The organism is Vreelandella neptunia, from assembly GCF_022489065.1.
In the GTDB taxonomy this organism is placed as follows: Bacteria; Pseudomonadota; Gammaproteobacteria; order Pseudomonadales; family Halomonadaceae; genus Vreelandella; species Vreelandella neptunia_A.
Window position 1 is genome coordinate 57,672 of sequence record NZ_JAKVTW010000010.1, and the last position, 57,671, is coordinate 115,342.

At 54.1% G+C, this 57,671-nt stretch carries 53 protein-coding genes and 1 pseudogene (2 of these 54 cut by a window edge); 13 read left to right on the forward strand and 41 right to left on the reverse strand.

Annotation, left to right across the window (positions count from 1 at the left end):
- A protein-coding gene (gene dauA, locus MLE19_RS13755) for a C4-dicarboxylic acid transporter DauA (protein ID WP_240718742.1) crosses the window boundary here: on the forward strand, positions 1-728 show its 3' portion. Its footprint begins 1,009 nt before the window's first position; 728 of the gene's 1,737 nt are visible here — the last part of the coding sequence; its start codon lies beyond the left edge, outside the window; the stop codon is at positions 726-728.
- A 62-nt stretch (positions 729-790) separates the two neighbouring features.
- Here the strand turns inward: dauA and exaC are convergent, their stop codons facing one another.
- Positions 791-2,311 carry an acetaldehyde dehydrogenase ExaC gene (gene exaC, locus MLE19_RS13760; RefSeq protein WP_240718743.1) on the reverse strand — a complete coding sequence of 507 codons (1,521 nt, stop codon included), beginning with the start codon at positions 2,309-2,311 and terminating at the stop codon, positions 791-793.
- 129 nt (positions 2,312-2,440) lie between these two features.
- Here exaC and MLE19_RS13765 point away from each other — a divergent pair, with 129 nt between their 5' ends.
- Positions 2,441-3,118, forward strand: a complete 678-nt coding sequence (locus MLE19_RS13765) for a response regulator (protein ID WP_240718744.1) — start codon at positions 2,441-2,443, stop codon at positions 3,116-3,118.
- On the opposite strand, the gene MLE19_RS13770 is transcribed toward MLE19_RS13765, so the two are convergent.
- The 11 genes from MLE19_RS13770 to MLE19_RS13820 all read right to left on the reverse strand — a co-directional run bounded on the left by MLE19_RS13770 (position 3,115) and on the right by MLE19_RS13820 (position 17,161).
- Positions 3,115-4,506 (reverse strand): hybrid sensor histidine kinase/response regulator, encoded by a 1,392-nt coding sequence (locus tag MLE19_RS13770; protein WP_240718745.1) that lies wholly within the window; start codon positions 4,504-4,506, stop codon positions 3,115-3,117. The genes MLE19_RS13765 and MLE19_RS13770 overlap by 4 nt on opposite strands.
- Complete coding sequence (gene nosP / locus MLE19_RS13775) at positions 4,475-5,641, reverse strand: nitric oxide-sensing protein NosP (protein ID WP_240718746.1); 1,167 nt, start codon at positions 5,639-5,641, stop codon at positions 4,475-4,477. Before nosP ends, MLE19_RS13770 begins: the two co-directional genes overlap by 32 nt.
- A complete protein-coding gene (locus MLE19_RS13780; protein WP_240718747.1) occupies positions 5,622-7,886 on the reverse strand; it encodes a hybrid sensor histidine kinase/response regulator in 2,265 nt (754 codons plus the stop codon). Before MLE19_RS13780 ends, nosP begins: the two co-directional genes overlap by 20 nt.
- Positions 7,876-8,373, reverse strand: coding sequence for a molybdopterin-dependent oxidoreductase (locus MLE19_RS13785; RefSeq protein WP_240718820.1), 498 nt, complete (start codon positions 8,371-8,373; stop codon positions 7,876-7,878). The genes MLE19_RS13780 and MLE19_RS13785 overlap by 11 nt, the downstream gene beginning before the upstream one ends.
- A gap of 175 nt (positions 8,374-8,548) precedes the next feature.
- Positions 8,549-9,367, reverse strand: a complete 819-nt coding sequence (locus tag MLE19_RS13790; protein WP_240718748.1) for a DUF2189 domain-containing protein — start codon at positions 9,365-9,367, stop codon at positions 8,549-8,551.
- A gap of 330 nt (positions 9,368-9,697) precedes the next feature.
- Entirely contained in the window at positions 9,698-10,126 is a 429-nt protein-coding gene (locus tag MLE19_RS13795; protein ID WP_240718749.1) for a universal stress protein, read from the reverse strand.
- A gap of 11 nt (positions 10,127-10,137) precedes the next feature.
- Positions 10,138-12,732, reverse strand: coding sequence for a TRAP transporter permease (locus MLE19_RS13800; RefSeq protein WP_240718750.1), 2,595 nt, complete (start codon positions 12,730-12,732; stop codon positions 10,138-10,140).
- A 157-nt stretch (positions 12,733-12,889) separates the two neighbouring features.
- On the reverse strand, positions 12,890-13,870 hold the full coding sequence (locus MLE19_RS13805; protein WP_240718751.1) for a TAXI family TRAP transporter solute-binding subunit: 981 nt from the start codon (positions 13,868-13,870) through the stop codon (positions 12,890-12,892).
- Between the two features lie 441 nt (positions 13,871-14,311).
- A complete protein-coding gene (locus MLE19_RS13810) occupies positions 14,312-15,616 on the reverse strand; it encodes a TRAP transporter large permease (protein WP_240718752.1) in 1,305 nt (434 codons plus the stop codon).
- Positions 15,606-16,085, reverse strand: coding sequence for a TRAP transporter small permease (locus MLE19_RS13815; protein WP_240718753.1), 480 nt, complete (start codon positions 16,083-16,085; stop codon positions 15,606-15,608). The genes MLE19_RS13810 and MLE19_RS13815 overlap by 11 nt, the downstream gene beginning before the upstream one ends.
- 65 nt (positions 16,086-16,150) lie before the next feature.
- A complete protein-coding gene (locus tag MLE19_RS13820) occupies positions 16,151-17,161 on the reverse strand; it encodes a DctP family TRAP transporter solute-binding subunit (RefSeq protein WP_240718754.1) in 1,011 nt (336 codons plus the stop codon).
- Positions 17,162-17,441: 280 nt separating this feature from the next.
- Between MLE19_RS13820 and MLE19_RS13825 the strand changes: the two genes are divergently transcribed.
- Positions 17,442-18,179 carry a ParA family protein gene (locus tag MLE19_RS13825; protein WP_240718755.1) on the forward strand — a complete coding sequence of 246 codons (738 nt, stop codon included), beginning with the start codon at positions 17,442-17,444 and terminating at the stop codon, positions 18,177-18,179.
- Between the two features lie 174 nt (positions 18,180-18,353).
- Positions 18,354-19,214 (forward strand): DMT family transporter, encoded by an 861-nt coding sequence (locus MLE19_RS13830; protein ID WP_240718756.1) that lies wholly within the window; start codon positions 18,354-18,356, stop codon positions 19,212-19,214.
- Here the strand turns inward: MLE19_RS13830 and MLE19_RS13835 are convergent.
- From MLE19_RS13835 to MLE19_RS13865, 7 genes are all read right to left on the reverse strand, one after another.
- Positions 19,211-19,741, reverse strand: coding sequence for a DUF192 domain-containing protein (locus MLE19_RS13835; protein WP_240718757.1), 531 nt, complete (start codon positions 19,739-19,741; stop codon positions 19,211-19,213). The two genes, MLE19_RS13830 and MLE19_RS13835, sit on opposite strands and share 4 nt — an antisense overlap.
- A 2-nt stretch (positions 19,742-19,743) precedes the next feature.
- Positions 19,744-20,892 carry an ABC transporter ATP-binding protein gene (locus MLE19_RS13840; RefSeq protein WP_240718758.1) on the reverse strand — a complete coding sequence of 383 codons (1,149 nt, stop codon included), beginning with the start codon at positions 20,890-20,892 and terminating at the stop codon, positions 19,744-19,746.
- Entirely contained in the window at positions 20,885-21,553 is a 669-nt protein-coding gene (gene modB, locus MLE19_RS13845) for a molybdate ABC transporter permease subunit (protein ID WP_240718759.1), read from the reverse strand. Before modB ends, MLE19_RS13840 begins: the two co-directional genes overlap by 8 nt.
- A complete protein-coding gene (gene modA, locus MLE19_RS13850; RefSeq protein ID WP_240718760.1) occupies positions 21,553-22,338 on the reverse strand; it encodes a molybdate ABC transporter substrate-binding protein in 786 nt (261 codons plus the stop codon). The genes modB and modA overlap by 1 nt, the downstream gene beginning before the upstream one ends.
- Positions 22,325-23,800 carry a pyruvate kinase gene (gene pyk, locus MLE19_RS13855; protein WP_240718761.1) on the reverse strand — a complete coding sequence of 492 codons (1,476 nt, stop codon included), beginning with the start codon at positions 23,798-23,800 and terminating at the stop codon, positions 22,325-22,327. Before pyk ends, modA begins: the two co-directional genes overlap by 14 nt.
- Before the next feature lie 105 nt (positions 23,801-23,905).
- On the reverse strand, positions 23,906-24,394 hold the full coding sequence (locus tag MLE19_RS13860; protein ID WP_240718762.1) for an ureidoglycolate lyase: 489 nt from the start codon (positions 24,392-24,394) through the stop codon (positions 23,906-23,908).
- A gap of 9 nt (positions 24,395-24,403) precedes the next feature.
- Complete coding sequence (locus MLE19_RS13865) at positions 24,404-25,234, reverse strand: bifunctional allantoicase/(S)-ureidoglycine aminohydrolase (RefSeq protein ID WP_240718763.1); 831 nt, start codon at positions 25,232-25,234, stop codon at positions 24,404-24,406.
- A 281-nt stretch (positions 25,235-25,515) separates the two neighbouring features.
- Here MLE19_RS13865 and MLE19_RS13870 point away from each other — a divergent pair, with 281 nt between their 5' ends.
- Positions 25,516-26,958 (forward strand): YfcC family protein, encoded by a 1,443-nt coding sequence (locus tag MLE19_RS13870; RefSeq protein WP_240718764.1) that lies wholly within the window; start codon positions 25,516-25,518, stop codon positions 26,956-26,958.
- Between the two features lie 25 nt (positions 26,959-26,983).
- Here MLE19_RS13870 and MLE19_RS13875 read toward each other — a convergent pair whose 3' ends face one another.
- The 6 genes from MLE19_RS13875 to puuE form a co-directional block, all read right to left on the reverse strand.
- Complete coding sequence (locus tag MLE19_RS13875; RefSeq protein ID WP_240718765.1) at positions 26,984-27,712, reverse strand: amino acid ABC transporter ATP-binding protein; 729 nt, start codon at positions 27,710-27,712, stop codon at positions 26,984-26,986.
- Positions 27,693-28,349, reverse strand: a complete 657-nt coding sequence (locus MLE19_RS13880) for an amino acid ABC transporter permease (RefSeq protein WP_240718766.1) — start codon at positions 28,347-28,349, stop codon at positions 27,693-27,695. The genes MLE19_RS13875 and MLE19_RS13880 overlap by 20 nt, the downstream gene beginning before the upstream one ends.
- Positions 28,346-29,023, reverse strand: a complete 678-nt coding sequence (locus MLE19_RS13885; protein ID WP_240718767.1) for an amino acid ABC transporter permease — start codon at positions 29,021-29,023, stop codon at positions 28,346-28,348. Before MLE19_RS13885 ends, MLE19_RS13880 begins: the two co-directional genes overlap by 4 nt.
- 8 nt (positions 29,024-29,031) lie before the next feature.
- Complete coding sequence (locus tag MLE19_RS13890) at positions 29,032-29,886, reverse strand: transporter substrate-binding domain-containing protein (RefSeq protein WP_240718768.1); 855 nt, start codon at positions 29,884-29,886, stop codon at positions 29,032-29,034.
- Between the two features lie 339 nt (positions 29,887-30,225).
- Entirely contained in the window at positions 30,226-31,101 is an 876-nt protein-coding gene (locus MLE19_RS13895) for a MurR/RpiR family transcriptional regulator (RefSeq protein ID WP_240718769.1), read from the reverse strand.
- Between the two features lie 24 nt (positions 31,102-31,125).
- Entirely contained in the window at positions 31,126-32,064 is a 939-nt protein-coding gene (puuE, locus tag MLE19_RS13900; protein WP_240718770.1) for an allantoinase PuuE, read from the reverse strand.
- Between the two features lie 308 nt (positions 32,065-32,372).
- On the opposite strand from puuE, the gene MLE19_RS13905 reads away from it, so the two are divergent.
- From MLE19_RS13905 to MLE19_RS13920, 4 genes are all read left to right on the forward strand, one after another.
- On the forward strand, positions 32,373-33,125 hold the full coding sequence (locus MLE19_RS13905; protein WP_340163104.1) for an aspartate/glutamate racemase family protein: 753 nt from the start codon (positions 32,373-32,375) through the stop codon (positions 33,123-33,125).
- Positions 33,126-33,278: 153 nt separating this feature from the next.
- Entirely contained in the window at positions 33,279-34,637 is a 1,359-nt protein-coding gene (locus MLE19_RS13910; RefSeq protein WP_240718771.1) for an NCS1 family transporter, read from the forward strand.
- A gap of 30 nt (positions 34,638-34,667) precedes the next feature.
- A complete protein-coding gene (locus tag MLE19_RS13915; RefSeq protein WP_240718772.1) occupies positions 34,668-36,137 on the forward strand; it encodes an NCS1 family nucleobase:cation symporter-1 in 1,470 nt (489 codons plus the stop codon).
- Positions 36,138-36,484: 347 nt separating this feature from the next.
- Positions 36,485-37,264: a hypothetical protein gene (locus MLE19_RS13920; RefSeq protein WP_240718773.1), complete on the forward strand. Its 780-nt coding sequence runs from the start codon at positions 36,485-36,487 to the stop codon at positions 37,262-37,264.
- 195 nt (positions 37,265-37,459) lie between these two features.
- Here MLE19_RS13920 and MLE19_RS13925 read toward each other — a convergent pair whose 3' ends face one another.
- The 5 genes and pseudogenes from MLE19_RS13925 to ilvC all read right to left on the reverse strand — a co-directional run bounded on the left by MLE19_RS13925 (position 37,460) and on the right by ilvC (position 41,346).
- Positions 37,460-37,747, reverse strand: a complete 288-nt coding sequence (locus MLE19_RS13925; protein ID WP_240718774.1) for a type II toxin-antitoxin system RelE/ParE family toxin — start codon at positions 37,745-37,747, stop codon at positions 37,460-37,462.
- Complete coding sequence (locus MLE19_RS13930; RefSeq protein ID WP_240718775.1) at positions 37,740-37,961, reverse strand: ParD-like family protein; 222 nt, start codon at positions 37,959-37,961, stop codon at positions 37,740-37,742. The genes MLE19_RS13925 and MLE19_RS13930 overlap by 8 nt, the downstream gene beginning before the upstream one ends.
- A gap of 110 nt (positions 37,962-38,071) precedes the next feature.
- Positions 38,072-38,194: pseudogene (locus MLE19_RS13935) on the reverse strand (GntR family transcriptional regulator); the annotation flags it as partial.
- Between the two features lie 39 nt (positions 38,195-38,233).
- Positions 38,234-39,736 (reverse strand): molybdate ABC transporter ATP-binding protein ModF, encoded by a 1,503-nt coding sequence (gene modF / locus MLE19_RS13940; protein ID WP_240718776.1) that lies wholly within the window; start codon positions 39,734-39,736, stop codon positions 38,234-38,236.
- Positions 39,737-39,873: 137 nt separating this feature from the next.
- On the reverse strand, positions 39,874-41,346 hold the full coding sequence (gene ilvC, locus MLE19_RS13945) for a ketol-acid reductoisomerase (protein ID WP_240718777.1): 1,473 nt from the start codon (positions 41,344-41,346) through the stop codon (positions 39,874-39,876).
- Between the two features lie 196 nt (positions 41,347-41,542).
- On the opposite strand from ilvC, the gene ilvY reads away from it, so the two are divergent.
- Entirely contained in the window at positions 41,543-42,421 is an 879-nt protein-coding gene (ilvY, locus tag MLE19_RS13950; protein ID WP_240718778.1) for an HTH-type transcriptional activator IlvY, read from the forward strand.
- Between the two features lie 51 nt (positions 42,422-42,472).
- Here the strand turns inward: ilvY and MLE19_RS13955 are convergent, their stop codons facing one another.
- The 3 genes from MLE19_RS13955 to uraH are packed head-to-tail and all read right to left on the reverse strand — an operon-like array spanning position 42,473 to position 44,790.
- Positions 42,473-43,207: a GntR family transcriptional regulator gene (locus tag MLE19_RS13955; protein WP_240718779.1), complete on the reverse strand. Its 735-nt coding sequence runs from the start codon at positions 43,205-43,207 to the stop codon at positions 42,473-42,475.
- A 15-nt stretch (positions 43,208-43,222) separates the two neighbouring features.
- Positions 43,223-44,425 carry a urate hydroxylase PuuD gene (locus MLE19_RS13960; RefSeq protein ID WP_240718780.1) on the reverse strand — a complete coding sequence of 401 codons (1,203 nt, stop codon included), beginning with the start codon at positions 44,423-44,425 and terminating at the stop codon, positions 43,223-43,225.
- Between the two features lie 11 nt (positions 44,426-44,436).
- Positions 44,437-44,790: a hydroxyisourate hydrolase gene (gene uraH / locus MLE19_RS13965; protein ID WP_240718781.1), complete on the reverse strand. Its 354-nt coding sequence runs from the start codon at positions 44,788-44,790 to the stop codon at positions 44,437-44,439.
- Between the two features lie 160 nt (positions 44,791-44,950).
- On the opposite strand from uraH, the gene uraD reads away from it, so the two are divergent.
- Together uraD and MLE19_RS13975 are read left to right on the forward strand one after the other, a co-directional pair.
- Positions 44,951-45,487 carry a 2-oxo-4-hydroxy-4-carboxy-5-ureidoimidazoline decarboxylase gene (uraD, locus tag MLE19_RS13970; protein WP_240718782.1) on the forward strand — a complete coding sequence of 179 codons (537 nt, stop codon included), beginning with the start codon at positions 44,951-44,953 and terminating at the stop codon, positions 45,485-45,487.
- 152 nt (positions 45,488-45,639) lie between these two features.
- Positions 45,640-47,010, forward strand: coding sequence for a uracil-xanthine permease family protein (locus tag MLE19_RS13975; protein WP_240718783.1), 1,371 nt, complete (start codon positions 45,640-45,642; stop codon positions 47,008-47,010).
- Between the two features lie 96 nt (positions 47,011-47,106).
- Here MLE19_RS13975 and MLE19_RS13980 read toward each other — a convergent pair whose 3' ends face one another.
- The 3 genes from MLE19_RS13980 to MLE19_RS13990 form a co-directional block, all read right to left on the reverse strand.
- Positions 47,107-47,478, reverse strand: a complete 372-nt coding sequence (locus tag MLE19_RS13980) for a phasin family protein (protein WP_240718784.1) — start codon at positions 47,476-47,478, stop codon at positions 47,107-47,109.
- A 180-nt stretch (positions 47,479-47,658) separates the two neighbouring features.
- Positions 47,659-48,348, reverse strand: coding sequence for a glutathione binding-like protein (locus MLE19_RS13985; RefSeq protein WP_240718785.1), 690 nt, complete (start codon positions 48,346-48,348; stop codon positions 47,659-47,661).
- 113 nt (positions 48,349-48,461) lie between these two features.
- Positions 48,462-49,154: a glutathione S-transferase family protein gene (locus MLE19_RS13990; RefSeq protein WP_240718786.1), complete on the reverse strand. Its 693-nt coding sequence runs from the start codon at positions 49,152-49,154 to the stop codon at positions 48,462-48,464.
- A gap of 402 nt (positions 49,155-49,556) precedes the next feature.
- Here MLE19_RS13990 and MLE19_RS13995 point away from each other — a divergent pair, with 402 nt between their 5' ends.
- Positions 49,557-51,248 (forward strand): L-lactate permease, encoded by a 1,692-nt coding sequence (locus MLE19_RS13995; RefSeq protein WP_240718787.1) that lies wholly within the window; start codon positions 49,557-49,559, stop codon positions 51,246-51,248.
- Between the two features lie 94 nt (positions 51,249-51,342).
- On the opposite strand, the gene MLE19_RS14000 is transcribed toward MLE19_RS13995, so the two are convergent.
- The 5 genes from MLE19_RS14000 to MLE19_RS14020 all read right to left on the reverse strand — a co-directional run.
- Positions 51,343-51,867: a gamma carbonic anhydrase family protein gene (locus MLE19_RS14000; protein ID WP_240718788.1), complete on the reverse strand. Its 525-nt coding sequence runs from the start codon at positions 51,865-51,867 to the stop codon at positions 51,343-51,345.
- 34 nt (positions 51,868-51,901) lie between these two features.
- Positions 51,902-54,904, reverse strand: a complete 3,003-nt coding sequence (locus tag MLE19_RS14005) for an FAD-binding and (Fe-S)-binding domain-containing protein (RefSeq protein ID WP_240718789.1) — start codon at positions 54,902-54,904, stop codon at positions 51,902-51,904.
- 18 nt (positions 54,905-54,922) lie between these two features.
- Positions 54,923-56,134, reverse strand: coding sequence for a pyridoxal-phosphate-dependent aminotransferase family protein (locus tag MLE19_RS14010; RefSeq protein WP_240718790.1), 1,212 nt, complete (start codon positions 56,132-56,134; stop codon positions 54,923-54,925).
- A gap of 100 nt (positions 56,135-56,234) precedes the next feature.
- A complete protein-coding gene (locus MLE19_RS14015) occupies positions 56,235-57,422 on the reverse strand; it encodes a CaiB/BaiF CoA transferase family protein (RefSeq protein WP_240718791.1) in 1,188 nt (395 codons plus the stop codon).
- A gap of 41 nt (positions 57,423-57,463) precedes the next feature.
- Positions 57,464-57,671 carry the 3' portion of an enoyl-CoA hydratase/isomerase family protein gene (locus tag MLE19_RS14020; protein ID WP_240718792.1) on the reverse strand. Its footprint extends 599 nt past the window's final position, so 208 of the gene's 807 nt are visible here — the last part of the coding sequence; its start codon lies off the right edge, out of view; it ends in the stop codon at positions 57,464-57,466.

Here is a 57,671-nt window from a genome sequence, read left to right on the forward strand (position 1 = left end):
CTACGGCCGCACTGGCGCGCACCGCGACCAATATCAAAAGCGGTGCCTTTTCGCCTATCGCTGCCGTAGTGCATTCATTAGTGGTGTTGCTGGCCGTTGTCGCGCTGGCGGGCGTGCTGGGTCATGTGCCCATGGCGGCCTTGGCCGCACTGCTGTTTATCATTGCCTGGAACATGAGTGAAGCACGTCACTTTGTACACACGCTAAAAAGTGCACCCGCCAGCGATGTTTGGGTACTGGTGATCTGCTTCGCACTGACAGTTATTTTCGACATGGTCATCGCTGTGGCTGTCGGCATTGGCCTAGCCGCCGCTCTGTTTATCCGCCGAATGGCGCAACTAACCAATACCCAGCGCCTAGACTCGCTCTCCACAGGGGAGCACTTCCCACCAGAAGTAGCGCTCTACAAAATTAGCGGGCCGCTATTTTTCGGCGCGGCTGAAAAAGCCATTGCCACACTTCGAGTCATTGATCACAGCGTACGAATTGTCGTTTTGGATATGCGCGATGTGCCCAGCCTGGACACCACCGCCATGGTGGCGCTGGAATCGCTGCGACGTGAGTTAGGCGAGCAAGACGTGGGGGTCATCTTTGCGGGGCTGCCGCCACGCATGGCGCTGAAAATAAAGCGTGCAGGTATTCGTCGCGAAGTGGGTAAATTTGCCGTGGTTAACAACCTTGCCCATGCTGAGCGTATGTCACGCCGCTGGCTGGAGAATACTGGCTAGCGCACCCATAAAAAAGCCGCCCGACGTAAAGCCGGGCGGCTGTTTAGACGTTTTTCAGAACGCTAGAAGAAGCCCAGCGGGTTGATGTCGTAACTGACCAGCAGGTTCTTGGTTTGTTGGTAGTGCTCAAGCGCCACCTTATGGGTTTCGCGGCCAACGCCGGATTTCTTGTAGCCACCGAAGGCCGCGTGGGCGGGATACTGGTGGTAGCAGTTGGTCCACACGCGCCCGGCTTGAATGCCACGGCCCATGCGGAAAGCGACGTTGATATCGCGACTCCACACGCCTGCGCCCAAGCCAAATTCGGTGTCGTTGGCAATCGCCAGCGCTTCTTCTTCATCCTTAAAGGTAGTGACTGCCACTACTGGGCCAAAGATCTCTTCCTGGAAGACGCGCATCTGGTTGTTACCTTTCAGCAGCGTGGGCTGAATGTAGTAACCGCTATTGATGCTGTCGTCCATGGTCTCTTTATTACCGCCGGTGAGGAATTCGGCACCTTCATCGCGAGCGATATCCATATAGGACATGATCTTGTCGAACTGCTCTTGGGAGGCCTGAGCGCCCACCTGCACATCGGTATCTAATGGGTTGCCACGCTTGATGGTTTTAGTGCGCTCGATGACCTTGGCCATGAACTCGTCGTACATGCTCTCTTGAATCAGTGCGCGAGACGGGCAGGTACACACTTCACCCTGGTTAAAGAACGCCAGCACCAAGCCCTCGACCGCTTTATCAATAAACGTCGGTTCGGCGTTCATGATATCAGCGAAGTAGATGTTGGGGGATTTGCCACCTAGCTCCACGGTGGAGGGAATAATGTTTTCCGCCGCGCATTTCAGAATATGCGAACCAACGGGGGTGGAGCCGGTGAACGCAATTTTGGCGATGCGCTTGCTGCTCGCCAGAGCTTGGCCTGCCTCAGCACCAAAGCCGTTAACGATATTGAGTACACCAGGAGGAAGCAGATCGCCAATCACTTCCATCACTTTCAAAATCGACGCGGGGGTTTGTTCCGCGGGCTTCAAGACCACGCAGTTACCCGCCGCCAGTGCAGGCGCCAGTTTCCAGGCGGCCATCAGGATCGGGAAGTTCCAGGGGATGATCTGACCCACTACGCCCAGCGGTTCGTGGAAGTGATAGGAAACCGTGTTGGCATCGATATCCGCCGCGGTGCCCTCTTGCGAGCGCAGGCAGCCTGCAAAGTAGCGGAAGTGATCGACAGCCAATGGAATATCGGCATTGATGGTTTCGCGTACCGCTTTACCGTTATCCCAGGTTTCAGCCACCGCGAGCATTTCTAGGTTTTGCTCAATGCGGTCGGCGATTTTTAACAGGATATTGCTGCGCTCTTGAACCGACGTCTTACCCCAGGCAGGGGCCGCTTTGTGAGCTGCATCCAGTGCTTTATCGATATCTTCTGCTGTTGAGCGAGGGATTTCGCAAAAAACATGACCATTAACTGGGCTAATGTTGTCAAAGTACTGGCCTTTGACCGGGGCAACAAATTCACCACCGATATAGTTGCCATAGCGTTTTTCAAATGACACCACTGAACCGGTATCACCTGGGTTGGCGTAGATCATTGTCGAGCTCCTGAGTATTATGATTATTAAAGGTGCTTTTTTAAGGTGCATAGACAGTGTTGTTCACTAAAGCAAATAGCGATATAGCCCGATGGCAGGATTAGCCCTCATCCCTTGGTAGGAGACGCCATGTATTCCCTGTTGGTGGCAGATGACCATCCGCTGTTCCGGGATGCGCTAAAAACCGTGATTAGCGGCGGCTTGGCAGGTAGCCAACTGGCGGAAGCGGAGAGTCTCGCTGATGCGATGACGTGGGTGGAGAAGAATGCGGAGTTAGATCTGCTACTGCTGGATTTAAGCCTGCCGGATGCCGAAGGGTTAGAGGGGTTAACCCGTCTGCGCGAGGCGTTTCCGTGGCTGCCGGTAGCGATTATTTCCGCGCATCAAGAGCGTCAATTGGTGCTGGATGCCATTACCTTGGGCGCGGTGGGCTATATTCCCAAATCCACGCCCCGAGAAGCACTGCTGGCAGCGTTAACGCAGATTCTTGAAGGCCAGCTCTACCTACCGCCCGATGTGATGCGCCGCCCAGCGCCACGTGCACTTTCACCGCTACCCACGGCTAATACGGCAACCAATAGCGAGCGCTTAGCGCGATTGACCGAGAAGCAGTTGGCGGTACTGGGCTGCATGGCCAAAGGCATGTCCAATAAGCATATTGCGCGGGAATTGTTGATTGCCGAAACCACCGTTAAAACCCATGTATCGGCGATTTTGCGTAAATTAAACGCGACCAGCCGTGTACATGCGATCGTCATTGCTGGAGAGGAGGATTTACGTTTTTATCGCGCCAACCGGGCTCACTAATGTTGATGCAACAGCGAGCCAAGCAGCATGCGCAGGCGCAGCGGCTTTAGTGGTTTTAGTAAACAGTGCATGCCCGCCTCACGGGTGGCGCGTTTGATCTCTGCCTCGTGATTCGCCGTTATCACCACCGACGCCAATCCGGGGTAGCGGCGCTGTAGCCGTGCGGCCAAGTCAATGCCGGTTTCATGGTGGTCACCCAGATGGTAATCAACCAACAGCACTGCTGGGCGCTCACCATCGCTGGCGGCTTCCAAGGCACTCACCGTGGCTGCCGCGCGTACCCGGCAGCCCCAGCTGCTTAGTAGCGCCTGCATGCCCTCAATAATAGCCACGTCATCATCGATCACCCAAACGATACAGCCCTGCAACGGATCATCCATTTCTGCCCAGGGCGTGGCGTAACGCACTGGTAGTGCCGTGCTAGAGGCAGTGGCGTAAGGCACGGTGATGGAGAACAGCGCCCCTACACCGGGACGCGAGGCAAGCGATACCGGCTGCTCCAGCATACTGCTGATGCGGTCAACGATGGCGAGCCCTAGCCCTAAGCCACGGCTGTGAGCACTTTGGGGGTGGTTGACCCGCCGAAACTCCAGGAAGATCGCTTCACGCTGCTGCTCTGGAATGCCGGGGCCGGTATCGCCCACCATAATTTCCAACCCATGACGTCGCCGCCTACAACCCAGCAGCACACGGCCATGTTCGGTATAGCGCACCGCGTTACTGAGGAAGTTGCGTATGACCCGTGCCAGCAGCGCCAAGTCTGATTCAATCACCATACTGGAAGGCACGTAGTGCAACGCCAAACCACGCACACCAGCCACTTGGCGGTACTCTTCCGCCAGCGTATCGAGCAGTGTACTCACCGCGAACGGTGCCTTATCTGCGCGCAATACCCCCGCATCCAAGCGTGAGATATCCACCAGCGTTCCTATCAGGCCTTCCACATCTTTCAGCGAGCGGCCGATATGGCCCACTAGCATTTGCGAGTTTTCAGGCAGCGAGTGGGTTTCTAAAGCGCTGGCAAACAGACGGACCGCGTTGAGCGGTTGCAGCAAGTCGTGGCTAACCGCCGCGAGAAATTTTGTTTTGGAGAGGTTAGCCGCTTCAGCCTCAGCTTTTGCCGCCAGTAACCGCGTATTAACCTGGCCCAGCTCGTCCAGAGTACGATGCAAGGTATCGGTACGTTCACGCACCTGTTCGGCAAGTAGTACTGAACGTTCAAAGGCGGCGTAAGGCGCCCCATCAGCGCTGCTGTCCCCTTCTACCCGCTCCATTAGCGCTTGGCAGACTTTTCGCAGGCGACGATTCTCTTCGCGCAGCGCGGCGACCTCGGCCTCATCCTGGTTATTGGTCACTTCAGTGGTTGTAGTTAGCTGGAAGAGATCCAAACGCCACCCCCGTAAACGTTTGATTCACATGCATGCCATGGTGTTGCTCACCGTAGGTATTGAACCCCACTACCCCCGCCTGGCGCAGCAACTGCGACGCCTGATCTAGATGCGCTAGCGCTTCAAGCTCCATGCGGCGTAAGAAGCAGTCGCAGGCAATGATCACGCTGGGCGTACCCAGTCTGGCGCTCACACCTGCAAGCATCTCCTTAAGGTCATCAAGTAGCGGCGTTGGCTGCATGGCCGTTAGCACGATGCCATTTTCGACTGCACAGTAAAAACTTAGACTGCTATCGCTATTAACGCGCTGAATGGAGCGCACATAGTGCTGCCCGCCGATATGCACCGCCAAGGGATGATGGGCAAAAATCGCTGCGTTGAGCTGTTCAGGGGCTACGCCCACTAGGTCAGCATACACCTGCGCCGCGGGCAGACCATTGAGTTCAATTACCCGACGCTGCTCCCGATTCGCCTCCGTCACCACAAGTTTGTGCGTTAATGGGATCAAGTGGTGAGTAGAAAACACCTCAAAGGGCAATCGAGTATTAATCATCACCACCACCGCTGCCCGGGTATAAAAGCGCCCGGCGGTATACACATGGGTATGGCTTAGATGATTGTCATCGCCTGCAGAACCGCCAAAGCTGGGTATGCGCCCTAGCGCGGCATCTAACGTTGCGAGCACCTGCTCTTCACGGCTCGACAGGCCATCCAACAAGGTTAGGGCAAAGCTGTGCTCGTTAATTGGCGCAATAGCCTGACGGCGGCAACGCTCCAACAGCGTATCGACCAGCGGTTGGGCGTTGGCCAGTTCAAAATGATCCAGGTCATCGATCAGCGCTGTTTCGATGGCAAACAGACGACGATCAAAGCCCATCGCCACGATTGAGCCACGATCATAACCCAGCGGAGTTATCTCCCCTGCGGTAGTACAACCGCTGAGTGGCATTGAGGGAAAACTACGCTCCAAGGCAGTCGCCAGCCCCGCTAAGTCATACTCAGCACTGCAGAAAAAAAGCACGAATCCCAAATGGTCGTGACGTAAGGCGTCGGCTAGTTCGGCGGCCGCTAGGGAAGCGTCGGCATGCTGGCTAGCCGCAGTGACAATGCCTCTTTCAACGTGATAAGTGGTCACGGCACCACCTCTCCAGAGCGGAATGGGTGCGCGCAGCGGCAAGCCTTAGCGTACTGAACACGTCATCGAGTTGACTAGCACTGGGGCGTTCCCGTTTGGCTAATGTCTCGAGCTGTTTCGCCAGTTCAGCAATCTGGTCGGCACCCATGCTCAATGATTCACCGCGCAGTTGATGTGCAAGCCGCACAACTTGCTTTTCCTGCTCTGGCGTCAAAGGCCGTGCTGCTAAGCAGGCAGTCAATTGCGCAAAATAATCGCTGACTTGTTGATGATAAAGCATGATCAGCTGTAACAGGCTTGCCTCCCCCAGCGTCGTTTTAAGCATGGCTAGGGTATCGCCATTCAGCAGCGACAGCTCACCAGTTAGTGATTGGTTAACCGCTAATGTCGGTAAAGAAGCAGCGTTTGGAGTCGTAAAGAGCTGCAATGCGAGCACGTTGCTTAACGCCGAAAGCGACAGTGGCTTGGTAATATAATCATCCATACCTGCCGCAATGCAGCGTTGGCGATCATCTTCAGCCCCACCGGCGGTCATCGCCACGATAGGAACATCCGCCAACCAGCCACCCTGTTCACGCAAACGCTTAGTGACCGTCAGGCCATTCATATCCGGCAGTTGGATATCCATAAAGATCAGATGCACCTGCATAGACTGAGCCATTGCCAAGGCATCATGGCCATTTTCAGCCCATACAACATCGCAGCCCAAGCGGGATAGCAAACCAATCGCGACTTTGCGGTTGACGGCGTTGTCCTCCACCAAGAGTAGCGTTGTGCCGGAAAAATCGCGCTTCGGGGGCGATGGCAGTGACGCTGAAACGGGATCCGTTGCGACTAAAGGCAGCTCACACCAGAAGGTACACCCCTGACCTATTTGGCTCTTAACCCCCAAACGCCCTTGCATGGCTTCGCTGAGCCGTTTGCAAATCGCAAGCCCTAGTCCCGTTCCACCAAAGCGGCGTGCCACCGACTCATCGGCCTGCTGAAAAGGCTCAAAGAGACGCTCTTGCTGTTGCTCGCTCAAGCCACAGCCGGTATCAATCACCTCAAATAACAGCTGCTCCACCGTGGAGGAGACTTTGACGCTAACCTCACCGCGGTCAGTGAATTTGATGGCATTAGCGATGAGGTTAAGCAGTATTTGCCGAAGACGGCCTGCATCTATCAATACCCAGTCTGGCACCAGCGGGTCAACATGCACCGTTAACGCCAAGCCTTTTACTTTTGCCCTGGGCGCAAACAGTACCACGACACTATCGATGAGCGGTTTGAGTGCCGTGGGCGATGTTTCCAGGGTTAAATGACCTGCTTCGATTTTGGAAAAATCGAGGATCTCATTAATCATTGCCAGCAATTGGTTGGCGCTATCGTGGATGGTGTGAGCGTAATCTTCCACCTGGGCAGGACTGGCCGATTCACGCAATAATTCACTCATACCAATCACGCCGTTTAGCGGAGTGCGAATTTCGTGGCTCACCATGGCTAGAAAATCAGACTTTGCTTGATTCGCCGCCTGGGCTTGTTTAGCGGTAACTTCCAACTGCCGACCAAGCTGCTCCTGCTCCCGCCTTATTGCCGCACTTTCGCGCATTTCACGCACCAGGAAAGCAATCACCAGAAAAGCGGCCAAACTCATACCAACAATCAGCGACATTAGCAGCTTGTAAAGCAAGCTGAGTTGCGCACGCTCTTCGGTTGCCGATTCTGCCAAATAGCCATTGATTGCAATGACTAGTCGCTCTGTTAGCCGTGTTAATGTCTGTAGTTCATTTTCAATTTCCACGATAGGCAGTTGGTCAACTACCCCAAGGGATTCAAACACTTCGTAGGGATCAAGCATCGTATCCAGCACATCGAGCTGCTGCTGGATTTGGCTCAAGAGCTCTCGGGCGGTGTCAATCTCTTGCAACAGCGTGCTGACCTCCCCCTCATTGAGCAGGGTGATCCGGCTGTACAAGAGTTCAAAACGAAGGTTCAGCTCATCATGCGCGGCGGGTGATAGTGGCCCGCGCGTAACAGCCAGCAGGTGGTTTAAGAGCTGTACCGCATCGCGATCCAGCTTATAAACAACCCAAGCGGTATCTTCGCGAAGGCTTTGGGTGAGATTTTCCTGCCGCCAGGCGGCCAGGGTAGCAACGACCAATGCCGCGGCAAATAGCGATACCGCAACGATGGCAACGAGTTTAAAACGTAGGGGATAACGCAGCAGGCTAGAGGCCTGAGCGGTTGAAGCGCTAGCGAACATCAATATGCATAACCTGCCATACCGCCCTAAAGCGTATTTTTTCGCTTAGCAACGCTTCATCTTGATCAAAAGGATAGAGCACCCAAAGAGGACCATACTCACGAATCGGTATCGCTTTCTCATCTTTTTCCAGGGCCAAAATAACCTCATACTCCTCAAAATCACTAACCGGGATTTCAGCTTCATAACCGTTCAGTGCAGCGACATGTACTGCATCGCTTTCAGCGTTTAAACGCGCCAACAGGTCGCGCATTAAAGGCCCACGGTAATGATTAACACCTTCTGTCCATGGCGTGCTGGTATCAAACTCGTGCTGCGGTAACCCCGCTAACATCGCGCGGTCAAATTGAGCTTCACTGCCAACATTCGTCACGCCAATGTCGCCGCTCACCGTTAAAATGACCGGTCCGCTAGGTACGTCTAAATCGTCGGCTGTTTCAGCAAGCCCCGCCAGGGGCATGCTGAACGTCAGCACGGCCCACCCCATCAACAACGCTTTCACAGTAAACACCTCACGGTAGAATATTCACTGGCCTAACTGCCCAGGAATAAAAAGAAGACAGCGTCAAGGTTACGCTATCTCCTTAAACAGGTCAGGCCCAATACTGTTTTTTCGTCGCTGACTTTAGTAACGGGGGCGTTATTCGATTTTTACAGTTACGTTAAGACTCTATTTTTTCGAACGGCTGAAAACGCACTAAATCTTCATAGGCATGCCAACTGGCGTGACCTAACACCGGTAAAATCAGCGCTAAACCAATATAGAACGTCATCACACCGATCAGTACACAAAGCGTTAAAATCACAGCCCACAGCAACATCACGCGAAAATTACGCGCCACACAGCGTACGCTGGCTTCAATGCCTTCCATAAAGGTTAAGTCTTGATCCATTAAGGTAGGAATCGCCACGACGCTAATCGCAAATGCGCCAAACGCCAAGATGCCGCCAGCAACGGTGCCAACAGCCAGCATGCCTAATCCTTCTGACGTGGTCAGTAGCGAAGTATAGAGCGTGGCAGGGCTGGGAACTTCAAATCCAAAGAAGAGTGCAAATAGCAGGGTTGCCAAACGAATCCAGGCGAGAAAGAAGATCATCATCATGACCCCCATCATCGCCAATTGCCCCGCATGAGGCCGCCAGCTTCCGAACGCATCGCCTAGATTAGGTACTTGGCCACGCTCTAATGCGCGGCTAATGCCATATGAACCAACCGCTACCAAGGGCCCAACAAACATAAAGCCAGCAATCATGGGTAGCAGCCAATACCAGTACCCCAGCGTATATGCGCCAAGGGTGATGGCGATACTTAAGCCAACCCAAAACATGCCATACGAAAGACTGACCACCGTTGCTCGGCGAAAGTCTTCTACCCCCGCGGCCAACCATGCTCTGGGCCGATCCAAACCGACCTTATTAATAGTAATTTTAACGCTGGGTTGATCTGAATGGTGGTTTGTTTTTGTTGTAGCCGCATTCATGGCATCACTCCTGTTGTACCTGATACTAGGTCCTGAAGTCAGGATTTACATCTAAGCATCACCGCTTGTTAGCGATGGTGGTATTAATGCCAACTTAATGGCTTAACACTATTTTTTAATACTCTCTTAATGTAGCTGACCTGACGACCCAGGGCTTTGGCTGAAAGGTTATGCGTACAAAAAATCCACGAGAAGCGCTCAAAGCGCCAATTAAATTGCTGCGTTAGTAAAAACATATGTACCAGATGGAGAGGAAATCCATAAAAAACTCCGAGCAGTTGCCCGGAGTTTTTGATGTTACCTATGTGGCTCGCTAAAGTTGAGTGGCCTCTAGCGCACAATCATTACCGACATTTTCGCATGATGCACGACGTGCTCTGCATTGGGGCCAAGCACATAATCGACAAACTTTCGCTTAGTGTGTGAGGCCATGACGATCAAATCCACGTCGATTTTCTTACCGGCTTTAATAATCGCTTCCCACGGTGAACCGTCCACAATGACACTTTGTACCTGAATGTCGTCGGGCACATTCGTCTTGATAAACGCGTGAAGCGCATCGGTGATCGCCTCATGCGCTTTTTTGGCGAAGTCCTTGGGAAAATAGGAGCCCACCATGGGCATGCGATAGTCCGGCAGTACCGTCACCACATGCAGCGAGGCACCGAACGTCCGACATAGCGTCAGGGCGGTGGGCAGCGCCTTCGACCAGGAAGTCTCCTCGTTCAAATCCACCGGCAACATGATTTTGCTGTACATGGCACTCTCCTTCACGCGGTGGCGGCAGCTTGCGTATTATCACGACGTCGGCGCTGCATCAACACAATCAACCCAAAGAGCAAGAAGGCAGGTATCCACATTAGCTCTTTCGTCCAACGGTCGACAGGGGCTAGAACCTCAATGATTTCTTGATCGAAGTCGAAACCAAGCTCTGCCGCCTGGCTGCCGTAGGTCACCATATCAACGGTTGCCGTGCCATCTTCAATAAAGAGTTCCATGCCCAGGTTATCAAGTCGCTCCTGGCCTGTTTCACCTTCGGGCACCGGCAGGGTCATATAGGTGGTCATGGGGTCGCCATAATCATCCAGACCGGCAATCTGCAAGCGCAGAGTCGAGTCTTCATCGACATCGCCCAGTGCTTCAACGAATTGTGCGGGAGGTATGGATTCGTAGGGATCATGAATCATATCCATCCAGAAACCGGGCCGGAACAGCGTGAACGCAATCAGCAACAGCACGATAGACTCATACCAGCGGCTGCGCGTAATCATAAAGCCCTGGGTCGCGGCGGCGAAGATAAGCATCGCGATAGTCGACACCACAAAGATCAGTATCCCCTGAAGGAAGGTCACATCAATGAGTAGCAGATCAGTATTAAAGATAAACAGGAACGGTAGCGCTGCGGTACGAAGGCTGTAATAGAACGCCTGGAAGCCGGTTCGAATGGGGTCACCACCAGATACGGCCGCCGCCGCAAAGGACGCCAGGCCCACCGGCGGAGTAACATCGGCCATGATGCCGAAGTAGAACACGAACAGGTGTACCGCAATCAACGGCACCAGCAAGCCATTTTCAGCGCCCAGGTTGACGATGACCGGAGCCAGCAGTGCCGATACGACGATGTAGTTTGCTGTCGTAGGCAGCCCCATGCCGAGAATCAAACTAAGCACGGCGGTTAGCAACAGGATGAGCATCAAATTGCCCATGGCCAGCGTCTCCACCACCTCAGCCAGTACCAAGCCCACCCCGGTCTGAGAGACAGCACCAACGATGATACCGGCGGTAGCCGTGGCAATGCCGATGCCAATCATGTTGCGAGCACCAGTGACTAGGCCATCCCAAAGATCCATGGCGCCTTCACGCAGATCCGCGCTCATATCGCTGCGACCACGAAAGATTGACGTGATCGGGCGCTGGGTAAGAATGATGAAAATCATGAACACAGTGGCCCAGAAAGCCGACAGTCCTGGCGACAAACGCTCCACCATCAGACACCAAACCAGCACGACCACCGGCAAGATGTACTGCAAGCCAACCAACACCGTTGGTTTGGTCTGGGGCAGTGAAAAGATCGGCTCGTTAGGATCATCCATCTCAAGCTCTGGGTAACCGGCCGCCAGTTTTAGCAAGGCGATATAAATGACCGTAAGCCCAACGGCTACCACCCAGGGTGTCGCATCGCCCAGCACCGGTTTGAGCCAGCCAAGACCATAATAAACCGCTAAAGCGGTGACCATCATGAGAAGCAAGCCACCGAGAAACCCGATCACTTTATTGACCAGCGGCTTAGGTGGGTTACTGCTTTTCAGCCCCTGCATATTGGCCTTGAGGGCCTCAAGGTGAACGATGTAGACCAGCGCAATATAAGAGATCAGAGCGGGCAGGAAGGCATGCTTAATCACCTCCACATAAGAGATACCCACATACTCGACCATCAAGAAAGCGGCAGCCCCCATCACCGGCGGCATAATCTGTCCATTGACCGATGACGCTACTTCGACAGCACCCGCCTTTTCGGCAGAAAACCCAACACGCTTCATCATCGGCACCGTAAAGGTACCGGTGGTCACCACGTTGGCAATTGAGGAGCCGGAAATCAGACCCGTCATGGCCGAGGCCACCACGGCAGCTTTCGCGGGCCCACCGCGATAGTGACCCAGTAGCGAGAACGCCACCTTGATAAAGTAATTGCCAGCGCCCGCCTTATCGAGCAGGGCACCGAACAGCACAAACAGGAACACGAAGCTGGTCGAGACCCCCAGCGCAATACCGAAGACCCCCTGAGTCGTTAACCATTGGTGATTAATCAAGCCGAAGAGGCTCACCCCACCATGGGAAAGAATACCCGGCATCCAGGGGCCAGCCAGGCTGTAAATAAGAAAAACCGACGCCACGATCATTAACGGCGGGCCAAGCGCTCGACGTGTCGCCTCTAGCAACAGCAGTATCCCGGCGATGCCAATAATGACGTCCTGGAGTATCGGTGCGCCGGGGCGCTGGGATAATTGCTCGTAAAACATAAACATGTAAGCGCCACAAAAGGCCGCCGCGGCTGCAAGCACCCAATCCTGAATCGGCACACGGTCTCGCGGGGAGCGCTTAAGTGCTGGGTAGGCCATATAGGCCAGAAAAAGCGCAAAGGCCAAGTGAATAGAACGGGCTTCAGTGGCACTAAATACGCCAAACCCGAGAACGAAGGGCACTGGCGATGCTATCCACAATTGAAAAAGAGACCACGCTGCTGCAATGCTTACCAAGAGCTTCCCGGGCATGCCGGCTGGCTTGCGGGCTCCCGTATCACTAGAGGCGACCATATCCTCCAAGTCTACTCCGGCTCCCGAAGGCCTGTTCTTATCGTCTGTCATCTGCCTGCCCCGCTCCGAGTCGATTGACGCATCATGGCCATATCGAAATGCCCTATCAACATTCTCAATGCCTTATCAATATTCTAAACCAAAATGCGCGGCACCCTAAGGTAACCGCGCATTTCTTACCGAGGTAGTAACTCCTCAGGCTTCTGGATTACTCAATCCAGCCCTGTTCACGGTAGTAACGCGCAGCCCCATCGTGCAACGGTGCGGAAAGCCCTTCGCTTACCATCTCTTCCGGATCAAGGTTCTCGAAGGCCGGATGCAGACGCTTGAAACGATCAAAGTTGTCAAACACCGCCTTGACGGTCTGGTAAATCACTTCTTCATCAGCTTCTGCGGTAGTGACAAAGGTCGCTGCCACGCCGAAGGTTTCGACATCTTCGTCATTGCCGCGATACAGCCCACCTGGAATGACCGAAGCGGCGTAGTAAGGGTATTCATCGACAATGCCCTGAATGTCTTCGTCGTTCAGCGGAATCAGACGAGCATCAACGGTGGTGGTCGCTTCCTGGATGGAACCATTAGGGTGACCTACTACATACACCATAGCATCGACGTTATTATCGGATAGTGCCGCTGCTTGCTCGGCCGCATCTAGCTGAGATGCCAGAGAGAACGTATCTTCAGTCCAGCCCTTGGCTTCCATCACCACTTCCATGGTGTTGCGCTGGCCTGAGCCCGGGTTACCAATATTGACGCGCTTGCCTTCCAAATCATCGAGGGTCTCGATACCTGAGTCAGCCCGTGCCAGCAGGGTCAACGGCTCACCGTGGACACGGAATACCGCCCGTAGCTCCTCAAAGGGCTCGCCTTCGAAATTACCGGTGCCATTGTAAGCTTGATACTGAACATCGGATTGAGCGACACCCATATCCAATTCGCCGGACTTGATCCCATTGATATTGGCAACAGATCCGCCAGTGGAAGGTGCATTACACTTGATACTGGAGTCTTCAAGACGATTAACCAAACGACAGATCGACTGCCCTACGACGTAGTAAACGCCGGTTTGGCCACCGGTGCCGATGGTGATGAATTGCTCGTCATCCTGTGCCATTGCCGGTGAGGCGAAGGCAGCGGCGGCAAGTAGCGCACCGGAGAAAGCAGCGGTAGAAAACGTATGGCGTTTCATGAACACACCTCTTTGTATTGATGTTATGAGCGTACTTGATGCAATGAGCATCGTGCGTTTTGGACTCACCTAGTGAACTGTTCCCATAGGCGACCCTGCTCCAAAACGTTTTTAAAGGCTTTCTGTTTCTAAGGCAAACTGTTTCCTAGACAAACAGTTACAAGCAGCTGTCGGCTGCCTGCTAATACTACTTTAGCGAAAAAATGAACCTTTAGCGAAGAATATGGCCTGCCGCTAATAAAAGCATACTGGTTGAGAAGCCGCAGCAGCTACCGCTATTTAAAGCGCATTTCCGCTTCGTAAGATAGCATTTTAGTGGTTAGAAACGTTTAGTAAGCGTTAACCCTATACAGTTTTGGCATAGGGAATAATGATATTCATTGTTTGCTCGACTAGAGCCGCGTCTTCTGAGCTAGATGTGGCTATCGTTTATCTGGCCAATCAAACGTTATAGCCCAGCACGGTAGGCAGCCACAGCGCGATAGCGGGGAACATGGCGACTAGCGCCAAAGCACAGCCCATCGCCACCACAAACAGCAGCGCCCAGCCAAGTGTCTGCTCCAAACGAATTTTTGCCACTTCGGTGGTTACCATCAAATTCACGGCTACCGGCGGGGTAAACTGGCCAATGGCAATGTTCATCGCCAATAGAATCCCGAACCACACCGGGTTCCACTCAAAGTGCTGCATCACAGGAATCAAGATCGGCATCATGATTAGATAAATCGAGATGGCGTCCAGCAGCATCCCCGCCACAAGCACCGCCAACATCACCAGTATCAGTAGCAGCACCCCATTGTCTGTCAGGCTAATGATCCACTCGGCTAAATGGCGGAACGTACCCAGCATGGTGCCCGCCCAGGCAAAAATACCCGCTAGGGCGATAATCAGCATCACCACGCCAGAGATAATCGCCGCTTCTCCAAATAGCTCCCATAAATCTCTTAGTGACAGTTCTCGAGTTAAAAACAGCCCCACAATCGCACCATAGGCAACGGCCACCACTGCTGCTTCGGTGGGTGTAAACAGCCCTGAGCGTAGCCCGCCCAAAATCAGCACCGGGGCAAAAAGTGCCGGTATCGCCTGTTTAAACGTCGTGCGCACACTGAACTGTTCGGCGCCCTCCACCGGTTTGCCACCCTCCCAGCCGTAGCGCTTAGAGACAATCATGGCAGGTACCAACAGCGCTAAACCTGCCAAAATGCCTGGAAACAGGCCAGCGGCGAACAGCGCACGCAGATCAACCCCAGGCACAACGATGGAGTAAAGAATCAGCGCCACAGAGGGCGGAATAAGAATCGCCGTCGAGGCAGAGGCGGCAATCAGCGTGGCCGAAAATGGCTTGGGGTAACCTGCTTTCGTCATGCTTGGCAGCATCACCATGGCGACGGCCGCCGCATCCGCAGGACCGGAGCCACTCATACCGCCCATAATCATGCATACCAGTACCGCGACCAACGCCAACCCACCATGGCGTGGACCAATCAACGCTTGGGCAAAACGCACCAAGCGCAGCGCCACGCCGGAACGCTCAAAGATAAGCCCGGTGAGGATAAACAGCGGAATCGCAATTAAGGGGTACTTGGCAATACTGTTATAGGTATTGGTGCCCAGGGTCGCGAGCATATCCGGCGACAAACCCAGCACAATGCCGACGGCCCCGGAGAGCGCCAGCGAAAACGCCACAGGGAGACCCGCAATCAGTAAGCCTGCAAAGGCCAGAATCATCCACACATCAGGGCTCATCGGTAAGCCTCCCCGTCAAACGGTCAGCGGTTTGCTGAAACAAGCGCCATAACATGGCCGCAGACAGCACGGGCAACCAGACTAAATACCACCACTGAGGCAACCCCAACCCCGGTGAAAGTGACTCCCACTGATGCTCTTGCCAAGCTAGTTGGCCTCCGTACCAAGTGATCAACCCCAGCACGATGGCGCCGCAAAGCGCTTGAAAAAGGATCAAGGCACGACGGTACTTAAGCGGCAAGGCACGCTCCAGAAAGCCAATACGGATATGGCGATTGCGTCGCAACGCCACGGAAGCGCCAGCGAAGGTCAGCACCACTAGCAGAAAGACGGAAAACTCTTCGGTGAACGAAAATGAGCCGCCGGTTAAGTAGCGTGTAATGACATTACCCAGACTAATCAATGAGATAATGATTAATGCCAGCGCACCCAGCCAGCGTTCAGGGCGCGCATCAGGAAAGCCTTTCATGGCAGCCTCACAGCAAAAAGCTACCGGCCCAAAGGACCGGTAGCGTAAAACATCATAGAAAGCGTTTAACGTTCATCAATCGCTGTTTGAGCGGCTTCCACTAACTCTTCACCGATCCGCGGTGCCCATTTTTCATAAACAGACTGCGTCGCATCAACAAACGCTTGGTACTGCTCGTCAGAAAGCTCGGTCACCGTCACGCCGCGCTCTTGAATCGCCGCTAATCGCTCGCTCTCTTCTTCACGGGTCATGGCGATTTCCCACTCACCGGCTTCCTGTGCGGTTTCACGCAGCATGGTTTGCTGCTCTTCATCCAGCGACTGCCATACCTGCTGGTTGACGGCAAAAATCAGCGGATCATTCATGTAGTTCCAAAGCGTTAAATGCGCCTGGCCCACCTGATCAATACGCGCCACGTCAAACACCGAAAGCGGGTTTTCCTGGCCGTCTACCGCGCCGGTCGTCAACGCTGGCTGCGCATCGGTCCAGCTCATTTGAGTGGGATCAGCGCCCAGTGCTGAGAACGTATCCTGGAACAACGGCGAACCCACCACACGAATCTTCAGACCATCCAAGTCATCCGGCTGGCTGATTGGCCCGCGTGAATTTGAGACCTGACGGAAGCCATTTTCACCCCAGGCCAACGGGATAACGCCGCGAGACTCGATCGCTTCAAACACCAACTGACCCGCTTCACCACCGGTGACCGCATCAACGGCGGCTTCATCGGGAATAAAAAACGGTAAGGAAAACAGGTTGAGCTCCGGCACCTGAGGTGACCAGTTAATCGTCGAGCCTACCGCGGCATCGATCAGCCCAGAACGCATGGCGGAAAACTCACGGGTTTGGTCGCCGGAGACCAATTGTGAATTGGGGTAAACGCGCAGCGTGAGTTCACCTCCGCTGCGTTCTTCTACTAATTCTGCCCACTTCTCTGCCGCCTGCCCCCAAGGGAAAGCATCAGACAAAACGGTAGAAACCGAAAGTTCGCGGGCTTGAGCAGAAAGGGAAGCGGAAAGCAGTGCTGCACCGGCCAAGCCGGCAGTGAAACGAGCCATTGAGCGTGTCAGCGTCATGGTAGATCCTTTTTTATCGATTTTTATGGTGACGTTATTATGGGGTCTATCACTGGATCGCCTAATCGGTACTATCTTGATAAGCACTGATTGGCGATAGGCACTCCATTGTAGGTATTCTCCTGCTGAAAGAAAGCCATCCTAAAGGCTATTAACAACCGACTTACGGTGTGTATCACAGCGGTGTGTAGCTACTAGCACCACGGCCGTAATAGAAACGTAACGTATCCGTGTGGGCCAATCGGTTAAACTAAAACAGTTACCAGTCAAGGAGTTCCCCATGCAGATGCTCGCGCTTTACAGTATCAAGGGCGGCGTGGGCAAGACCGCCTCCGCCGTCAATCTCGCCGCCGAAGCGGCACGCGATGGCAAGCGAGTGTTGCTGTGGGATATAGACCCCCAGGCAGCCACCACCTTCTACCTGCGCAGCAAACCCAAAGTGCGCGGTGGTGGTGTCGACAAATTGGTCAAGGGCAAGGCCGACCTTGATCGGGCGATTCGCGAGACCGACATTGAGGGGCTCGACCTGCTACCTGCGGCACTGGGATCGCGTGACCTGGAAGCGTCGATGGAAGACCGCAAGCCTAGTCGGCTGCGCAAGATCCTCAAGCCGGTGATGGCCAATTACGACTTAGTGATACTCGACTGCCCGCCGAGCCTGTCGGCGCTCGCCGAGCAGATCTTCTCAAGCGTCGATGCCCTGCTGGTGCCCGTGGTACCGACCACCCTATCGTTGCGCACCCTTGAACAACTGGACAGTCATCTTGACGCAGTCGAACAGGCCTGTCCGATCTGGCCGTTCGTAACCCTCGCCGACCGCCGCAAGACCCTACACCGCGAGGTGATGGAGAGTCTCAGCGAACGCTGGCCCAGGCGCCTCTCAACGACTGTACCCAACGCCAGTGCGATCGAGCGCATGGGTATCGAACGCGCTCCGGTTGGGCAGTTCGCCCGCAGCAGTCCCGGAGGACGCGCCTACGCAGCGCTGTGGCGAGAGATCGCGCAGCGTATGCAATGACCTGGATTTTTCGCTCGTAGGCTTGGCGATGATGACCGAATTTACAACACGTCCACACCCAAAAAACAGCAAACTTGTCAGTTAACGGCGACATAACTCAGCACTATCCCATGATTTTACAGACAGCCAAACTGGTACAATGACGCTCGTTTTCATCTAGCAACGGACATCAACGTGCCTCTACGCGACCTACTGCTCGGCCTGTTTGTTATCGCCATTTGGGCGCTGAATATCATCGTGATCAAGGTTGGCGTGACGGAACTGCCGCCGCTGTTGATGACCACGCTGCGCTTTATGCTGGTCGCGGCGCTGCTGGTGCCTTTCTACCCTGTCGCACGTGTACAGCTGCCGTTTTTGCTGCTGCTATCGGTGACCTTCGGTAGTTTGCACTTCGCCTTGCTGTTCATTGGATTAGAGCATGCCGAAGCGGGAACTGGGGCACTGTTGGTGCAGATGGGCACGCCTTTTGCGACGCTATTGGCTGTGGTGTTTCTGAAGGAGAAACTGGGGCCAAAGCGTATCGCGGGGTTGCTGCTCTCGTTTGCTGGCGTCATCGTACTGGCCGGAGGGCCAACGCTGCCCTCGCCTCTGCCGCTGAGTATTTTATTGATGAGTGCTCTAGGCTGGGCGGTGTCGCAGCTATTGATTAAACGCGGCCCACCCATCGCCCCCTTAGCGTTAGCAGGCTGGGTGGCGCTGTTTGCAGTGCCGCAAGTAGCGCTGGGCTCATGGCTGCTTGAAAGCGGTCAGTGGCAGGCAATGCAGCAGGCAAGTTGGATAGGCTGGGGGGCGATGATTTACACCGCAGTAATGTCGTCGATTGTTGCTTATGGGATCTGGTATGCGCTGTTGCGTCGGCATCCGGTCAATCGCGTGGTGCCCATGACGCTGCTCGTTCCGGTATTGGCGGTCGGCCTAGGCGCGCTGTTAATGGACGACAGCCTAGGCTTTCATAAACTGGTGGGCGGCGGCTTAGTGGTCGCGGGTATCGCTTTGATTGTGCTTAAGTTTCGCCGTAGCCCTCGCGCCGCTTAATCTTCGGGCTGGCAGAAACCGGCTTCATCGGGGATGGAAACACAATCACCCACTTTGATGCCGCGTTCAGCAAAGTAGCCGCCATTGACCTCTAGCGCTGAGTGGTAAGCCGCCCCTGCCGGGTAAGAGGAGCATTCACTCGGCGAGGTGGACTCACAGGGCTGCATAGTATTAATCGCCACGATACGGCCATTAGCATCGATAAAAGCAATATCGAGAGGAATCAGCGTGCGATACATCCAAAAAGCATTGTTGGCCGATTGCTCATTCTCAAAGCGAAACAGCATCCCGCTATCTTCGGGCAAGTGTTCGCGTTCCATCAAGCCACGCTGGCGCTGTGAGACCGTTTCTGCAACTTCAACCTCTAAACGGTGCGGGCCACCCTCGCTATGAATAGCCAACGCCAGCGTCTGCATCTTTTCCGCTGCTTGCCCCCAGGCAAACGAGCTGAGTAACGACATCGGCAGCAGCGCCGCCAGCGGAAACAGTAACGATGCTTTAAGCAGCGTGCGACGCGTGGGATCCATGCTTACTTCCTTTTATCATGCGCATCTGCGCGAACTCGGTGGCCAGGCAGCAGGTGAATGCCTGCTGCCAGCAATGAAACATTCACCACTGCACCGCTGGTTAACTGGTTACGCCGTGCGGCATGGGTGGCGATATCGAAACGTAACATATCACCGTGGCCAACGCGTAAGGAAACTGACGTAATGCCACCCAGCACCACTACTTCGCTTACCGTGGCAGCCAGCGGATTTTCCCGTTCGCCCTGGGATGGCCGATCACGGCGGTGGAGCACAATATCGGAGGGTGGCAAATACCAGGCCACAGCTTCACCCAGTGGCAGGTTAGCAAGCCCTTCAGCGACTTCTAACGAGCACTCCCCCCACTGCAATCGCCGCTGGCCCTCCACTTCCACTACCACGCCTTCAAACAAGTTGTGGCGATCCAGCAGGCGTGCCACCAGCGGCGACGCGGGGCGGCTGAAAAGTGCCTCTGGCGAGTCCTGCTGAAGGCTTACGCCGTTATGCAGCACACAGATTTGATCAGCAAGCGCGGTGGCCTCTTCCAGGTCGTGAGTCACCAGCACAATGGGGATTTTAATCTGCTGACGAAGTAGCGCCAGCTCGCGCTGTAAGCGCCGTCGGGTAACTTGATCCACCGCCGAAAAGGGCTCATCGAGTAACAGCACCTGGGGCTCACGCGCTAACGCACGCGCCAGTGCTACCCGCTGGCGCTGCCCACCGGAAAGCGCATTGGGATAGCGCTTGCCTAGCCCTTCCAGCCGCACCTTGGCAAGCCACTGTTCTGCCTGTTCACGGCGCTGGGGTTGGGATAAATGACGTAGCGGTACTTGAATATTCTCCAGCGCCGTAAGGTGGGGGAACAGCGCATAATCTTGAAACACCATTCCCACCCGCCGGTGCTGCGGAGAGAGTGAACGCTCACCTTCGGCGTCAAACCAAACATCCCCAGCACAGATTACCTGCCCATGCTGAGGGCGATAAAGCCCGGCAATGGTGCGCAGCAGCGTGGTTTTTCCACTGCCGGAGGGCCCCACCAGCGCCAGCAGTTCGCCGGGTTGGCAAACAAACTCAGCGGCTAACGGGATCGGCCCCGTTTGATTGACCGCCACACTTAGCCCTGATGCTAGTGCCGTCATAGACGAATCAGCCACGTGCCCACCGCCTGCGCCCGGCCAGCCCATACACCAGTCCTAAGGTAATAAAGGATACCAACAGTAACAGCGCCGACATCTGCGCTGCGCCCTGTTCGTCAAAGGCTTGAACGCGGTCATAAATCGCAATGGCGAGGGTGCGGGTTTCACCGTCAATCGCGCCGCCGACCATTAAGATGACACCGAATTCGCCCAACGTATGGGCAAACGTTAGCGCTGCTGCGGACATAATCCCTGGCCAGACCAGCGGTAGCTCAATGCGCAGCAGTGTTTGCCAGGGGCTCAAGCCGCTGCACCAGGCCGCTTCGCGTAGGTTGTGAGGCACATGCTCAAAGGCGCGCTGAATGGGCTGTACAGCAAAGGGCAGATTGGCAATAAGTGAGGCTATTAAGATGCCGTTAAAGGTGAAGTTAAGGCCACTGCCGGTCATCTCTGCCCAAAACGACCCTATCGGCGCGTCGCGGCCAAAACTGAGCAGGAGATAAAAGCCTAATACGGTAGGTGGCAATACCAGCGGCAGCGCTACAAGCGCTTCGCATAAGCCTTTACCGCGAAAACGTGCGTAGGCGAGTGACCGGCCAAGCCAGATAGCAATAGGGATAAGCATTAAACAGGTAAACGCGGCAAGCCTTAGCGAAACCGACAGCGCTGACCAGTCCATTATTCGACGCTAAACCCATAGGTGCTCAAAATGGACTGCCCTTCGTCTTGCTGTAGCCAGTGATAGAAATCGCTGGCGACGTCGCCCGCCTGGTTAGTCAACACCATGCGCTGGCGAAGCGGGCTGTGCCAGCCCTCAGGGATAAGTACGTACTCACTTCGCTCACTGAGTGCAGGCGCCAAGGCTAAGGAGTAAGCCACCAAGCCACCGCGGGCATCATCAGAAAGGGCAAACTGCGCCGCCTGGGAAACGTTTTCGCCCAGCACTCGCAGCGGCTCGGTTTGGTCCCACAGCCCGACATGCTCAAGGGCTTGCTGCGCGGCGACCCCGTAAGGTGCGTGCTCAGGATTAGCCAGAGCGATACGTTCAGTGGTGCCGCTTGCGTGGTTTTCCAGTGCGTCTTGTAATGCAGAAAGCGGCGCATTCTCGCTGGGCAAATCGTCGCGCCCGGCACGCTGCAGCCACACTAACCGGCCAATGGCGTAAATGACGCCCTCATCCCTGGTGTGGCCCTCTTCGTAAAGCGCTTCAACGTAGCGTTCGTCGGCAGAGAGATAGAGCTCAAAGGGCGCACCTTGGGCAATTTGACGGCGAAAATTGCCCGAGGAGCCAAAGTTGAGCCGCAAGGAGTGTCCGGTTTCCTGCTGAAACCGCTCGGCGGCTTCAGTCAGTGCAAACTGTAGATCCGAAGCAGCTGCCACAATAGGTGCCCCCGCCATAGCGGGGGCACTTGTTAGTAGCAGGCAGGCTAACAGCAGCCAATGCGCTAATTTAGCTTTTAGCATGCTCGTCGGTAATCTCCATCACCTTCATGGTATTCGTGCCGCCGTGAGCATTCATATGATCACCACGGGTAAGGATCACATGGTCGCCGACGTTCGAGATCCCCATTTTCACCAATAGCTGAAGCGCTTGATCATTAAGTTCGGTAGCGCTCATTTCAGAGGTATCAAACGGCAGCGAAACGACCCCGCGATAGAGTGCCATGCGTCGCTGGGCGATGGGATTATGGGCCAAGCCCACAATCGGTAGACCAGAACGAATACGCGAGGCGATCAGCGGCGTGTAGCCCGATGAGGTCATGCAGGCAATCGCGGTAATGCCGGTCATATGGTTAGCCGCGTACATGGCCGAAAGCGCAATGGTTTCGTCCGGGCGAGTAAAGCCTTCATGGATACGGTGGCCGGACTCTTGGGCTGACTTTTCACGCTCAGCGCCCAGACAAACACGTGACATCGCTTCCACGGTTTCAAGCGGGTAGTCACCTGCAGCGGTTTCAGCAGAGAGCATGACCGCATCGCTGCCGTCCAGCACCGCGTTGGCAACGTCAAACACTTCCGCACGGGTAGGCAGCGGCGCAGAGATCATGCTTTCCATCATCTGCGTGGCAGTAATCACCGCGCGATTCAGCGAGCGGGCGCGCTTGATCATGCGCTTTTGCACGCCGACCAGTTTGGCATCGCCAATTTCTACGCCAAGATCGCCCCGCGCTACCATTACCGCTTCGGAAGCTTCAATAATGCCATCCAGAGTGGCGTCATCTGCAACTGCTTCGGCGCGTTCAACCTTGGCCACCAAGCCAATTTCCTTGCCCGCCTCGCCTAATAGGCGGCGCGCTTCAAGCATATCTTCCGCATGGCGAGGGAAGGAGATGGCTAAGTAGTCGACACCGATCTCAACGGCTGTTTTCAGGTCGATCTTATCTTTATCAGTCAACGCCGGAGCAGAGAGCCCGCCGCCCTGCTTGTTGATGCCTTTATGGTTAGAGAGCTTGCCGCCCACGACCACGGTGGTATGCACCTGTTGGCCTTCAACGCGGTCCACATCTAACACTACGCGCCCATCGTCTAGCAGCAGGCGGTCACCGGCGGTAACGTCCTGCGAGAGGGTTTTGTAGTCGCAGCCCACTTGGTGGATATCGCCCGCGTCGCCATCAAGTTCCATATCGAGAATAAACGGTTGGCCCTCTTTCAGCACAATGGCGCCATCTCTAAACCGTGCGATACGAATTTTGGGACCTTGCAAATCGCCCAGCGCCGCTACGCTGCGGCCCAGTTTGGCGGCAATTTCACGTACTTCGGTTAACCGGCGGCGGTGATCTTCGGCGGTGCCGTGGGAGAAATTGAGACGCACCACATCAACACCCGCCGCGAGCATGGCTTCCAATACACCTTCACGGTCGCTGGCAGGCCCAAGGGTGGCGACAATTTTGGTACGACGGATCGAAGAGAAGTGCAGTGCGTTCATAATATTCCAACCATGCTAATGAGCGTGTAGTGACTCTGTTTAATAACACTAGCTTATCAGTTTAACGCGTTCTATATGACAGCCCTGCAACAGGAAATGTACGTATTATTCCAACATAACGGTAATTGCCAGGGGAAACTCATCGCAGTTATTGCCATCGCCGCCCCGATCCACCACCAAGAACTCGCCTTCACGTTCTAGCACTGACTGAATGGCATGCCAAGTGCCCGCGCGGTAATTCACGCCTTGGCGACCATCGGTCACAAAAGCACGCACATCGTCAGGGTTAATATGCTCACCCGGCGGTGCCACCACGACAATAAACTGCTCCTGATGTAGCGGCATAAATGCTTGGCTGCCCTGGGGGTGGCGCTCTAGAAAGGTGAGTTCAAGCGGCAGTGTTACTGGCTGGCTGACGAAGATATTAATCAGCGTATGGGCGTTTTCGCCCAGGGTTTCGACCTTTGCCAAGTCATGATGGCGCTGGGTACGCCCGGCGTTGATGGGGAAAGATGCTGAGGTACGCGCATCCAACACATCGCCAAAGAGAGCGAAGGCTTCAGCCGTTAATGGCTCGGCTTTTAGTGTCAACATGAGGGCTCCTTAGCGTGACGACAGTTTGAGAGAAGCGTGGCGATTAACATCTTTATACAACAAATACCGGAACGGCCCTGGGCCAGCGGCGTAGCAGGCCTGGGGGCAGAAGGCTCGCAACCACATAAAGTCACCTGCTTCTACTTCTACCCAGTTTTGATTTAAGTGATAAACGGCTTTGCCCTCAAGCACGTAGAGGCCATGTTCCATTACATGGGTTTCATCGAAGGGAATTACGCCGCCAGGCTGAAAGGTCACGATATTGACGTGCATATCGTGGCGTACATCCGCAGGGTCGACAAACCGCGTGGTGGCCCACCGCCCTTCAGTGCCCGGCATCTCGATAGGGGCAATGTCCTGCTCGTTGGTGACAAACGCCTGTGGCACTTCAAGCCCCTCCACAAACTCATACGCTTTGCGCACCCAGTGAAAGCGAACCGGTTCATTAGACTCGTTGCGCACCTGCCAACTACTACCAGGAGGAATAAACGCATAGCCGCCGGGCCTCATGGTGTGGCGCTCGTCCGCTAAGGTAAGTGTTAACTCACCTTCTACAATAAACAGTACGCCTTCCGCCTGAGGGTCCGGCTCGGGCTTATCACTACCGCCCTGGGGCAGAACTTCCATAATGTACTGGGAGAATGTTTCGGCGAAGCCTGATAGCGGCCGCGCCAGCACCCATAGCCGGGTACCTTCCCAGAACGGCAGGTTGCTTGTGACGATATCGCGCATCACACCTTTGGGAATCAGCGCGTACGCCTCAGTGAATACAGCACGGTCAGCGGTTATTTGGGTTTGTGGCGGGTGCCCGCCGGTGGGGGCGTAGTAGTTAGCTGGCATTTTTTAACCTATATAACGTAGTAAAAACAGACGACATATATCTTGTATACAAGATTAACGGAGCACAATAAAGTGATCTTTAGCCGTGCTTCCTGCCCGTTTATACACGGACACATTCAAAGGCCTTGTGAAACACTCCTCCCAATAGTAACTTCTTTAGAAACTTTCGTTTCATAATTCCAAGATCATACGAGCATGTCCAAAACAGCAACCTCGATGCGGCATGACATCCGCTCACCGTTGCCCAGGTCAGCTACTTATAACAAACGCGAGGCACAAGCATGTCCCAACAATCGCCCTCTTCCCCAGAAAGCCGAGCGCCGAAAAAAAGCTGGTGCCGAATCCCGGATATTTACGTGGTGCTGTTCATATTTATCGGCCTGGCCGCGATAGCAACGCATTTTGTACCTGCCGGGCAGTTCGAGCGTGTTCCGGGCCCGAACGGACGAATCACTATTGACCCCACCACTTATGAGCAGATCGCTTCGTCCCCGGTTGGTCTCGTCGATTTCATGCTGGCAATCCCAAATGGCTTGATGAGTGCCGGGGAAGTCGTCTTTTTTACCTTTATGATCGGCGGTATATTCATGGTGCTAAGGCGCACCGGCATTATTGAAATAGGGGTGGATAAGTTAACGCGCCGCTTTGCGCAAAAGAGCCTGCTCACTATCCCCGTGCTGATGACGGTGTTTGCCCTCATCGCAACCGTTATCGGCACCCAAGAGTTAGCCCTGGTCTATGTGCCGGTCATCTTGCCGTTGATGATTGCCTTGCGCTTTGATTCCGTCACCGCCGCGGCGGTGGCCCTCTGCGCCACCACGGTTGGGTTCACAACGGGAGTGCTCAACCCCATTAACACCGGCCTAGGCCAGCAGTTGTCAGACCTGCCTCTCTATTCCGGTTATGGTCTGCGCATCATGGCGTTTGTGGTGATGCTAGCCGCGGCCATTTTCTTCGTTATGCGCTACGCCCGCAGTGTGCGCCAGACACCGGCTCTTAGCCTGATGAGCAGCGACGCCACCGAGTCTGAAAAACGCTCGCTTTATCAACATGCTGACAATAGCCCGGCCTTAATCGCCAGCGCTCGCCAGAAGCTGGCGGCCATCGCCACCTTCGCCTTCTTCGCGGTACTCGTTTACGGCGTACTGCAGCAAGGCTGGTTCATGATGGAGATGGCGGGCCTGTTTATCATCATGGGCATCGTGGTCGGCCTTATTGCGGGGCTCGATACCGACGAAATATGCGCAGGGTTTAACCAAGGCTTTCGCGACGTATTAGTCGGGGCCATGATCGCTGGCGTCGCGCGGGGCGTTGCCGTGATGCTGGAAGATGGCCAGATCATGGATACGCTGGTGTTTGGGCTTGGCAATCTCGTCGGTGGCCTGCCCACCCTGCTCTCCGCGATTGGCATGTTCTTCGCCCAGCTCGGTTTTAACTTCATCGTCCCTTCCGGCAGTGGCCAGGCCCTGGTGACGATGCCGCTGATGGCACCGCTTTCCGACATTATCGGCGTGACACGCCAAACGTCGGTGCTGGCTTTCCAGCTGGGTGACGGCATCGGCAATATCTTCTACCCAACCTCGGGCTACTTCATGGCGACCCTGGCGCTGGCGGGGGTGCCGTGGCAAAAGTGGGTCAAATTCTTCTTCCCACTTTTTTGCGTATGGATCGTGATTGCCCTGGGCTTTCTTATCTTTGCCCAGGCAACACAGTGGACCGGCTAGAAGCGAACCGACTAGAAGTAACCGGCTAGAGCACCGCTGAGATAAATTGCTTCAGCTCCGGCGTTTGCGGATTGCTGAACAGCTCGCTGGGGGCGCCCTCTTCATGGATGCGCCCCTGGTGCATAAACACCACGCGGTCGGCCACGTCACGGGCAAAGCTCATCTCATGGGTGACCAGGATTAGCGTCATGCCCTCGGCTGCCAAAGCTTCCAGCACTCGTAGCACTTCCCCGACCAATTCAGGGTCAAGCGCTGACGTCACTTCATCGCAGAGCATCACCTTGGGACGCATCGCCAGCGCCCTAGCAATCGCCACGCGCTGCTGCTGACCGCCGGATAGCTGGGCCGGGTAGGCATCGTACTTGTCTGAGAGGCCAACTTTCTCAAGCACTTCACGGGCGATTTTCTCAACCTCAGCCTTGCCTTCGCCGCGCACCACCAACGGTGCCAAACAGACGTTTTCACCCACGGTTTTATGGGGAAACAGGTTAAAGCTTTGAAACACCATGCCCACGTTTTCGCTTAGCTCTTTGGGCGACATCGACGCCGCATCAAGCTGTTTATCGGCAATGGTGATCTCGCCGCTGTCGTGTTTTTCCAGCTGATTCAGGCAGCGCAGCAGAGTGCTTTTACCCGAACCGCTGCGGCCAATAATCGCCACCACTTCGCCTTGCGCAACCGAAAGGTTAATACCTTTAAGCACTTCCAGGTCGCCAAAGGCTTTATGAACGTTATCAACGTAAACCAGCGTCATAGAGCTTTTTCTCCAGATAGCGCGCGTAGCAGGAAAGTGGGTAGCACAGCGCGAAGTAAAGCAGGGCCACAAGGGCAAAAATGGTAAAGGGTTCGAAGGTGGCGTTATTGAGCATGGTGCCCGCCTTGGTCAGCTCGACAAAGCCAATGATAGAGGCCAGTGCCGTGCCTTTGATGACCTGTACCGAGAAACCCACGGTGGGCGGAATCGAAAGCCGCAGCGCCTGAGGCAGAATCACATGGCGCATGGTCTGGAAGTAGTTCATGCCCAGCACCCGCGACGCGTGCCACTGCCCTTTGGCCACTGCCTCTAAACAGCCTCGCCAGATGTCACATAGAAAGGCACTGATAAACAGCGTTAGTGCGATGGAAGCCGCCAGCCAGGCAGAAATCGGATGCCCCATGGCGGCGGCGCCGAAGAAGATCAAGAACAGCTGCATCAATAGCGGCGTGCCCTGGAATAGATCCACATAAAGAGACGTTAAGCGCTGCAGCCAGCGGTTGCTGGAGAGACGCATAAAGGTCAACAGCAGCCCCACCGTCGCACCGCCCACAAAGGCAATCAGCGACAGCACAATGGTCCAGCGGGTTGCCAGCAACAGGTTGCGCAGAATATCCCATAAGGTGAACTCAATCATCGTTGCTCTCCTTGCTGATAGGCGAATACGCGCTTGCCCACCAGCATAAAGCTGCGCCGCATACCGAAGGCGAGGAGCAAATAGACCAGCGTGATCAGCAGGTAGACTTCAAAGCTGCGGAAATTGCGCGACTGAATAAAGTTAGCGGCATAGGTCAAGTCAAATACCGAGATCTGCGACACCACCGCCGAACCGAGCATCACGATAATCGACTGGCTAATCAGCGCCGGGTAAACCCGTGCAAAAGCAGGCACCAGCACCACATGGCGATAGCTTTGCAGCGTGGTCATACCCAGCGCTCGCCCGGCCTCCAGCTGGCCTTTCGCCGTGGCACTAATACCGGCGCGCAGAATCTCGGCGCTGTAAGCGGCCAAGTTGAGCGTCATGGCGATGAACGCCGCGGTGATAGCATCGATTTTGATGCCCAGCCCCGGCAGGCCAAAGAAGATAAAAAACAGTTGCACAATAAAAGGCGTGTTGCGGGTCAATTCGACGTAGCCGCCTAGCCCCCAACGCACCCATGGCTGTGCGTTCACACGTAAATACGCCACCGCCACTGCCAGCGCTAGCCCCGTCAAAGTGGTCACCAAGGTCAATATGACCGTGGTGGTAAGACCTTTCAGGAGCTCACTGACGTAGGGCAACAGGGTAAGAAAGTCGAGTGTTGGCCCCATAATGAACCTCAGCTACCGAAATTTTCAGGCAGGTCGGCGCTGAACCAGCGCTGAGACATCTCATTCAAGGTGCCATCTTCCAAACCTTGCGCGATCAGGCGGTTCACTTCTTCCATCAAGGCAGGCTCGTTTTTATTCATGCCCACGTAGCAAGGTGAATCCTTAAGCTGGTACACCAACGACGGCGCACGGTCGCTATTACGCTCGGCGATCTCGGCGGCAACTACATTACCGGTGGCGACGTAATCGACCTGCCCGGAAAGAAACGCAGAGATGGTGGTGGCGTTGTCTTCAAAGCGTTGAACGGTGGTGGAATCAGGGGCAATCTCAGAAAGCTCCATATCTTCCACGGCACCCCGGGTAACACCGATGGTTTTATCGGCTAAGCCTTCCGGGCCTTCGACGCTTTCATCTTCATCAGCACTAAACACACCTAAGAAGAACGGCGCGTAGGCGTCTGAAAAGTCGATCGCCGCTTCGCGTTCCGGGTTCTTACCCAGGCTGGAGATCACTAAATCCGCCTGACCAGTCTGCAGATAGGGAATACGGTTCGCGCTGGTTACGGTGATTAGCTCCACCTCAACCCCCATCTCTTCAGCGAGATAGTTGGCCATATCAATATCGTAGCCGCGGGGTTCCAGGTTGGTTCCTACCGAACCAAACGGCGGAAAATCCTGCGGCACAGCAATGCGAATAGTGCCACGTGATTCGATATCTTCCAGCGCATCCGCCTGAACATTGGGGCTGGTGGTTACAGCACCCAAGGCAACAGCGGCGCTCAAGCCAGTGGCTAATACGCTGGACTGTAGACGCTTGAAGCGGCGGGTAAAGGAGTTATTGAAGCGGTGCGATAACGTTTGCATTAAGCTCTCCTGGCAGGCGCATGTTCTGCAAAATCTTGGTTTTGCTAGAGACAATTCGCTGACTAATTAGCAGTGGTGGTCTTGGCAATGGAAGCAAAGCGAATGAAAGCTTTGTTGCACAAAATCTAACAAAGAAACTTTCGTTTCACTGATTAATTAAAAGCAATCGCGATACCAGAAATAGCTAACTTTTTTTATAACAGCAGTTTAGCGGCCATGCTTAGCCGCAATGCGGTTGACACCGCATCGGGAGGAGAGTTTGAATAAAGGTAGGCACAACGTCTTGGTGCAGTTTTAATTCATCAAAAGGACGCGATGCACCATGCTGGAGCAAAGGTTCTACTGGGCACTCCAATCAACGCTCATGGTGGGCGCTTCCAGCTCACTGAGGTCGGAATAAATATCGCTGATCGCGCTAATTCGCTCGCGGCCTTCCGCAAGGCGACGGTGCAGCACCCCATTGGCAATCAGGCAGATCAGGCTATTGGCGGTGGCGTAGCTATCGAACGCAGAGAGGCTTTCCAACGGCGTTTCAAAGAACCACGCTACCTGAGAGGCAAAATTGACGGCAGTAGGGTCCGCAATGAGAGCCACTTGGGCCGGCGAGCGCTCAAGTGCTTCCACCAGTGCAGCAAACGCTGCGGGGCGACGGCGAAAACCAAACAGCACCACCACATCCTGCTCGCTAAGGTCGACAATCTCCTCGGCCAATGACTGGTTGGGTTGCGGTACCACACGCACCTGGGTACGTGCCTGGATCAGCTGCTGGCGAAAATGTAGCGCTAGAGGGTAGCTGTTTCGAAAGCCGATCACGACCACATGACGCGCCTTATCCAAGCGTTCCACCAAGGCTGAAAAATCCTGATGGGCAATGCTATTTAAACAGCGCTGCAAGTTATCTTGCTCCCGCTGCAAATGACGTTGGAATGGTGCGCCCGCCTCTTCTTGCATGGCGTTGGCGTCGATCACTAACGGCACACCGAGATTACGCAGTTGGCGGGCATGATCCTTAACGGTGCGGTAGCTCTCGAACCCCAGCCGCTTGAACAAGCGGCTAACCGTCGATTTGGAAACGCCGGTTAAGCGCGCTAAATCAGCGGCGCTATATACCGCCAGATCATCAAAATGATCAAGGATAAAGCTTGCTACGCGCTGCTCCTGGGCGCTTAACTCGTCAAACTGAGCAGTAATTCGCTGTCCTATATGCGGCGTCATAACGTCCTATTCTGCATAATCTAATCAACGCTTTGGAGCGGGATGATACTCGGCCCAGTGGCGAGCAATATCAACCCGGCGGGCCACCCAAACGCGATCGTGGGTTTCGATATAATCCAAAAAGCGTTGCAGCGCGCGAAAACGCCCAGGGCGCCCCAACAAACGACAGTGCATGCCCACCGAGAGCATTTTGGGCGCCTCCTCCCCTTCTGCGTAAAGTACATCAAAGGCATCGCGCAGGTAGGTAAAGAAGTGATCCGCAGTGTTGAAACCTTGCGGGGCGGCAAAGCGCATATCGTTGCTGTCTAAGGTATAAGGCACGATCAAGTGATTGTGCTCACTGCCCTGACTATCGGTCACCTGCGTCCAGAAAGGCAAGTCGTCGCCGTAGTAGTCGCTATCGTAAAGGAAACCGCCTTCGTCCAGTACTAGCCGCCGGGTATTGGGGCTATCGCGACCGGTGTACCAACCTTGGGGCTTCTCACCGTAAAGGCGCTGAAAAATCTCCATGGCCTGCTGGAGGTGTTCGCGCTCAATGTGCTCAGGCACTTCCTGGTAGTGAATCCAGCGATAGCCGTGGCAGGCAATCTCGTGGCCCAGCTCTTTAAAGGCCAGAGCCACATCCGGGTTGCGCTCCAGCGCCATGGCAACGCCAAACACGGTTAACGGCAAATCACGCTTCTCAAATTCACGCAGAATGCGCCATACCCCAGCGCGGGAGCCGTACTCGTAAATCGATTCCATACTCAAATGACGATCAGGATAGGCCGGTGCGCCGATGATTTCTGACAGAAACTGCTCAGAGCCTGAGTCACCATGCAGCACGCTGTTCTCGCCACCCTCTTCGTAATTGAGCACGAACTGAACGGCGATTTTTGCCTTGCCGGGCCAATTAGCGTGGGGCGGGTTACGCCCGTAACCGATTAAGTCACGTGGGTAGTGGCCCTTAGAGGATGACAACATAGCTAGCTCCTTTTATACCTTTTCCGGCTCGTCACTGGCGAATACACAGCCCAGCAATACAGAAAATAATTTGTATACAAAATAGCGAGATTAATAACGAACCGCAACGCGGCCGAACGCTAATCCCCTGACACTCCTAGCGTTTCTTAGTTAAAACATCGTTAAGCCGTTGAATCCTGAACAATTGGTCAAACTTTTAGCGGGACATTTTTATCATCTATTCACGTTTAGAGGCTTGCGTAAGGCTAGAAACCGCCCTATTTTTGTATACAAGAAATTCGATATTGTTTACACACGGAATAACTATCGTGCATATACGCGTTATTAACCCTAACACCACGGCCTCCATGACCGCTGCTATTCATCATGCAGCACAGCAACAAGCAAGCGCTGGCACCACCGTAAGTGCTTCCCAGCCTGACGCGGGGCCGGTTTCCATCGAGAGCCATTTTGATGAAGTGGTCAGTGCGGTTGGCGTAGCCGAGGAAGTGCTTAAAGGCGAGCGCGAAGGCGGCATCGATGCTTATGTGGTGGCCTGCTTTGGCGATCCCGGCTTGCTTGCCGCACGAGAACTGACCCGCGCGCCGGTCATTGGCATCGCTGAAGCGGCCTTTCATCTTGCTACGCTGGTCAGCACGCGTTTTTCTATCGTTACGACCTTGGGCCGCACCGGCATTATCGCCGAGCATCTGCTTCAGCAGTACGGCTTTAGCCACCACTGCCGCCGCATTCGCGCTGCGGAAATTCCCGTATTGGATCTTGAGCTCCACCCTGAAGCGGCGTTTACCCGCATTGTTGAAGAGTGCTGCCGTGCCCGGGATGAAGACGGCATTGGCGCCATCGTTTTAGGCTGCGGCGGTATGGCGAATTTGACCCGGGAGATCAGCCGCGAAGTGGGCCTGCCGGTAGTAGAAGGTGTCAGCGCTGCGCTGAAGCTGGCGGAATCGCTGGTCAGCTTAGGGCTGTATACCAGCAAGCACGGTGATCTCGCCTACCCTCGGCCAAAAGCGTTCACCGGCAAGTTTTCTGAGCTTTCTGACCTTGCTTTACCGCTTAGGTAATAAAAGCACTAACTCGTTAATAACCAACGCAGAACACACTTAATAATAATTTTTAAAATAACCATATACGTCCAATAGCACGCCACGCCGCAAGCGTTTCCCGATACCAAATCGGGGATTTAATAAAACCGATAATCTTGCGAGGACGACATCATGAGCGCTTCACCCTCGGCTCTTGCGTCAGAAGAACGATCCGATGCTGGATCAAAAGCACTAGGGGCTGAGAGTCTGGCCCCGCAACAAACCCGGATTATGGGCCGCGGCTCCTACTTTCTGGCTTGGTTTGGCGGCTGCGTCTCCATTGGCACCTTCGCCATGGGTTCAAGCGTAGTCGGCACCTTAAACCTGTTACAAGCAACGCTGGCCATCGCCATTGGCTGCTTTGTGATCGGGATAGCACTCGCCATTAACGGGGCTGCAGGCTACAAGTACGGCATTCCCTTTATGGTACAGGCGCGCAGTGCCTTCGGTTTTACCGGCACACGTTTGCCTGGGCTGGTGCGCGCGGTGCCTGCGGTGGTGTGGTACGGCTTTCAAAGCTGGATTGGCGCGGGGGCACTGAATATGGTGTCGGCCACCCTATTTGGCTTCGACAACCTTATCTTCTACTTCATTACCTTTCAGTTCCTACAAATTGGCCTGTCGGTGATGGGTTTCCAGGGCATCAAGTGGTTAGAGAATATCGGCAGCGCCTTTATTCTCGCCTCGCTTATGTACATGTTCTACGCCACGGTGCAGCGCTATGGCGATGAGCTTTCAGCCAGCCTGCTGACCATGGAAGGCTCCTGGGGCATGCCCTTCTGGGGCGCGACCATGCTGTTCCTGGGCATCTACAGCACCATGATGCTTAACGTGAGTGACTATGCCCGCGAACATAAAAAGGGCACGGCGCAGAGCCTGCTCACCACCATTTACGCCATGTCGATTCTGCCCTGCACGCTGTTTATGGGCTTGATTGGTTATATGGTCTCCGAGGCCACCGGCACTGCCGACCCTATTCAGGTGTTCGCCAACGCCGTCGACAACACCCCGCTGTTAATGACCACCCTTCTGTTTATCGCCTTTGCTCAGGTCACCACTAACGTTCTAAACAACGTGGTGCCGCCGACCTATGTGTTGATGGATATATTTAAGATCAGGTTCTCGGTGGCCACCATCATCGTTGGCTTGCTGGCCTTCGCTACTTTCCCTTGGAAGCTGGTGCAACCGGGCTCCGCAGCGGGCCTGCAAATGTTTGTGCAGACCTACTCCGCCTTTTTAGGCCCCATCTTCGCCATTCTGGTGGTGGACTATTATGTGATTCGCCGCCGCACGCTGGATATCGACAAACTGTATGACGTTAACGGCCCTTACCAAGGCGTGAACCTAGCCGCGTTTATCGCCACCGCTATCGGCATTGTGGCGGCGCTCTCTTTCTCGGCGATCTCGTGGTACGCCAGCCTGATACCCGCAGGCGTTAGCTACTACCTGCTAATGAAGTACTGGGCACCCTGCCAGCGCTTTAGCCAGTAACCCCCTTTAGCCAACCTGCGAGCCAATACAATGAAAGAGAGCAACGACGTTAGTGATCTGGATATCAAGCACATTGATCCCTCGCTCTATAACGAGGATCTGGCGCCGCTGAAACCCCAGGATCGTAACTGGGGGGCGTTTGAGATATTCAACGTCTGGTCTAACGATATCCAGAGCCTGTTTGGCTACACCCTGGCCGCCTCGCTGTTTTTAACCTACGGCCTGAACGGCTGGGCGGTGATGGCGGCGATTATTCTGGCCGGTGTGATCGTGATGTTTCTGGTCAATCTCACCGGTAAGCCCAGCGTCAAATACGGTATTCCCTTCCCGGTCATGGTGCGCGCCAGCATGGGGGTGCGCGGCGCCAACCTGCCCGCGATGCTGCGCGCCATTGTGGGGATTTTCTGGTACGGCGTGCAGACCTACTTCGCATCAACCGCCGTCACGCTCCTGATTACGGCCTTTTATGGCGCAGGTGATGGCAGCACTTTCCTCGGCCTTTCCGGCGTCGCCTGGGTGTCGTTCGTGATTGTGTGGCTGTTTCAGATCGCCATTTTCTGGCAGGGCATTGATCGCATTAAACACTTCCTCAACTGGGCAGGCCCGCTGGTCTACGTGGTGATGTTGGTGCTGATGGTCATTGTTTGGTACCAAGCGGGAAGCGAGCTGATCCCCGCTATTGGCACTATTTTCAGCGGCGACGGTGAAACCAGCGGCAGCTCAATTGCAGCCTTTATGGCGATTGTGGGCACCATGGTGGCGTACTTTGCAGCAGTGGTAATCAACTTCGGTGACTTCACCCGCTTTGTGAAAACCGAACGCCAGATGAAGCTGGGCAACCTATTGGGCCTACCACTTAACGTGGCATTCTTCTCGTTTATCGCACTGATTATTACCGCGGGCACCCTGGTACTGTTTGGCGAAGCGCTAACCAACCCCGCCGATATCGTTGAGCGGGTGGACTCGCTACCGCTGACTATTATCGCCGCCCTCACCTTCTTTGCCGCCACGGTGGGTATCAATCTGGTTGCTAACTTTATTCCCCCCGCCTACGACCTTGCTAACCTGTTCCCCAGCAAGATCAGCTTTAAGATGGGCGGCCTGATTACTGCGGTAATCGCGTTCTTCGTCGGCGCACTATGGCTTTCAGTGATCAGCCAAATTGGCGTTCCCGGCTTTGTAAATGCGCTAGGCGCCGTCGTCGCGCCCTTCTACGGCATTATCGTAGTCGACTACTACCTGATTAAGCGCCAGCACTTAAATATGCAGGAGCTATTCTCATCAGCGCCGGGCAGCGCTTACTACTACGTAAACGGCTGGAACACCCGCGCCCTTATCGCCTTCGGCGTCGCAGCGCTGTTCTCGCTCTCTACCGTGTTAGTACCCGCACTATCCAGCCTCGGCGGTTATGGCTGGCTAATTGGTGCAGGCCTGGGTGGATTGTTTTACTACGGTTTGATGCGGCAGTTTAAGGCTGAGCCTGCGTTGGCGGCGCAGTAGACAAGCTGACTGTAACTAGCTGATTAGAAAATTATACAAGCGCCATCGGTTTTGCCGATGGCGCTTTTTTTGGGCCGCGGGCTGGCGTGGCCAGTTAGAAACTGCCTGCATGCTCCTATAGCGCTACCAAGTAACGTATTTTGCGGTATCCAAACTCAGCGGAATGAGATATTTTCGATCTGTAATGCGTGTTTTTCTGATATGCTCAGTGGAAAGTTCAATCCCATATCTAACAGTAATTTAACTCGTATAATACGCTGATAGAAAGCAATATTTGTTTAAGCACAATTTAAAAATTATATTTAATAACAAGAAGAGTGCGCACTAAAAAAACACTAGGATAAGTGATGAAAAAACTTTTGCTTTATCTATCTCGTTTTCACTGGCAAGTTATAATTTCGGTCTTGATTGCAGCTATTTTCTGGGCTTGGTTGATGCTCTGTGACGCTGGCCAAGCGAGCCTAGCAAAGCTGGAAATCTCCAACTACATATCAGTTGTTACAGGATTAGCTTCCATCGTCGCACTTTTTTGCTCCGTTTCATTCGGATTTGTATTATTCCAGATTCAATCGGCAAAATCGGAACGACTGGGGGCCTACTCCGAATTAAAAGCGCGACTTCATTCATTTCATTCTTGGCTAAGCTCTTTAGAAGATAGTGTTGAAAAAGATGTTTGTATGGCTATGGTTTTTGAGCTGGAGAAACTAGATCTAGTCGATATCCCATTAACAGACTATGGACAAGAATATCAGGAATATATAAAGGCTATGGACGAAGGCCTCGGAAATAAAGACAAGCGAGAATTTTACCTAACATCAATATTATATTCAGGCTATATAGAGCAATTACTATCAAGGCTTGGTGTTATTTCGATAAGACAAATAATAACAAAGTGTTTTTTGGATACCCTCTCAAAGGGGTTTGGTTTGGTAGGTGGGTTAGTTCTTCTACTTTTTATTAGCTTGGTGGCTTTCGATAGCAGTATGAAAGCTTATATTTTTTCTGCCGCTGTATTTTTTTGCTCTGGGACTTTGCTACTGTTTCTAGAATTCAGTTACGACGTTTATCGCCAATACCAAGAAGAAATCGATTTCGTTGGCCCTGACTCTGAGTCAGACTCATCCTAACCAGTCGATGCAGTTCTTTACATCTATTACGAACCTAAGGGGTACGGTAGTACCTCCAAACAGATCATTTAACACTAGCGTTAAATCTAAAAGTGAAGAATATCATGGCTTCAAATATACCTCCTGCAGAAGCCGAATCGAGCCTACTTTATAGTCGTTGGCGACACCATAGTTTATAGGAACGTTACTACTTAATTAGCGCCGCTTGATATCACGGTAGAAGTTTTCGTGTGATCCCAGGGCTAACAATTCGAGGATAAGCGCACCATCATCAAAGCTGTACCCAAGCAACGTCAGTTGCTTGTTCATTTTAAATTTATATACCCGTAAGAATGATAGATCCCCCTTCTTCTGCTCCCCCAAAGCGGGCTCGTCCATCAGCTTTCTGACGGCTGCGTCGAGATCTTTTTTCTGATTGGCTTGAAGCTTCTTTACTGCTTTTTTAAAGCTCGGGGACTGTAAAACACTGATCGCTTTAGCCAAAATCGTAGGGCTCCAGCTTCCCGGCTTCACGTTCTGCTTTTGCAATAATAGCTTGCTTCACAAATTCATAAGGCAAATCAGGATTGTCTTCCATCATTTCACCGATTTTTGCCCAATGCTCGATTTGCTTGGGAGTCGTCCGATCAAGCGCTTTAGCTATAATCGTAGCTTTTTCAATAAGTTGTTGATCTAAACGTATGCTATTAGTGGTCATTTTAATACCCTCATAAAAACCGCCTTAATTGTAGCAAGGCGCTACAAATGAGGCAATTCGCATCTACTATTCTCGGCTGATTTTCTGTTAACTCTAAGAGTTAATACGCTTCCCCCCAATATCTGCTGCAAATCCGGCACGTTCTCCTCCTCTTCGACCACCGATAGCGAGGCTTCGATGGCGTTTAGGTGGCGGCTCATAAAGGCTTTGGCGCGTTCGCCGTTGCCTGTTTCAGGGCACTCAAGGCAGAGGTAGACGACCTCCCCCGCCAGCTAGTGATTCTTCTCCAGCGCCAAATGATTGTCTATTTCTTTTATCTTGTCTTCCGTGTGGTGATTGACATAAAGCACCGTGGTCTCTTTCCCTGCACAAATTTTCTCAATAAGCGCTAGCACCAGTTGGCGGTTCATATCGTCCAGGCCCAGGCAAGGCTCGTCTAGAATCAGCAGCGGCGGGTGTTTCACCATGGCGCGGGCGATTAGTAGCAGACGCTGGTCGCCATAGGAGAGTTTGTTAAAGGGCTGATCGGAGCGCTCTTGCATGCCCAGTAGCTCGAGCCACTGGTCGGCGATTTTTTTCTGATGATCGGTGGATTTTGTGTACACGCCGATGCTGTCGTAGAAGCCGGAAATAATCACGTTTTTGCAGCTGGTGCTGACTCGATATTCCCACTGCAGGGCGGTGGAAACATAGCCGATAAACTGCTTGATCTGCCAGATGCTTTCGCCGTTACCGCGCTGGAAGCCAAACACGAAAATATCGTTGGTATAGCACTGGGGATGATCCCCTGTGATCAAGGATAAGACGCCTGTTTTACCGCTACCGTTAGGGCCGCTCAATTGCCAGTGCTGGCCCTGCTCAATCGTCCAGTCGAGCTTATCGACAATCACGGTATCGCCGTATTGGATCGTCGCTTGCTTGAGTTTCACTAACGGCTGGCTGGGATCGAGGGCGGGTAATTTAGTGGCTGGATCGGCCTCGGGCACGCTTAGATCGGTGGTTTTCAAATGCAGCAATTGGTACAACTCATTAAAGGCGGCTTCATCCTGACGCTCTACCGTGAATGCTAATCGCCCACTATCTCCCCGCTTCTTATCCCCTCTCTTTTTCTCCAAGCGCTCTTTATCCGAACGATCTTTATCCAGGTAGGCCACATGGGTGATGAAGTCCGGCATTTCATCGAAGCGGTTCAGCACCAACACCATGGGAACGGTGTCGATGATGGAGGCGAGATGGGCTTGCAGCATGGCGAGGGTGTCGACGTCCAAACCATCAAACGGCTCGTCTAAAATCAGCAAGTCCGGCTTGCTCGACAGAGCGCGAATCAGCATGACTTTGCGGGTTTCGCCAGTGGAGAGCTTACGAAAAGCACGGTCGAGTAGCTTGGTCAGCCCGAACTTTTCGACCAGGTCGCTTGCGAGTTCAGGGTCTTGGCACTGCTCGAAAATCATTTCACTAACGGGTGTGCCGAGTGAAATGACATCCATGATATCGGCATCGTCTTTTTTCAGCTCTTTGGCGATGAGTTCGGCTTGCGCTTCGAAGGAGACCAGTCCAACGTTTTTGGGAAGCCCTTGAACCGTGCCTGCTTCAATTTTGCCAACGCCCGCCAGCGCCGCCGCCAGGGCCGATTTGCCTGCGCCATTGGTGCCAGTGATGACCCAATGCTGGTGGGGTTCGATGATCCAATCAATCTCGCTTAGGGTGAAGCGATCATCAAAACTGATTGTCGCTTTGTTTAGCTGAATACGCTCTAAGCGGCTTGAAGGCTCCATCAGTGTGTTCCTTATTGTTTGGAAAAGTCAGTGTTCGCATGAAATAAGACAAAAAGCCGAGAATATCGTGGCGATATCTCGGCTTTTTAGATGACTTAACGGTCTATTCTTTGACGAGCCATCATTTAATCAGCCGATTAAATGATTTTCTTCATGTCCGCCATGTGGCCACGTAGCACGGCGCCAACGGCTTCAACCGGGTGGGCGCGGAGAGCATCGTTAACTTCGATCAAACGGGCGTTATCAACGCCGTTGTCGTCAACGTCCAGGCCTTTACCGATAACATCGGATTTGATGCCTTTCATAAAGTCAGCCAGTAGCGGCACACAAGCGTGGTTGTAGAGGTAGCAACCGTATTCCGCTGTGTCAGAGATCGTCGCGTTCATCTCGTAAAGTTTCTTACGCGCGATAGTGTTGGCGATCAGCGGCGTTTCGTGGAGAGACTCATAGTAAGCAGACTCGGCGATGATGCCAGCGGCTGTCATGGTTTCGAAAGCAAGCTCAACGCCCGCTTTAACCATCGCCACCATCAAGATGCCGTTATCGAAGTACTCCTGTTCCGTAATTTCTACGTTACCAGCAGGTGTTTTCTCGAAGTCGGTTTCTGCGGTTTCGGCACGCCATTTGTGCAGGTTAGCGTCATCGTTCGCCCAGTCTTCCATCATCGTGTGCGAGAAGTGGCCGCTCATGATGTCGTCCTGGTGCTTGTTGTAAAGCGGACGCATGATCTCTTTCAGCTCTTCAGCAAGATCAAAGGCTTTGATCTTAGCCGGGTTAGAAAGACGATCCAGCATGTTGGTCACGCCGCCGTATTTCAGTGCTTCCGTGATGTTTTCCCAGCCGTACTGAATCAGTTTAGAGGCGTAGCCAGGCTCGACGCCCTCTTCGATCATTTTGTTGAAGCAGAGGATAGAACCGGTTTGCAGCATGCCGCAAAGGATCGTCTGCTCACCCATCAGGTCGGATTTAACTTCCGCAATGAAAGAGGACATCAATACGCCAGCTTTGTGGCCGCCAGTACCCACTGCGTAGGCTTTTGCCAGGGCTAGGCCTTCGCCTTTAGGGTCATTGGCTTCGTGAACAGCGATCAAGGTGGGAACACCGAAACCACGCACGTATTCAGCGCGAACTTCAGAACCTGGGCACTTAGGTGCCACCATGATGACGGTCAAGTCTTCACGGACTTTCATGCCCTCTTCTACGATGTTGAAGCCGTGGGAGTAAGAGAGGCAAGCGCCCTCTTTCATCAACGGCATTACCGCCGTTACAACAGACGAGTGCTGCTTATCGGGCGTTAGGTTCAACACAACGTCTGCCGTGGGGATCAACTCTTCATAAGTACCGACAACAAAGCCGTTCTCAGAGGCGTTCTTCCAGGATTGACGCTTTTGCTCAATGGCTTCTGGGCGCAGTGCGTAAGAGACGTCTAAGCCGCTGTCACGTAGGTTCAAACCTTGATTAAGGCCTTGGGCGCCACAACCGATAACGACCATTTTTTTGCCTTTCAGCGCGTCTACGCCATCAGCAAATTCAGAGCTGTACATAAAACGGCATTTGGCGAGTTGTGCTAATTGCTCGCGGAGCGGCAGTGTATTGAAGTAGTTAGCCATCGTTAACATCCTAAGTATTTATGATCACAATATCGATGTGAGAGACACCGACACGAAAAAGAGAGACATAGCCGCTAAAAGTGCGATCCAGCGTCATGTAAGTAGGGACAATCTATACAAGTGTGACCATTTCTTAAATTGATATATTTGCAACAGCATGTCCCTTTTTTTGCAAAACTCAATTATGATTGCGTTTATGAATTTTAAAATTTTGAAACAGTTTCTGGCCCTGGCAGAAACCCTGCATTTTGGGCGCGCCAGCGATGAGTGCTATATCAGCATTTCTGCTTTGTCACGCAACATTCGTCATTTAGAAGAGGAATTGGGTGTGTCGCTGTTTAACCGCGACAACCGCACCGTGGTGTTGACCCAGGAAGGGCAAAAATTTCTCAAGTACGCCCGCGATGCCAGCAGCCAATGGAATTTGATTCGTCATGAATTGACCGACAATTCTGATCAATTACGCGGTGAAATCAGCCTGTATGGCTCCGTCACCGCCAGCTACAGTTTTTTGTACGAGCTACTGCGCCGCTTTCGCATTGCCTACCCGGTCATAGAAATCAAGTTGCGTACGGGCGATCCAGAACACGCTATTGCGCATGTTCTGGATGGTAAAGAGGATCTTAGCATTGCTGCCCAGCCTGCCAACCTGCCGCGTGGTTTGGCATTTAAACCCATCGCCACGTCGCCTTTGCTATTTATTGCACCGCTTGAGCAGCAAGTGCCGAATGTGCCAACGAGCACGCCAACCACACCGCAAGAGTGGGCGAGTATCCCAATGATTCTATCGGAGAGCGGTGTATCGAGAGCCCGTGTGGATGAATGGTTTCGCCAGCAAGACATCTCGCCGCGCATCTATGCACAAGTGACGGGTAATGAAGCTATTGTGAGTATGGTGAGCTTGGGCTTTGGCATTGGCGTCGTGCCAAAAATTGTCCTCGACAACAGTCCCTTGGTGGATCGCATCCGCGTGCTCGACGTGACGCCGGAACTGGAGCCCTACGATATTGGTTTGTTTACCTTAAAGAAAAACCTAAAAAATCCATTGGTCGACGCGTTTTGGCGCTTGATGTAAGCCCTTTTTAATAAGCCCCAGATGCTATTTTTTAGCGATCCGAAACCACCCTTACCCGCCAAATATCTGCTGCAAATCCGGCACGTTCTCTTCCTCTTCGACCATCGATAGTGACGCTTCGATAGCTTTTAGGTGGCGGCTCATAAAGGCCTTGGCGCGCTCGCCGTTTCCTGCTTCCAGGTAGCCAATCAGATCGTCGTGGTCGTGGGATTCGCAGCCCAAATGACCACGGTGGCCGTAGACGGCCAAAATCAGCGATGAGCGCGAGCAGAGCCGCTCGACAAACTCTGCCAGTGTAGCGTTGCCTGAGAGCTGAGCGAGGCGCACGTGAAAGTCGGCCGATAGCCGGATAGCTACGCTCTGCTGGCCGCTACGTAGCGCTTGGCGCTCCTGACGGGCCATCTCGCGCAGTTCTGCTGCTTCCTTTTCGCCCATGCGCCGCGCCACATCGGGCATTAGCCCGCACTCAATTAATTGGCGGGCATCGAACACGTCCTTGGCTTCATCGGCGGTGGGCCGGGTAACGCTTGCGCCGCGGCGTGGAGTGAGCGTGACTAATTGCTCCAGCGCCAGACGCTGAAGGATTTTACGAATACCGGTGCGGCTAATGCCAAATACGTCTGCCAGCGCATCTTCACGCAGCCGCGAACCGGGCTTCAAGCGCTGCTCGACAATCGCATCGCTCACGGCACGATAAATTGTCTCGTGGCGTTCATCGCCTTCTTTGCTCTCTTTGCCTTCTTTAACAGAAGCGCGCCGCTTTACCGGCGCCTGCGCATCACTCATAGCTGGCCTCTCTGATCACTCCTCCCAAGCGGCAATGATATCGCGCTCTTCGTCACTCATGTTGGTCATATTGCCTAGCGGCATATATTGGCTGGCGACAACCTGTTGAATCTGCGCCTTATGGCCCAGAATCTCATCCCAATTACCGAAAGCAAACCCTGCGGGCGGCGCTGAGAAACCAGCATGTTCAGGATCACGGGCATGGCACTGCACACAGTGCTGCTCTATCAACCCAGTGATTTGCGCCTGGTCTGGTCCTTCCATGCCGTCAGTGCCGCCCGGCGATGACGCACTGGGTGCGGCCACCCAAAACGCTAACAGAATAAGCCCTACTCCAAAGGCGGGATACGCGGGTTGGGTTTTGCCTGCATGCATCAGGACAAAGAACTGACGGATCAAGGCACCGGCAAAAATAAACAGCACCATCACAACCCATGCAAGCTCATGGGAGTAGATAAACGAGTAGTGATTACTCACCATCAACAGAACGACCGGCAGCGTGAAGTAGGTGTTATGCACCGAGCGCTGCTTGCCGCGCTTGCCATCCAGCGGGTTGGGCGCATCACCTGCTTTCATCGCCTTCACCATGCGGCGCTGGCCGGGAATGATCCAGAAGAAGACGTTCGCCGACATCGCCGTCGCCATCACCGCACCCGTGAGCAGGAAAGCGGCACGGCCGGTAAACATTTGCGTGCTTAGGTAGGCAACGATCACCATCATGACCGCAACCGCCACACTGAGCAGGCCGTCACGATCCATATTGGGGCTAATGCGTTTGCACAGCTCGTTGTAAACCACCCAGCCGCCCAGCAAAAAGGCTAGCGCCAGCAAGTTAGCCTGCCAGCCTGTCAAGTTAGCGGCCCACTGCCACTCACTGTTGGGGTTGACCAGATAGAAGCCCGGATTGACCATATACAGAATAACGAACAGCGCAAAACCGGAAAGCCAGGTGGTGTAGGCTTTCCAGAACGACCAGTGCAGATCATTGGGCAGTTTGGCAGGTGCCGTGGCGTACTTCTGGTTGTGGTAGAAACCACCGCCATGTACCGACCACATTTCGCCAAACACGCCCTTGTCGCGGTCTTCCTCCGCCTTTGGCGTGCGCAGGCTGTTATCCAGCATGACAAAGTAGATCGACTCACCGATCCAGGCGATCGCCGCAATCACGTGCAGCCAGCGCAATAATAGGTTAACAAAATCAATAATATAAGCTTGCATGCCCGGCCCTCTTAACTACCGCGGTAGGTTGAATAGCCATAGGGTGAAAGCAGCAGCGGCACGTGATAGTGCTGGCTGGCATCCGCGACGCCAAAGCGCAACGGAATAACATCTAAAAAGCGCGGCTCATTAGCTTCCACGCCTTGGGCGCGCAGGTAGTCACCGGCATAGAACACCAGCTCGTACTCCCCTGCCGTTAGTGCATCTCCCTCTACAATGGGGGCATCGCAACGGCCGTCGCTATTGGTGATGACGGTACTCAGATGTTGGCGCTCATTATCTGTAAGGCGGAATACTTCAATAGTAATTCCCTGACCGGGCTGTCCTTTAGCGGTATCCAGTACGTGGGTGGTTAAACGTCCCATAGCCACTCCTTATTGATAGCGTTTTATTGATAGCGTTGTTTGCATTATTTGACCATTTGGTCAAAGAGTACCTTTGATGCTATTTATTGTATACAGTAATTCCATCCTCGCACATTGTGAATCAACGACGCTTTAAAATTGCCCGCTTAGGAGAGTGCCAGTGCCTACATCCAATCCATTACTGCTTTCACCCGCGCCTAGCAAGTGCAGCCTCGAGATGCTTACCCATCACTATGGGGATGTTTATGAGCACTCACCTTGGGTAGCCGAAGCTGCTTGGCAGCATGGCCTGACTGAAGCCCATGACGCACCCGACGCTCTGGCCGAGCTTATGGGACTTATGCTGCAGCAGGCGAGTAGCGAACAGCAAATCAGAGTGATCCAGGCGCACCCTGACTTGGCAGGCAAAGCCGCCATGTCGGGTGAACTCACGCAAGACTCAACCAGCGAACAGGCAGGTGCAGGGCTCGATCAGTGCAGCCCTGAGGAGTTTGCGCGCTTTGAATACCTCAATGAGACCTATAAGGAAAAATTTGGCTTTCCCTTTGTGATCGCGGTCAAAGGGCTAAATCGACACGCTATTTTGGCAGCCTTTGAAGAGCGACTGAACAACGACGCTGTGACGGAACGGCAAACGGCGATTGAGCAAATTATCCAGATTGCGCGCTTTCGTTTAGTGGCCCGAGCCGAGCAATAAACAGCTACTCATAACCGCCGGGTAGCTCTCCAACGTTACATATAGGTCGCTATTCGCCAAACGGGCTATTGCATTTATTTCTTGTATACACTTTTATTAGTTAATGGATGCAAGAAGTAAACAGTGCCACTCACAGCGAATAAAGGCTCTTTATGTCCTCTCCGCCCGATGCTCAAACGCGGCCTTCGCGTACGATTAACCAAAACCCCGACGCGATGCCGCCGCTTTCCAAAGCGATTCCACTTGGCCTCCAGCACATCATGGCGATGTTTGCAGGCAACGTTACCCCGCCGATCATTATTGCCGGTGTTATTGGTGCAAACCCAGCGGAACAGATCTTTTTAATTCAGGTAGCGCTGTTTGTCGCTGGGGTATCAACGTTAGTACAGACCATTGGTATCGGGCCAATAGGGGCTCGCTTGCCGATTGTGCAGGGCACCAGCTTTGGCTTTTTGCCCGTTGCACTGCCGCTAGCCAAAGCGTTTGGCCTGCCTGCCGTGCTCGGTGCCTCGTTTGTGGCAGGACTTCTGCAAATTGTGCTCGGTGCATTTTTAAAGAAGATTCGTCACTGGTTCTCCCCGGTAGTCACGGGCATCGTGGTGCTGCTGATTGGCATTACACTGATGCCCGTCGGCCTTAATTATGCGGCTGGAGGAGTGGGCGCGGATGACTTTGCGTCACCGGGTAACTTGCTACTGGCGCTCTTTGTGCTCAGCGTCACCATTGCTGTTCATCAATATGGCCGTGGCTTTATTAAAGCGTCATCGATTCTGTTTGGCTTGATGGCCGGGTATGCGGTTGCCATTGCCCTTGGCAAGGTTGATTTTACCTCGTTAAGCAACGCCGCCTGGTTTGCACTACCCAAACCATTGGAATATGGCATGACATTTTCGGGCACTGCGATCATCGGCATGACGCTGATCATGTTCGTGGTTGGGCTAGAGACGATTGGTAATATTTCGGCAATTACCACCACCGGCGCTGGCCGCCCCGCAAAAGATCGTGAGCTTTCTGGCGGCGTGATGGCCGATGGGGTCGCTACTTCATTTGCAGCCGTTTTCAATACGCTACCCAATACCGCTTACGCCCAAAATGTCGGGCTAATCACCCTAACCGGCGTGGTCAGCCGACACGTGGTCACCATTGGAGGATTACTATTAATCGCCATGGGGCTATTTCCCAAGTTGGGTGGCTTGGTGGCGGCCATGCCCCCTGCGGTACTGGGCGGTGCGGGCGTGGTGATGTTCGGCATGATTGCTTCGGCAGGGCTTAAGATCATCAAAGAGTGCGAGCTGGACCAGCGTAATATGTTGATTATCGCCGTATCGCTGAGCTTGGGTATCGGCCTGCCTGCGGTTGAAGCAATTTCAGAAACAATGCCTGGTCAATTAGGTCTGCTGCTTAAATCGGGTTTAGTGCCTGCTGCACTGGCCGCTTTATTTTTAGACGCCGTTTTACCGGGTAAGCCAGACCGGCGCACCAAGCTGGCTGATGCAGAAGCTGATGCGACGCGTAAACAGTAATCACACCGTTTTACGCTAAAAGAGATACAAAAATGCCGCACTCATAAATGGGTGCGGCGCATTGAGCGACTTATTCGCTAATGCATGCTAGCAAACTTACTGCTTCGCTTTTTCCACTGCATTCTTGGTGGTTTCTTCTGCCTGCTTCTGGCTGTCTTCAGCAAAGCTTTGGCTGATTGACGTCACTTTTTCTGTGTCGCCTTTTACTCGCTCCATGAAATCACTCGCCGTTTTCTGCTGGCTTTCCATGGCTTTTTTGAAACTGTCGGCATCTTTCACATCAAGCCAGGTACGCGCTTGTGAAATCGCCATGTCTGAGTAGGCACGAGCGGCGTCCAGCTGTGCACTGATTAGCTGATCGTAATAATCAAGCGCGGTCAGCGTGTAGGAACGCATAGGTGATACAAAAACAGACTCGAGCTGTTGCTTGGTTTTCTCGGTAGTTGCTTTATTAGTACTGCTGTTCATCAGTATATCTCCTAGAGTGAGCTAGCACGTAAACTCGCCTTGATTAGGCGGTTCTTAGCCAGGCTTTTGCCTCTGCTGTCCTTAAAGCTAGCAGTGCTTTTTGTGCAGCGCAACATGATTTTTACTCATGCTGCGCTTGCTCACAAACTGATCATCAGAGATATTATTTGTACGCCGCGACTAGCGGTTACCGAACAAGTGCTTACGCGCTTGCTCATCCATTTCCACCCCCGCTTGCGGGTTTACTTCTTCGACTAAGGAGTAGGCACGTCGTACTGCTGGGCGGGCTTTCATCATGTCAAACCAACGCTCCAAGTCAGGAAACTCTTCAATCGTTTGACGCTGCTTCTCCCAAGGCACAATCCAAGGGTAGATCGCCATATCGGCAATAGTGTAGTCATCACCGCCCACATAGGTGTGATTTGCCAGGCGCTGATCTAACACGCTGTACAACCGATTGGTCTCGCGCACGTAGCGCTCAATGGCGTACTCGATTTTTTGCGGGGCGTAGTGGCAAAAGTGATGATTTTGGCCTGCCATCGGCCCTAACCCGCCCATTTGCCAGTGAAGCCACTGCAGCGCGATATAACGCTCACGGCCCACCGACGGTAAGAATAAGCCGCTCTTATCAGCGAGGTACTCAAGGATCGCGCCAGACTCAAACATCGACAGCGGCTGGCCGCCATCCTGAGGCGTGTGATCCACAATGGCAGGGATTCGATTATTGGGCGAGATAGTGAGAAATTCAGGGTCGAATTGCTCACCTCGGCCAATGTTAATCGGCTTCACTCGATACGCCAGTTTGGCTTCTTCGAGCATGATGGAGATTTTGTGGCCGTTGGGTGTTGTCCAGTAGTACAGGTCAATCATTGCCATCTCCTTTAAGAAAACGTCGATTTACGCATTAGCGAGCATATCAAGGCTTTCTACCTTAATCAGGCGACACCACATAGCGCTGGTGGCATCGGTGCCGCCATTGTGCGTTATAGTTCGCGCACAGTCAGGGCTTTGCTTGCTAAGCCATCATGTATGTTCAGCATCCGCTTGAACCACTCATCAACCGGGTCGCCAGGCTCTACGACGGCCTGTGTCGACACAACATGCGCCCACATCATGCTGCCGAACAGCAGGTAATCCGAGCCGCTTGGCGCATCACCGTCTAAAAATGCGCTATCACGCAGCAGGTCACGTACCGGTGCCAGCGCCTGTTTTAGCTGCTGCTTACCCTGGTCAGGCTGATGAAACTCTTCTAGCGTGCAACCAAACCGGGCTTCACGGGTTTCGCGGAAATAGGCGCGGTCATCTGGGTGCACTGCGGCGAATAAATCCATGCCGATAATGCGGAAAAGCGCCGGATTCACGCTGCGCTCAACGAAGTATTTGAACAGTAAGACCCGCTGATAGCTGATGCCTTCGCCCAGTACAGGTGCCTCAGGATAGGTCTTATCCAGATAGCGCATAATGTCGAAGCTGTCGGTGACGACTTGATCACCATCGCAGAGCACCGGCACTTTGTCGTAGTCGGCAAACTCCAATGCTTGTTTATCTAGGAATCGCCATGCCACGGTGGTGAATTCCAAGCCTTTATGAGCAAGCGCCATACGCACGCGCCAGCAGTAAGGTGAGAAACGTAGCCGTTCATCTCGTCCGCACAGGTCATAGAGCTTTATTGCCATCACTACCGCCTTCTAGTTGAGAATACCGTTGGTAAAAATGCTTGTGATAAGTGCGGATAAAAAGTGGTTAGCAAACCTCTTTACCCGCGTTGCGTAGCTAAACAATGAGCCCAACAATCTAACCGTGCAAGAGACGCTGCTCTGCACTGTCTATTAGTCTAATGGGCCGGACGATCCCCCAACGTAACAAAAAGCCTTAAAATCATTTAGAAACAATAAATTAAACAAAAACCATGCACATAAACTTATGTTCAAAACGAGCGTTGCACTGGTAAGACCAATTTTCCAATGTAGTCATTGCTTAAGCCTAAACGTATCTTTCACATACACCCGACTGGCGACACAAAACCCAGACGGTTATTGCGGAGCATACCAAATCAATAACAAGGGGCAGTTCCTTCCATGAATGAAACGATACTTGCACTTCTGGCCTTCTTGCCGCTATTGATGGCCGGTATTTTACTCATTGGGTTTAAAATACCGGCCAAGATAGCGATGCCTCTCGTCTTCCTGACCGCCGCCATTATCGGCTTAACCGCTTGGGATATGTCGTTTAGCCGTGTAGCGGCGTCGACTATCCAAGGCTTGATCCAAACCGCAGGTCTTCTGTGGATCATCTTTGGCGCCATCTTGCTGCTTAACACCCTTAAGCACTCCGGTGGTATTACCGCTATCCGTAACGGCTTTTCAGGCATCAGCCCGGACCGCCGTGTGCAGGCGTTGATTGTTGCTTGGCTGTTCGGCTGCTTTATCGAAGGCGCTTCCGGCTTCGGTACGCCAGCGGCGGTTGCAGCACCATTGATGGTCGCCCTCGGCTTCCCGGCCCTGGCGGCGGTGGTCGTGGGTATGATGATTCAGTCAACGCCCGTTTCCTTCGGTGCGGTGGGTACGCCTATTGTAGTGGGCGTAGGTAGCGGCGTAGACCGCGCTGGCATTACCGCCCAGCTTGATTCGGTCGGTTCCAGCTGGGATGTGTTCTTCCAGCTCATCACCAGCGAAGTGGCGATTACTCACGGTATCGTGGGGATTTTAATGCCGTTGATTCTGGTCACCGTGATGGTGCGCTTCTTTGGCGCCAATAAGTCATGGAAAGAGGGGCTGTCGATTACCCCCTTCGCTATCTTTACCGGCATCTGCTTTGTCGTGCCTTACATGCTGGTTGGCGTGCTGCTGGGGCCTGAGTTCCCGTCGATGATCGGTGCCATGGTGGGTCTGGCGATTGTTGTTCCGGCCGCCAAACGTGGTTTCCTGCTACCTAAAGACACCTGGGATTTCCCGGAAGAGAGCGCCTGGCCAGACGAGTGGATCGGCAACCTGCAAATCAAGTTGGATGACGTTGTTGGCAGAGCACCGATGTCGACCTTTAAAGGCTGGGTGCCTTACGTGCTGCTGGCACTCTTCTTGGTGGCTTCACGTACCATTGAGCCTCTGCGTGTCGCGCTGACTTCTATCAACCTCAGCTGGAATAATATCCTCGGCGAAGCGGGCGTTAGCGGTGGCGTGCAGCCGCTGTATCTGCCGGGCGGCATTATTATTGCCGTGGTTATCATTACCTACTTCCTGCACCGCATGAACCCGCAGAAGATCAGTGCAGCGGTATCAGAATCTACCAAAACCATTTTTGGCGCAGGCTTCGTATTGATCTTTACCGTGCCAATGGTGCGCATATTGATCAACTCCGGCGTCAATGGTGCTGACCTAGTCTCGATGCCTGTAATGATGGCCCAGGCGGTCGCTGATAGCGTGGGCGGCATCTATCCGTTCTTTGCTCCCGCGGTCGGGGCGATGGGTGCCTTCATTGCAGGCTCTAACACGGTCTCTAACCTGATGTTGGCAGAGTTCCAATTCAGCGTTGCTGAAACCCTCGGCCTATCAACTGCCATGATGATTGCCCTCCAGGCAGTCGGTGCGGCGGCGGGTAACATGATCGCCATTCACAACGTGGTCGCGGCTTCTGCCACGGTGGGCCTGCTCGGCCGGGAAGGGGCGACGATCCGTAAAACGATCCTGCCAACGATCTACTACCTCATCTTTACCGGCATCATCGCGCTTATTGCGTTCTACGTGATTGGCGTAACGGATCCGTTAATGTGACCATGAAGTAGTACTGGCTGTAATAACGATGCTAGAAACGCAAACCCCTAGGCCAAGGCCTGGGGGTTTGCTATTTAGCACAGCGGGTTTTGCGTTAATCGATACGCTTTAGCTGCTGACTATGGAGTTTGCCGCGCTCTACGTAGCTTTGAGCATTCTGCTTCAGCCCCGCCACCACTTCCTCGGAAAGCTCCCGCACCACCTTGGCCGGCGAGCCAACGATTAACGAGTTGGGCGGAAACACCGCGCCCTCCTTAATAAAGGCACCGGCTCCCACTAGGCTATTCTCACCAATCACCGCACCGTTCAGCACTACCGCCTGAATACCGATCAGGCAGCCGTCACCGATGGTGCAGCCATGCAGCATCGCCTGGTGCCCGACCGTAACGCCTTTGCCTACCTTGAGCGGAAAACCTGGGTCAGCGTGCAGCACGGCGCCATCCTGAATATTGCTCTCTTCACCTACTTCAAGGTGGTCGGTATCACCGCGCAACACGGCTTGATACCAAACGCTTGAGCGCGCCTTTAACGTCACCTGGCCGATAACATCCGCCGTTTCCGCAATGTAGACGTCGTCGTGAACCTCTGGGCGATGCTCGCCGTATTGATAAAGTGCCACGTTAACCTCCTGGGTTGTTATTGGTGTTCCGCCTTCAGGCTAGCGCCTGTTCCAGCAATCGAGCAACGTGAATCGCTTCGCGGCCACTTCCATCGTGAATCTGATGGCGACAGCTCGTGCCATCGGCAATCAACACGGCGTTGCTATCCGCTTTTCGAATCGCAGGTAAAAGCGAGAGCTCCGCCATTTTCAGCGAGGCGTCGTAGTGCTCCGCTTCATAACCGAAGCTACCCGCCATGCCACAGCAGGAGGACTCAATCGTTTCGACGGTGAGATCAGGAATCCAGCCCAGCACCTGCTCAACCGGGCGCAGCGCATCAAAGGCCTTTTGATGGCAGTGACCATGCAGCAGCGCCCGCTCGTAGTTCAGCGGCTTTAGTTCGAGAGGAAGCTGATTCTCGGCCCGCGCCTTGACCAGAAACTCCTCAAACAGATAGGCGGAGGCCGATAGCGCCTTCGCTTCCTCACCAAAACCGTACTGCAGGAACTCATCGCGCATGCTGAGTAAGCAAGAGGGTTCCAGGCCGACTATCGCCACGCCGCGCTCTACAAACGGCATCAGGTGCTCAAGGGTACGCTTGGCCTCCGCTTTGGCTTTATCAAACTGCCCGGAAGATAAGTAAGTACGCCCACAGCAGAGCGGCCGTTGGCCCTTGGTCGCATTGAGGTGTACAAGGTAGCCCGCCGCTTCCAGCACCCGCTTGGCCGCTTTGGCGTTATCACCTTCCATATAGTTATTGAAGGTATCCACAAACAGCAGCACTTCGCGCTCAGAGGTGACTGGCTGCCGAGACGCCTCGGCACTAGCGAGGAAATTCCCGTTAAACATCGGCAGCGAGCGCTGGGGCGCCAGCTTTAACGCCTGCTTGATCTGTTTAGCCAGGAACGGCACCCGCTCAACGCCATTCACCAGTGCAGAAAACTTACTGGCCCAGGGTGCATAGCGCGGCATCTCACCGACCATACGATCACGCAGCGATAAACCTTTGACACGGGCGCGGGCGGTACGCGCCTCTATCTTGAATTTGGCCATATCGACGCCGGTGGGGCAGTCACGCTTGCAGCCTTTGCAGGAGACGCAGAGATCCAGCGCTTCTTTGACATCGTCGCTGGCCAGCCCTTCATTGCCCAACTGCCCCGAAAGCACCAAGCGCAAGGTGTTAGCGCGCCCGCGAGTTAGGTGCTGCTCATCTTTCGTTACACGGAAACTCGGACACATGGTACCTGCATCAAACTTACGGCAGTGACCATTGTTGTTACACATCTCCACCGCCATGGCCAAGCCATGGGTGGCATCACCGCCGGAACCTGGCGCGGTTTGCTCGCCCGTTAACGGGTCGCGCTTCACATTCCAGGCGGACCAATCGAACACCGGGGTAAGCGGGATGGTGGTATAACTCGTCGGAAAACGAAAATAGCGCTCGTCATCCATTTTGGGGGTATCGACAATTTTGCCGGGGTTGAACAGGTTTTCAGGGTCAAACAACTGCTTTATTTCGCGGAAGGCATTGTTGACCGTTTCGCCAAACTGCCACGCCACCCACTCACCACGGCAGATACCGTCGCCATGTTCGCCGGAGTAAGCGCCTTTATATTCGCGGACTAATGAGGACGCCAGCTCGGCGATTTCGCGCATTTTTTCGGCGCCATCCCGGCGCATATCGAGGATTGGCCGCACGTGCAGCGTGCCAACGCCTGCGTGGGCGTACCAGGTACCCTCCGTGCCGTAGCGGTTGAAAACCTCGGTAAGTTTGTCGGTGTACTCGGCCAGGTGCTCAAGCGGTACCGCGCAGTCTTCGATAAACGAGACCGGTTTACCGTCGCCCTTCATGCTCATCATGATGTTGAGCCCAGCCTTGCGCACGTTCCACAACGCTTTCTGCTCAGCGGCCTCGGGCATATCCACTACGCTGCCCGGCAGACCTAAATCACCCATCAATTCATTTAGGCCACGCAGCGCCTCAAGCTGCGCTGCGTGGTCGTGACCGGCAAACTCCACCAGCAAAATCGCTTCCGGCTTGCCAATCAGTGCCTTCTCAATCACCGGGCGGAACGCTGGGTTCTCCAGCGACAGCTCGATCATGGTGCGGTCAACAAGCTCCACCGCTGTGGGGCCCAGTTTGACGATATGCTGGGTGAAATCCATCGCCTGATAGAAGGTCGGGAAGTTCACCACGCCCAGCACCTTCTGCTCGGGCAGCGGTGACAGCCTGAGCTTAATACGCTGGCTGACACCCAGCGTGCCTTCCGAGCCCACCAGTAGATGGGCCAGATTGGCGCGGTGGTCTGGGTCGTAGGGCATCGGGTTCTGGCAATCGAACAGATCCAGATTGTAACCACCGACCCGCCGCAATACCTTGGGAAAGTGATCACGAATTTCAGGGCCTACCCGCTCCGCAATCGCCCTCACTTGTTGGGCAAGGCGCTGCTCTCGCGAGCCCTCTGCGAAGGTGTCAACGAAACCAAAACTCGCCGCGCTGCCGTCGGCCAATAGTGCGTCCACGCCCAGCACGTTATGCACCATGTTGCCGTAGAAGATCGAACGCGACCCGCAGGAATTATTGCCTGCCATACCGCCGATGGTGCACTGGGCGCTGGTAGAAACGTCGACCGGATACCAGAGCCCGTGGGGCTTAAGCCATGCGTTGAGATGATCAAGCACCATGCCTGGTTCGACCACTACAGTGCGCGCCTCGGCATCGAACTCAACGATTTCGTTAAGCCAGCGTGTGGTGTCGATCACCAGGGCTTCACCGACGGTTTGGCCACACTGGCTAGTGCCCGCGCCCCGGGCCAAGATCGGCACCTTGGCATCACGGGCGATATCCAGGGCGATTTTAAGGTCTTCCTGATGACGTGGAATCACCACGCCTACCGGGGTCACCTGATAAATCGAGGCATCGGTTGAATAGCGCCCCCGAGTGGCCCGATCAAACAGCACCTCTCCCGCCATTTCTCGGGATAACCGCTCGGCGAATTCGCCGAGCGGTTTAATCTTGGCATCACGGGACGGGTATTGGTTCGTCAGAGACGTCATGTGGCTCTCCCCCGTCGTTTAGCGCTCGCTTGGGTTAAGCGGGTTAGCCCCAAAGTAGTCCAGCGCTGCTGTCACGCCACTGCCTTTGAGATTAACGCCGGATAGTTTCATGCCCGCCTCACAGCCGCCCAAGGTGGCAATCAGCGTTAAATCGTTGCAGTCGCCCAAGTGGCCAATACGGAACATCTTGCCCTTGGCCTTACCCAGCCCCATGCCTAATGAAAGGTCAAAACGCTCATAGATAATCTTGCGCACCGCATCCGCATCGACGCCTTCGGGCATCACCACGCCGGTCAGCACCGGCGAGTAAACGGAGGGATCTAAACACTGGATCTCAAGACCCCACGCCTCTACCGCCGCGCGGATGCCAGCGGCCCAGCGTTGGTGGCGAGCCAGCACGTTGTCCATGCCCTCATCCAGCAGCATATCCAGCGCTTCATTCAGGCCATAGAGCAGGTTGGTGCTGGGCGTGTAGGGCCAGTAGCCGTTCTTGTTGGCTTCGAGAATTTCATCCCAGGCCCAGAAGCTTTTGGGTAGTTTTGATTGTTTGCTGGCTTCAATCGCTTTTGGCGACAGCGCATTAAAGCTAATGCCGGGAGGCAGCATCAAGCCTTTCTGCGAGCCAGAGACGGTGACATCCACGCCCCACTCATCATGGCGGTAGTCGGCGCTGGCCAAGCCGGAAATGGTATCGACAATCAACAGCGCGGGGTGGCCCGCCGCATCGATGGCTTTGCGCACGGCAGCGATGTCGCTGGTAACGCCAGTAGAGGTCTCGTTATGCACCACACAGACCGCTTTAAGCTCGTGGTTGGTGTCCTCTTTCAGGCGCGCTTCGATCATGTCGGCCTGAACACCATGGCGCCAGCCTTCATAGCCCGGCAGCCCCAGAAACTCAGGCTGTACGTCCAAACGCAGGGCCATTTTGTGCCATAGCGTGGCGAAGTGGCCGGTCTCAAACATCAGTACCCGATCACCTGGTGACATGGTATTGGCCAGCGCCGCTTCCCAGGCACCGGTACCGGACGCCGGGTAGATAATCACCGGGTTCTCGGTTTTGAAGATTTTTTGAATCTTGCTCAGTAGCTCAAGCCCTAATGCACCAAACTCAGGCCCGCGGTGGTCGATCGTGGGCAGGCTCATCGCCCGTAAAATACGGTCTGGCACCGGCGAGGGGCCAGGAATCTGCAAAAAGTGACGGCCGGACGGATGAAAATTAAGCTTTAACATGATGAGGTTCCTGTTTGTTGTTGTCAGGCTAAACGTTGGCTCTGCCGATTAGCGTTATTCAAAATGGATAATGAATGCAATTACTCACATCAAAAAAGCGCTATTTGATACATCCTTCAGCACGTAACGCATCAAGCTCATCGCCAGAGAAGCCTAAGCTGTCGAGCACTTCATCGGTGTGCTGGGCAAAGAGCGGCGCCGGGCTGCGGATTTGCGACGGTGTCTCTGAGAATTTGCTCGGAAACCCGATGGTTTTCATTTTGCCGATAACGGGATGCTCCATCTCTTGCACCATACCGCGCGCTAAGTAGTGCTCATCCTGCATCGCCTGGGCGAAGTCGTTGATTGGCCCGGCGGGCACGCCAGCGCTGTCACACAGTGCTAACCACTCATCGACGCTTTTATCCGCCATTAGCTCTTCCAGCAGCGCTTCCAGCGCCTCAACGTTCCGGCCACGGTCTTGGTTTGTGATAAAGCGTGGGTCTTGCATAAGCTCTTCGCGCTTTAGTACATCCTGACAGAAGCGCTCCCAGGTGCGCTGGTTGGCACAGCCAAGCATCAAGAACCCATCGCTGGCTTTAACGGCCTGATAAGGCGCGGAAACGCGGTGGCGCCAGCCCGTAGGCCCCGGCACGGTACCTTCAGAGAAGTAAGCCGCCGCCTCCCAGGTAAACCAGGGCAGGCCGCATTCGGTGATTGCGATATCAATGTGTTGGCCAGCGCCGGTTTTCATCTTGTGGATACAGGCCGCTAGAATCGAGTAGACCGCCGTCAGCCCTCCGCCAATATCGTAAACCGCAATACCGGTTTTCAGCGGACGCTTACCCTCCTCCCCGGTCATCGACATCAGACCTGTCATACCCTGAGCGACCAGGTCGAAGCCCCCTTTATGACTATACGGCCCGGTTTGGCCATAGCCAGAAATAGAGCAGTAAACGATGCCAGGGTTGATCGCTTTGATGGTGTCGTAATCGATCTCCAGCGACTTGGTCACCCCAGGTCGGTAGTTCTCAACGATGACATCCGCATCAGCGGCCAAGCGGTAGAAGATTTGCCGCGCCCGTTCGTCTTTAAGGTTCAGCGAGATACTTTTTTTGTTGCGGTTAATCTGTGAAAAGCAGGTCGATTCGCCATTCACGTAAGGCCCCATTTGGCGGCTATCGTCTCCGCCATTGAGCTTCTCGACCTTGATAACTTCAGCGCCCATATCGGCCAGCACCATGGTGCAGTAGGGGCCAGCCATAATTTGAGACACATCCAGCACTTTTATATCTTGTAGGGGAAGCATGCGCTCTCCTCCTAAGTAGAAGTTTTAAACGCTGTCCAACGTTAGTGGCCAGACCACTCAAAGGGCGTTTTATTGACAAATTTATCCACCGCCGCGGCGAAATCTCGGCTCATATAGCAGGTGGTTACCCAATCGTCGCTGGCATCGGCTGGAAGACGGCGCTGCTCTATCGCTCTGCCAATCAGTGCCTTACTGGCCTGCAGCGTCAATGGCGCTCGCTTGGCAAAGGCTTCTGCCAGCGTGGCCACT

Excerpts from the sequence above, each read along its gene's own strand:
- exaC (WP_240718743.1), bottom strand. The coding sequence starts at position 2,311 with ATGATCTACGCCAACCCAGGTGATACCGGTTCAGTGGTGTCATTTGAA.
- MLE19_RS13765 (WP_240718744.1), top strand. The coding sequence starts at position 2,441 with ATGTATTCCCTGTTGGTGGCAGATGACCATCCGCTGTTCCGGGATGCG.
- MLE19_RS13780 (WP_240718747.1), bottom strand. The coding sequence starts at position 7,886 with ATGTTCGCTAGCGCTTCAACCGCTCAGGCCTCTAGCCTGCTGCGTTAT.
- MLE19_RS13785 (WP_240718820.1), bottom strand. The coding sequence starts at position 8,373 with ATGGGGTGGGCCGTGCTGACGTTCAGCATGCCCCTGGCGGGGCTTGCT.
- MLE19_RS13790 (WP_240718748.1), bottom strand. The coding sequence starts at position 9,367 with ATGAATGCGGCTACAACAAAAACAAACCACCATTCAGATCAACCCAGC.
- MLE19_RS13795 (WP_240718749.1), bottom strand. The coding sequence starts at position 10,126 with ATGTACAGCAAAATCATGTTGCCGGTGGATTTGAACGAGGAGACTTCC.
- MLE19_RS13800 (WP_240718750.1), bottom strand. The coding sequence starts at position 12,732 with ATGACAGACGATAAGAACAGGCCTTCGGGAGCCGGAGTAGACTTGGAG.
- MLE19_RS13805 (WP_240718751.1), bottom strand. The coding sequence starts at position 13,870 with ATGAAACGCCATACGTTTTCTACCGCTGCTTTCTCCGGTGCGCTACTT.
- MLE19_RS13810 (WP_240718752.1), bottom strand. The coding sequence starts at position 15,616 with ATGAGCCCTGATGTGTGGATGATTCTGGCCTTTGCAGGCTTACTGATT.
- MLE19_RS13815 (WP_240718753.1), bottom strand. The coding sequence starts at position 16,085 with ATGAAAGGCTTTCCTGATGCGCGCCCTGAACGCTGGCTGGGTGCGCTG.
- MLE19_RS13820 (WP_240718754.1), bottom strand. The coding sequence starts at position 17,161 with ATGACGCTGACACGCTCAATGGCTCGTTTCACTGCCGGCTTGGCCGGT.
- MLE19_RS13825 (WP_240718755.1), top strand. The coding sequence starts at position 17,442 with ATGCAGATGCTCGCGCTTTACAGTATCAAGGGCGGCGTGGGCAAGACC.
- MLE19_RS13835 (WP_240718757.1), bottom strand. The coding sequence starts at position 19,741 with ATGGATCCCACGCGTCGCACGCTGCTTAAAGCATCGTTACTGTTTCCG.
- modB (WP_240718759.1), bottom strand. The coding sequence starts at position 21,553 with ATGGACTGGTCAGCGCTGTCGGTTTCGCTAAGGCTTGCCGCGTTTACC.
- modA (WP_240718760.1), bottom strand. The coding sequence starts at position 22,338 with ATGCTAAAAGCTAAATTAGCGCATTGGCTGCTGTTAGCCTGCCTGCTA.
- pyk (WP_240718761.1), bottom strand. The coding sequence starts at position 23,800 with ATGAACGCACTGCACTTCTCTTCGATCCGTCGTACCAAAATTGTCGCC.
- MLE19_RS13860 (WP_240718762.1), bottom strand. The coding sequence starts at position 24,394 with ATGTTGACACTAAAAGCCGAGCCATTAACGGCTGAAGCCTTCGCTCTC.
- MLE19_RS13865 (WP_240718763.1), bottom strand. The coding sequence starts at position 25,234 with ATGCCAGCTAACTACTACGCCCCCACCGGCGGGCACCCGCCACAAACC.
- MLE19_RS13870 (WP_240718764.1), top strand. The coding sequence starts at position 25,516 with ATGTCCCAACAATCGCCCTCTTCCCCAGAAAGCCGAGCGCCGAAAAAA.
- MLE19_RS13875 (WP_240718765.1), bottom strand. The coding sequence starts at position 27,712 with ATGACGCTGGTTTACGTTGATAACGTTCATAAAGCCTTTGGCGACCTG.
- MLE19_RS13880 (WP_240718766.1), bottom strand. The coding sequence starts at position 28,349 with ATGATTGAGTTCACCTTATGGGATATTCTGCGCAACCTGTTGCTGGCA.
- MLE19_RS13885 (WP_240718767.1), bottom strand. The coding sequence starts at position 29,023 with ATGGGGCCAACACTCGACTTTCTTACCCTGTTGCCCTACGTCAGTGAG.
- MLE19_RS13890 (WP_240718768.1), bottom strand. The coding sequence starts at position 29,886 with ATGCAAACGTTATCGCACCGCTTCAATAACTCCTTTACCCGCCGCTTC.
- MLE19_RS13895 (WP_240718769.1), bottom strand. The coding sequence starts at position 31,101 with ATGACGCCGCATATAGGACAGCGAATTACTGCTCAGTTTGACGAGTTA.
- puuE (WP_240718770.1), bottom strand. The coding sequence starts at position 32,064 with ATGTTGTCATCCTCTAAGGGCCACTACCCACGTGACTTAATCGGTTAC.
- MLE19_RS13910 (WP_240718771.1), top strand. The coding sequence starts at position 33,279 with ATGAGCGCTTCACCCTCGGCTCTTGCGTCAGAAGAACGATCCGATGCT.
- MLE19_RS13915 (WP_240718772.1), top strand. The coding sequence starts at position 34,668 with ATGAAAGAGAGCAACGACGTTAGTGATCTGGATATCAAGCACATTGAT.
- MLE19_RS13920 (WP_240718773.1), top strand. The coding sequence starts at position 36,485 with ATGAAAAAACTTTTGCTTTATCTATCTCGTTTTCACTGGCAAGTTATA.
- MLE19_RS13930 (WP_240718775.1), bottom strand. The coding sequence starts at position 37,961 with ATGACCACTAATAGCATACGTTTAGATCAACAACTTATTGAAAAAGCT.
- modF (WP_240718776.1), bottom strand. The coding sequence starts at position 39,736 with ATGGAGCCTTCAAGCCGCTTAGAGCGTATTCAGCTAAACAAAGCGACA.
- ilvC (WP_240718777.1), bottom strand. The coding sequence starts at position 41,346 with ATGGCTAACTACTTCAATACACTGCCGCTCCGCGAGCAATTAGCACAA.
- ilvY (WP_240718778.1), top strand. The coding sequence starts at position 41,543 with ATGAATTTTAAAATTTTGAAACAGTTTCTGGCCCTGGCAGAAACCCTG.
- MLE19_RS13955 (WP_240718779.1), bottom strand. The coding sequence starts at position 43,207 with ATGAGTGATGCGCAGGCGCCGGTAAAGCGGCGCGCTTCTGTTAAAGAA.
- MLE19_RS13960 (WP_240718780.1), bottom strand. The coding sequence starts at position 44,425 with ATGCAAGCTTATATTATTGATTTTGTTAACCTATTATTGCGCTGGCTG.
- uraH (WP_240718781.1), bottom strand. The coding sequence starts at position 44,790 with ATGGGACGTTTAACCACCCACGTACTGGATACCGCTAAAGGACAGCCC.
- MLE19_RS13975 (WP_240718783.1), top strand. The coding sequence starts at position 45,640 with ATGTCCTCTCCGCCCGATGCTCAAACGCGGCCTTCGCGTACGATTAAC.
- MLE19_RS13980 (WP_240718784.1), bottom strand. The coding sequence starts at position 47,478 with ATGAACAGCAGTACTAATAAAGCAACTACCGAGAAAACCAAGCAACAG.
- MLE19_RS13985 (WP_240718785.1), bottom strand. The coding sequence starts at position 48,348 with ATGATTGACCTGTACTACTGGACAACACCCAACGGCCACAAAATCTCC.
- MLE19_RS13990 (WP_240718786.1), bottom strand. The coding sequence starts at position 49,154 with ATGGCAATAAAGCTCTATGACCTGTGCGGACGAGATGAACGGCTACGT.
- MLE19_RS13995 (WP_240718787.1), top strand. The coding sequence starts at position 49,557 with ATGAATGAAACGATACTTGCACTTCTGGCCTTCTTGCCGCTATTGATG.
- MLE19_RS14005 (WP_240718789.1), bottom strand. The coding sequence starts at position 54,904 with ATGACGTCTCTGACGAACCAATACCCGTCCCGTGATGCCAAGATTAAA.
- MLE19_RS14010 (WP_240718790.1), bottom strand. The coding sequence starts at position 56,134 with ATGTTAAAGCTTAATTTTCATCCGTCCGGCCGTCACTTTTTGCAGATT.
- MLE19_RS14015 (WP_240718791.1), bottom strand. The coding sequence starts at position 57,422 with ATGCTTCCCCTACAAGATATAAAAGTGCTGGATGTGTCTCAAATTATG.